This is a genomic window from Cellulosimicrobium sp. EB106-03-01-XG111, from assembly GCF_058792115.1.
Map to the genome: position 1 here is coordinate 57,672 of NZ_JBYTEQ010000019.1, position 55,802 is coordinate 113,473.

Below are 55,802 nucleotides of genomic sequence, written 5' to 3' on the forward strand. Positions count from 1 at the left end.
CAGGTCGCGTTCCTCGTCGTCGGCGCGAACGTCACGACGCAGCTCGTGAAGCACTCGCTCCTCGGTCGCGAGGAGCTCATCGGCGGCTGGCACTGGGAGAACTCGCTGCCCAGCGGCCACACCACCGTCGCGGGGTCGGTGGCGGCCGCCCTGCTGCTCGTCGTGCCGCGCGGGGCGCGGCCGCTCGTCGCCGTCCTCGGTGGTGCGTACACCGCCGCCACGGGGATCTCGACCCTGGTCGGCCAGTGGCACCGCCCGAGCGACGTCGTCGCCGCGGTCCTCGTGGTCCTCGCGTGGGCCGCGCTCGTGTGCGTCTTCACGCCGCGCTCGGCGCTCGACCCGGGCGCCGGGCCCACGCCCGGCTCGACCGTCACGGCGGTGCTCCTCCTGCTCGGCGCGGCCGCGGCGGGCGTCGGAGCGCTGCTCGCGCTGCGTGCGACGCCCGCGACCTGGGGCACGACGGCGGCCCAGGAGGTGACGGCCTACGCGGGCGGCGTCGCGGGGGTGCTGGCGGTGACGGCCGCGGCGTTCGCGGTGCTGCTCCTGGTCCGTCAGTCCACAGCCCGCCCCGACCCGCGTCCCGTTCGGGGGTAGGGTGCGTGCGGCTGGCGCGACGGGAGTAACGTCGTAGGCTGCCACGGCGGGCGACCGGAGGGTCGTCCCGGGTCGCCGGGCCCCGGCGGGGCCCCGCCGCCGTCGGGCAGGGAGCGCCCGCCACGGACACGTACGCACGGACGAAAGCAGGATCGGATGCCACGCAAGCTCGTGATCGTCGAGTCGCCCGCCAAGGCTCGCAAGATCCAGGGCTACCTCGGCGACGACTACGAGGTCGAGGCGAGCGTCGGGCACATCCGCGACCTGCCGCAGCCGTCCGAGCTGCCCGCGGACATGAAGAAGGGCCCGTACGGGAAGTTCGCGGTCGACGTCGACCACGGCTTCGACCCGTACTACGAGGTCTACGCGGACAAGAAGAAGAAGGTCGCGGAGCTCAAGCGCGCGCTCAAGGACGCCGACGAGCTCTACCTCGCGACGGACGAGGACCGCGAGGGCGAGGCCATCGCGTGGCACCTCCTGGAGGCGCTCAAGCCCAAGGTCCCGGTCAAGCGCATGGTCTTCCACGAGATCACGCGCGAGGCGATCCAGCGGGCGCTCCAGAACACGCGCGACCTCGACGAGCACCTCGTCGACGCGCAGGAGACCCGCCGCATCCTCGACCGCCTCTACGGCTACGAGGTCTCGCCGGTGCTGTGGCGCAAGATCGCCCAGGGGCTCTCGGCCGGCCGCGTGCAGTCGGTCGCGACGCGCCTCGTCGTCGAGCGCGAGCGCGAGCGCATGGCGTTCGTCCCCGCCGAGTACTGGGACGTCACGGGGACCTTCGAGCACGCCGACGCCTCGGCACCGGACGCGGGCAAGGCGTTCGGCGCCCGGCTCGTGCAGCTCGGCGACAAGCGCGTCGCCTCGGGCCGTGACTTCGACGACCGCGGGCAGCTCAAGCCTGCGGCGGCGCGCGACGGCGTCGCGCACCTCGACGAGACGACGGCGCGCGCCGTCGTGACGGGCCTCGCGGACGCGGCGTTCGCCGTGCGGTCGCTCGAGACCAAGCCGTACACGCGCCGTCCCGCGGCGCCGTTCACGACGTCGACCCTCCAGCAGGAGGCCAGCCGCAAGCTGCGCATGTCGTCGCGCCAGGCCATGCGCACCGCGCAGTCGCTGTACGAGAACGGCTACATCACCTACATGCGTACGGACTCGCCGTCGCTGTCGGCGGAGGCCACCACGGCCGCCCGCCGCCAGGCGGCCGAGCTCTACGGCCCCGAGTTCGTCCCGGAGAAGCCGCGCGTCTACGCCGCGAAGAACCAGGGCGCGCAGGAGGCGCACGAGGCGATCCGGCCCGCGGGCGACTCGTTCCGCACGCCCGCGCAGGTCAAGCGCGAGCTGAGCGACGACCAGTTCAAGCTCTACGAGCTCGTGTGGAAGCGCACCGTCGCGTCGCAGATGGCGGACGCGAAGGGGTCGACGGCGTCCGTCCGCCTCGGCGCGACCCTCTCGTCCGCTGCGGGCGACGTCGCGGGCCGCGACGCGGTGTTCGCCGCGTCGGGCACCGTCATCACGTTCCGCGGGTTCCTGGCCGCGTACGAGGAGAGCTCGGACGTCGACCGGTACGCGGAGGACGCGCCCGTCGTCGGCGCCAAGGGCGACGACGACGCGCGCCTGCCGCAGATGAGCGAGGGCGACGCCCTGCGCGCCGACGACCTCACGGCCGACGGGCACTCCACGTCCGCGCCGCCGCGGTACACCGAGGCCAGCCTCGTCAAGGCGCTCGAGGAGCTCGGGATCGGGCGGCCGTCGACGTACGCGTCGACGATCTCGACGATCCAGGACCGTGGGTACGTGCTGTCGCGCGGGCAGGCGCTCGTGCCGAGCTGGCTCGCGTTCGCCGTCGTGCGGCTGCTCGAGGAGCACTTCGACCGGCTCGTCGACTACGACTTCACCGCGCGCATGGAGGCCGACCTCGACGAGATCGCCGCCGGGCGCCGCGACCGCGTCGCGTGGCTCACCGAGTTCTACTTCGGCGACGCCGCGAAGGGCGAGGACGCCGAGGGTCTGCGCGACCTCGTCGCGAACCTCGGCGACATCGACGCGCGCGGCATCAACTCGGTGCCGATCGGCGAGGGCATCCAGCTCCGCGTCGGGCGGTACGGGCCCTACGTCGAAGACCTCTCCGTCCCCGTCAAGGAGGGCGAGAACCCGCCGCGCGCGTCCGTGCCCGACGACGTCGCCCCCGACGAGCTGACCGTCGCCAAGGCGCGCGAGCTGCTCGCCGCGGGTGCCGACGACGGCAAGGTCCTCGGCACCGACCCGGTGTCCGGCCACGAGATCATCGCCAAGGCGGGCCGCTACGGCCCGTACGTCACCGAGGTGCTCGACCTCCCCCCGATCGACACGAGCCTCTCGGCCGCCGCGCAGAAGAAGGCGAAGGCCGCGCAGCCCAAGCCGCGCACGGCGTCGCTGCTCAAGACGCAGTCGCTCGACACGATCACGATCGACGACGCGCTGCGCCTGCTGTCGCTGCCGCGCGTCGTCGGGACGGACCCGGAGTCGGGCGAGGAGATCACGGCGCAGAACGGCCGCTACGGCCCGTACCTCAAGAAGGGCACCGACTCGCGGTCGCTGCCCGACGAGGAGTCGATGTTCACCGTCACCCTCGACGAGGCGCTCGAGCTGTACAAGCAGCCCAAGCGTGGACGCGGCCAGCGTGCCGCGACGCCGCCGCTGCGTGAGCTCGGTGACGACCCGAACAGCGGCAAGCCGATCGTCGTCAAGGACGGCCGGTTCGGCGCGTACGTCACCGACGGCGAGACGAACCGCACGCTGCCCCGCGACGTCACGCCCGAGTCGATCACGCCCGAGCAGGCGATCGAGCTCCTCGCGGAGAAGCGCGCGCAGGGCCCGGCGAAGAAGCGCACCACGGCCCGCAAGCCGGCCGCGAAGAAGGCCCCCGCCAAGAAGACGGCCGCCAAGAAGTAGCGGCGGTTCGCGGCCGACACCCGTCACCCGTCACCCGTCGCTCGACCAGGCGATCGTGGCGCGTCCGGGTTGCCGGACGAGCCAGATGCTCCTGGTCGCGGGGCAGTACCGCCTGGTCGACCGTCCCGGGCCCTCCGGCGGCGGCGGGCCCGGGACGGGGGAACCGTCAGTGGGCGGTGTGCTTGACCGGCTCCGGGAGGCCGGCCTCGGCGCGGACGCGGCGGGAAAAGCCCTCGATGGAGCGCAGCGCGTCCACGAGCTCGGGCACGCGCACGGGGAACGGCATGGCGTGGATCGTCTCGCCCTCCGCGGTGGCGGCTTCGGCGACGCGCGTGAGGTCGTGCACGTCGTCGGCGGTCAGGCCGATCTCGGTGAGCGTGTTCGGCAGGCCGACGCGCGTCGTGAAGCGCACGAACTCCTCGATCTCCTCGGTCGGCGCGCCCTCCAGCACGAGCTGCGTCACGGAGCCGATGTTCACCTTCTGGCCGTGCGTGAGCCCGTGCGTCTGGGGCGCGGCGGTGAGGCCGTTGTGGATGGCGTGCGCCGCCGCGAGGCCGCCGGACTCGAAGCCCAGCCCGGACAGGAGCGTGTTCGCCTCGACGACCTTCTCGACCGCGGGCGTCACGAGGTGGTTCTTCACCGCGTCGATCGCGGGCAGCGCGTTCTCCCAGAGGATGTCCCACGAGAGCTGCGCGAGCGCCGTGCCCGTGACGAGGGGGAGGCCACCGGCCATGGTCGACGCGTTCGCCTCGGCGACGGCGCGCGCCTCGATCCACGTCGCGAGCGCGTCACCGACGCCGGCGACGAGGAACTTCACGGGCGCGTTCGCGACGAGGCCCGTGTCGACGAGCACGAGGTCCGGGTTGTGCGGGAAGAACCGATACTCCTCGAAGGCGCCGTCCTCGGTGTAGATGACGGACAGCGCGGAGCACGGGGCGTCGGTGGACGCGACCGTCGGCACGGAGACCCAGCGGATGCCGCGCAGGTGGCCCGCGGCCTTGACCGCGTCGATGGTCGAGCCGCCACCGATGCCGACGATCACGTCAGCGCCGAGCTCGTCGATCTCGCGCGCGAGCCGGTCGACCTCGGCGGCGGTCGCGTACGTGCCGAAGCCGGTGCGGTGGCGGGGGAGGTCCTGCTCCTGGAAGGACACGGCGACGGTGTCCTGGACGATGCCCCACACGACGTCGTCGGCGACGAGCAGCGGCTTCGTGCCGATCGGCCGGACGAACTCGCCGAGGCGGGTGAGCGCACCGCGGGCCTGGACGTAGCGCAGCGGGCTGATGAGCGTGCGGACGGGAACCTCGGACATCGTGGCCTCCTGTGGAGTCGGTGGGTCGCCGTCGGGCGCGCCGCAGCCGTGCGAGGCCGGTGCCCGCCGGCCTTCCCCACCGTGTCACGCGTCCCCGGGGACCACCACCGGGACGCCGGGGCGCGTGACCTTGGTCCCGCTCGGGTCAGCGGGCCAGCAGCGCGATCGAGCCGAGCACGACCGTCACGGCGGGCAGGAGCAGCACACCCCAGCGCCCGGTGCGGTCGGTGCGGTCGTGCGGTGCGTCGTCGCGCGGGTCGACGACGGGATCGCCGGAGCCCTGCTCGCGCAGACCCCAGACGGTCCCTGCGGCGAGGGCGAGCGCGGCCGCGACCAGGACGGGGACCGCGGGCAGGGTGGCGACCGGGGCGCGCAGCGTGACCGCGACGGCCACGAGGGCAGCCGTCACGACCATGTTCCCGAGGACGGTCAGCACGGGGTGGGCGAGCGCGGCGCGCAGCAGCCGGTCGCCGGCGCGCCACAGCCCGACGAACCCCGCGAGCGCGGCGACGAGGACGAGGAGCATCCCGGCCGGGACCACGAGGGCGGCGCCGTCGAGCGCGGGCCGCAGCGACCACAGCACGCCGAGCATCCCGACCGTCTGCACGGCGGAGGCGGCCACCGTCCGCCCGATCGAGGAGCTCGACTGGGCGGGGTCCTCGGGCAGGTCGAGCGAGCGCGCGTACGCGACGGGGTCGCCGAACGCCTCCTGGGCGGTCTCGCCGGAGTCGACGACGTGCGCGTCCACCTCGGCGAGCACCGCGCCGATGCGCGCTCCGGCGACGCCCTGGAGCCGCAGCTCCAGCAGGAGCGCCTCGGCCCAGCGCGGGTCGACGTGCGGCGCGTGGCGGCGCTCGATCGTGTAGCGGGTCGTGTCGCTCATCGGGGGGTCCTTGTCGGGGTGGGGTCGGGAGGGGATGCGTCGGCCGGGATCGCGCCCGGCGCCGGGGCAAGTTCTGGTCCTGGGTCGGCGCCCTTGTGCGCGCCGACGTGAGGGGCGAGGCCCGCGGTCGGGCTCGGGTCGTCCGGCGAGGGCGCGCCGGAGGCGCCCGCGACGAGGGTGGTCGCCGCCGACGTCACGGCGTCCCAGCGCGAGGTCGCGTCGGCGAGCGCGCCACGGCCCTGGTCCGTGACGGCGTAGTACCGACGGCTCGGCCCGCGGTCCCCCTGGTGCCAGGAGGTCGTGACGAGGCCGTCGTCCTCCAGGCGCTGCAGCAGCGGGTAGAGCGTGCCGCCCTTGACGGTGCCGAGGCCCGCCTCGGCGAGCGACCGCGTGATGGCGTAGCCGTAGGTGGGGCCGTGGGTCGCGACGACCGCGAGCACGCACAGCGGCAGCACGCCGCGCAGGAGCTCGCGGTCGAGCCGCTCGTCGAACCTCATGGCTAGACAGTACGACTATCTAGTTAGGGCAGCAACCTAGTAGTTGGACGGCGAGTCTCGACCTGAGCGTATGAGTGCTGTTATAACAGCGCTATGACTTCTTCGGACCCGACCACGGTCCCCGGCCGCTGGGACTCCCTGCACGCCGTGCTCCGACGCCTCGACGACGAGATCGAGACCGTCTACGCGGACCGCGGGATCGTGGGCGTGCGCCCGCGCTTCGTCTACCCGCTCATCCGGCTCGCGCACACCGGACCCCTGACCATCCGGGAGCTCGCGGCCTCGCTCGGGCGGACGCACTCGGCGATGAGCCAGACGGTCACCGCGATGCGGCGCGAGGGCCTCGTCGAGACCGAGCCCGGCGCGGACGCCCGCACGCGACGCGTCGCGCTCACCGCACGAGCGCGCGAGCTCGTCCCGCTCCTCGAGGCGGAGTGGCGGGCGACCGAGGAGTCCGTCGCCGAGATCGACGACGAGCTGCCGCACGCGCTGAGCGCGGTCGTCGTCGAGCTGGAGCGCGTGCTCGCCCGCAGGTCGCTGCGCGAGCGGCTCGTCGAGCGCCTCGACGCGGCCGGCCACCCGGCGCCGCGGGAGCGCTGAGGTGCGCGACCACGTCCTCGACCTGCGGCCGCTGCGCGCGAGCCGCGCGTACCGCGACCTGTGGGCCGGGTCGGCCGTGGGTGGCCTCGGCTTCCAGATCGCGAACGTCGCGGTGCTGCTCCAGGTCTGGGAGCTCACCCGCAGCCCGCTGTGGACGGGCACGATCGGCCTCGCGACCGCGGTCCCGCTCCTGACGCTCGGGCTGGTGGGAGGCCATCTCGCCGACGTCCACGACCGTCGCACCCTCATGCGTCTCGCCGCCGTCGGGCAGGTGCTCGCCGCGGCCGGCCTCGCCGCGCAGGCGCTCGCGGGGAACCGGTCGGTGTGGCTCCTGCTCGGGCTCGTCGCGGCAGGCGCGGCGTGCAACGCGCTCGGCTCGCCGGCGCGTCGGACCGTGCCGCCCCGGCTGCTGCCGCCCGACCAGGTGGCGGCGGGGCTCGCGCTGCAGAACCTCGCGTTCCAGGTGGCCATGCTGGTCGGGCCCGCGCTCGCGGGCCTCGTCCTGGCGCGCTGGGACCTGCCCGCGGCGTACGGCCTCCAGGCAGTGGCCGCCGTCGTCGCGCTGCTCGGGCTCGTGCGCCTCCCGCCCCTGCCCCCGCTCTCCGCCGGCCCCTCGGCCACGACGGGCCCGGCCGCCGCGACGCCCGGGCCCGCGCCGCGCCGTCGGGCGGCCGCGGGCGGGTGGTCGATCGTGTGGCGCAAGCCGACGCTGCGCGGCGCGTTCGCGACGGACGTCGCGGCGACCGTGCTCGCCATGCCCGTCTCGCTCTTCCCGCTCGTCAACGAGATCCGGTTCGACGGCGACCCCCGCACCCTCGGCCTGTTCCTCTCGGCGGTCGCGGTGGGAGGGATCGGCGCCGGCCTCCTGTCGGGGGCCGTGACGCGGGCGCCGCGCTCGGGCGCGCTGCAGCTCGCTGCGGCGGCGACGTGGGGCGTCGCGCTCGCCGGGTTCGGGCTCGCGGGGCCGCTGTGGCTCGCGCTCGCGTGCCTGGCGGTCGCCGGTGCGGCGGACACCGTCTCGGTCGTGACGCGCGGCGCGCTGGTGCAGCTCGAGACGCCCGACGAGTTCCGCGGACGGGTGTCCTCGGTCGAGCACGTGGTGGGCGTCGCCGGCCCGGAGGTCGGGAACTTCCGCGGGGGAGTGCTCGCGTCGCTGACGTCCGCGCCCGTCGCCCTGGTGGCGGGCGGGCTGGTGGCGAGCGCCGTCGTCGGGCTCGTCGCGTGGCGCAACGCCCCGCTGCGCCGCTACCGCACCCCGGCCCCCCTCCCGGTCCCGTGAGTGCGTGAAACAGTCGCGCCGGGGCCTCCCGGACGCGACGAACTCCCGCACTCAGCGGGAGGCGGGGTGTCAGTCGACGGTCACCGCGTCGAGGACCGGGAGGCGGGCGGCGCGGATCGCGGGCCAGACGCTGGCAACGAGCCCGATGACGACGGCGACGCCGAGGATCGCGAGCACCTGGCCCCACGGCACGGCGAGCGTGCTCAGCCCCTCGTCGGCCAGCACGCCCGGGAGGGCGGCGCCGATGCCGATGCCCGTCGCGACGCCGAGCACCGTCCCGTAGACGGCGGTGAGCACCGACTCGATCGCGATGACCCCGGCGAGCTGGAGGCGTCCCAGCCCGACGGCGCGCAGCAGCCCGATCTCGCGCGTGCGCTCGATGATCGACAGCGCGAGCGTGTTGACGATCCCGAGCAGCGCGATCACGATCGACAGCGCGAGCAGGGCGTAGAGGATGACGAGCACCTGGTTCACCTGGTCGGCGAACGCCGACGCGGTCTGCTCCCGGTCGAGCACCGTGACGACGAGGAACGGCTCGACCGCCGACGTCAGCGCGGTGCGCAGCTCCTCGACCTCCGCGGGGCTCGCGCCGTCGGCCGCCGACACGTAGACGATCCGCACGCTCGTCTGGGCGGCCGGCACGACGGCGTCGAACACGTCGTCGCGCACGAGGACCCCGGTCCCCACGAGCTGGCTGTCGATCACCGCGCCCACACGCGCCTCGACCGCGGTATCACCCTCGCCGAGCCGCAGCGTGTCGCCCACCTCCCAGCCGCGCTCGCGCGCGGTGCGCCGGTGCACGACGACGTCCCCGTCCTCGAGCGTGGACGTCGGGTCCCCGGCGAGCGTCACGGGCTCGAGCGCGGTGTCGAAGAACCCGGCGGGCACGCCCGCGACGTCGGTCCCGCGCGCGCCGTCGTCCGTGCCGTCGGCCGCGCTGTCGTCCGAGCCGGAGCCGCCGCCGACCGCGGCGACCGACGCCGACCCGAGCCGGACCGTGTCCACGACGGCGGCGCCCGGCGTCGCGGTGACGGCCTCGACCGCGCCCTCGGGCACGACGAGGGTCGCGGAGTCGACCACGAGGTCGGCTCGCACCTCGTTCTCGACGATGCTCCGCACCGACGCCTGGGTGGAGGCGGCGATGACGCCTGTGACCGACACGAGGGCCATGCCGATGAGCAGGGCCCCGGCGGTGCTCGCGGTGCGGCGGGGGTTGCGCGTGACGTTGCCGCGCGCGAGGCGACCGAGCGGGCGCAGCGTGACGACGAGCGGCCACGCGAGCACCGCGAGCACGCCCCGCGCGACGGCCGGCGACCCGACGAGCACGCCCACGAGCACGAGCCCGGCCCCGACGCCGAGGAGCACGCGCGGGCTCAGGCCGTCGACCCAGGCCCAGCCGGTCGGTGCGTCCACGACCGAGGACCCCAGGTACGCCGCGAGCCACAGGACCCCGGCGCCCGCCGCGACGACGACCACGCCACCCACGGCCCGCAGGCCGGTGCCGCGGTCGGGAGCGACGTCGTCGCGCATCGCCTGCACGGGCGGGATCGCGGCGGCCCGCCGCGCGGGCAGCACGGCCGCGAGCACGCTGACGACCGCCCCGAGCGCGACGGCGGCCACGACCTGCGGCGCGCCGAGCGGGACGCGCCCCGAGAACTCCATGCCCGCGAGCGCGAGCCCCCACCGGATGACCCGCACCAGCCCGGCTCCGGCGAGCACGCCGAGCCCGCCACCGACGAGCCCGACGACGAGCGCCTGGACGAGGACCGACGCGAACACCTGGCCCGGTGACGCGCCGAGCGCGCGCAGGAGGGCGAGCTCGCGCAGCCGCTCGCGGACCGACATGGCGAACGTGTTCGCGATGATGAACGCGCCGACGAACAGCGCGATGGCGGCGAACACGAGCAGGAAGGTCTCGACGAACCCGAGCACCTCCTCGACCGCCTCGCTCGCCTCGGCCCGCGCCTGCTCGCCCGTGACGGCCTCCGCGCCCGACGGCAGGACCGACGCGACGCGGTCCGCGAGCGCGTCCTCGTCCACCGGCCCGGACGAGTCGGCCCAGACGGCGATCTGGGGCACCAGCCCGTCGGGCGCGTAGACCTCGCGCGCGGTGTCGCCGTCGATCCCGACGAGAACCGCACCCGCGGCGGCAGCCTCGATGCCGAACACGCCGGACACGGTCACGGGGCGCGGCTCCCCGCCCAGCACGACCGTCGTCTCGTCGCCCGTGGCGAGGTCCGCGGTCTGCGCCGCGCTCTGCTCCAGCACGATCTCGCCCGGGCCGGGCCACGCGCCGTCGAGCAGCGTGAGGCTCGGGTCCTCCGGGTCGACGGAGAACGCCGTGCTCGGCGGCCCGGTCGTCACGACGGCCGTGCCGTCGGCCGCGACGAGCACGACGGGCCCCGACACGTCCGGCACGGCCCGCTCGACGCCGTCGACGTCCTCGATCTCCTCCGTGAGGTCCGCCGGGACGAGCGTGCGGTCGCCCGCGAACCCGCCCCCGCCGGCCGCGCCGCCGCCGGCCGGTCCGGACGCGTCGCCCTCGACCTCCTGCGCGCCGCGCACGTAGACGTCAGCCGTGAGCGTCGTCGCGATGATGTCGTCGAACGTCGAGGAGAGCATGCCGCGGAACGCGAACGTGCCGACGACGAACGCGACGCCGAGCGTCACGGCGAGCACCGACAGGACGAACCGCACGACGTGCGCGCGCACGCCCCGCAGCGCGACGCGGATCATGCGGCGTCGTCCGCGGCGAGCGCGAGCGCGTCGAGGATGTCCTGCTGCGTGGGGTCGTGCAGCTCGCCCGCGAGGCGACCGTCCGCGAGGAAGACGACACGGTGCGCGTACGACGCCGCGCGCGGGTCGTGCGTGACCATGACGACCGTCTGGTCGAGCTCGTCGACGGAGCGGCGCAGGAATGCGAGCACCTCGCCCGCGGAGCGCGAGTCGAGGTTGCCGGTCGGCTCGTCGGCGAACACGATCGAGGGCCGCGACACGAGCGCCCGCGCGCACGCGACGCGCTGCTGCTGCCCGCCCGACAGCTCGGAGGGGCGGTGGTGCAGGCGGTCGGTGAGCCCGACGGCGGTCGTCACCTCGTCGAACCAGTCGCGGTCGACGCGCATGCGTGCGATGTCGAGGGGGAGCGTGATGTTCTCCGCGGCCGTGAGCGTCGGGACGAGGTTGTACGCCTGGAAGACGAACCCGACGCGCGTGCGGCGCAGCGCCGTGAGCCGCCGCTGCGACATCCGGCTGATCTCCTGCCCGTCGATCACGACGCTGCCGGACGTCGGGGAGTCGAGCCCGGCGAGGCAGTGCATGAGCGTCGACTTGCCGGAGCCGGACGGCCCCATGATCGCGGTGAGGCGGCCGCGTGCGAAGTCGACGTCGACGCCGTCGAGCGCCCGCACGGCCGTCGGGCCGGAGCCGTAGACCTTGACGAGGTCGCGCGCGCTCGCCCGCGCCTCGGGCGCCCGCGCGTCGGCGTCGGCGGTCTCGGTCCGGTGCGCGGGCGGCGTCATGCCCCCATCGTGACGTGCCGCACCGCCGCGCGCACCACCCGCACGGGGGAGGTCCGGCGGGAGGTGCGGGGGAGACGCGCGTGCGAGCGGTGGCGGGGTCCGTCGTGCGGGCTGTGGACGAGCGCGGGTGGGGCGGCCGCGGGGCGATAGCGTGGGCCTCATGAGCACCGTCGCCCCGCCGCCCGCCGCGCACCCGGACGAGTCCCCGGCCGCCTCCGGCGTCCACCCGTTCCCCGACCTGTCCGCGGAGGTGACGGGCACGGTCCCCGACCCGCGCAGCGCACCCCCGATCCGCTGGGGCATCCTCGGTGCGGGCGGCATCGCCTCGTCGTTCGCGGAGGCGGTGCGCCTCCACACGCAGGGTCGCGTCGCGTCGGTCGGGTCGCGCGACCGCGTGCGCGCCGAGCGCTTCGCGACGGCGCACGGCGTGCCCACGACGCACCACGGCTACGACGAGCTCGTCGAGGACCCGCAGGTGGACGTCGTGTACGTCGCGACGCCGCACTCGCACCACCACGAGCACGCCCTGCTCGCGATCCGCGCGGGCAAGCACGTCCTCGTCGAGAAGGCGTTCACGCGCAACGAGGCCGAGGCGGTCGAGGTGCTCGACGCCGCGCGCGAGGCGGGCGTGTTCGTCATGGAGGCCATGTGGACGCGCTTCCTGCCGCACGTCGCCGCGCTGCGCGGGGTGATCGCGCGCGGCGAGATCGGTGACGTCGTGAACCTCAGCGCGGACCACGGCCAGTGGTTCCCGTTCGACCCCGAGCACCGGCTCTACGCGCCGGAGCTCGCGGGCGGAGCGCTCCTCGACCTCGGCGTGTACCCGGTGTCGTTCGCGCACGACCTCCTGGGCGCGCCGTCGTCGGTGACGGCCGTCGGGGCGCTCACGGAGACGGGCGTGGACGGGCAGGTGAGCATCGTGCTCGGCTACGGCGACACGCAGGCGACGCTCTCGACCACGCTGTGGTCGCGCACCGCGAACACGGCGGTGATCTCGGGCACGGCGGGCCGCATCGAGGTCGAGGGCACATTCTACGCGCCGACGTCGTTCCGGGTCGTCCGGCACGACGGCGCGTCCTGGTACTACGACGGCTTCTCCGGCGAGGGCAAGCAGTACCAGGCCGCCGAGGTCGCGCGCCGCGTCGCCGCGGGCGAGACGCAGAGCCCGCGCATGTCGTGGGACTCGACGCTCGAGGTCATGCGCACGCTCGACGAGGTGCGCCGCCAGGTCGGGGTCGTCTACCCCGGGGAGTGATGCTCGGACGCGAGATCGACCCGCGCGGTCGAGATCGACCTGCGGCGGGTCGATCTGGCGACGCGCGGGTCGATCTCGCGGCAGGCGGGAGCCGCGTCAGTCGGTGTGCTCGACGACGTAGCTGCGGCCGTCGGGGCCGGTGACCCGCTCGAAGCGGGTGCGCAGCTCCTGGTCGCGCTCGCGCTCGGCGTCGGACACGCCGCGGCCGTCGGCCTCCTGTCGCCCCAGCTGTGCCGGGCCGAAGATCGGCAGGAAGCCCTCGGTGATGCGCATGCCGAGCGTGCGCTTGTCGTTCTTGCGCGCCACGGTGTCCTCCGCTGGTGTCGCGTCGCCGGCCCCGGGGGCCGGTGGCTGGTGCTCGTCGGCTGATGGTTGGTGCACCAATGATTGGTGTACCAACAATAGCGCGATCCTCGGTAGCATGGCGCCATGGCGAGCGAGGAGAACGGCGGGGCGTCCGCACCGGGCGCGGCGACGCTGTTCGCGGACCCGCTCGCGCTCGAGGCGCAGGTCTGCTTCGCGCTCTCGGCGGGGGCCCGCGGCATGGTCGCCCTGTACCGGCCGCTGCTCGAGCCCCTGGGCATCACCCACCCGCAGTACCTCGTGCTGCTCGCGCTGTGGCAGGACGACGCGGCGGGGACGACGTCGACCGTCGGCGACCTCGCGGCCCGGCTGCACCTCGACGCGGGGACGCTGTCGCCGCTCCTCAAGCGGCTGGAGAGCCTGGGGTACGTGCGACGCTCCCGCTCGCCCGACGACGGCCGCCAGGTCCGCGTGACGCTCACGCCCGAGGGGCGCGCGCGGCGTCGCGACGCGGAGCGCATCCCGCCCGCCATCGTCGCCGCCACGGGCCTCACCCTCGACGAGCTCGCGGAGGTCCACGCCGCCGCGTCGAAGGTGGTAGCGGCCGCCCGACGCGCCGGGGTCTACTGACCGACGGCATCCCGCCGAGCATGCGGTTCTGGCCCGTCAGGGGACGAGGACGGGAGACGACCGCATGGTCGGCGGGGTCAGGCGTCCGTGACGCGGACTCCGTCCGGGTCGACCGTGAAGCGCACCGCCGCCAGACCCGCCGCCAGCGCGTCGGGTGCGGGGGACGCGGACGCGAGCTCGTCGGCCGTGTGCGTGCCCGTGACGACGAGCACGGCGCAGCCCGCCGCGCGGGCCGACGCGACCCCGGCCGGGGCGTCCTCGACGACGAGGCAGCGCGTCGGGTCGACGCCCAGGCGCTCGGCTCCGAGGAGGAACGGGTCCGGGTCGGGCTTGCCGCGGGCGACGTCGTCCGCGGTGACGACCACCGACGGCGCGACGAGGCCCGACGCGGCCATGCGCGCCGCCGCGAGGGGGCGCGTGCACGACGTGACGATCGCCTGCCGCTCCGGGGGCAGGACGGCGAGCGCGTCGCGCGTCCCGGGGAGGATCGTCACGCCCTCGTTGTCCTCGAGCTCCAGCTCGTGGATGCGTTCGTACGCGGGCTCCACCTGGTCGGCCGGCAGGAGGGTCGCGATGAGCGTGCGCGCCGGGGTGCCGTGCTGGATCTGGAACTCCTCGGCGTCGGGCAGGCCGTGCTCCGCGGCCCAGCGACGCCAGTTCCGGTCCACCGCCGGGACCGAGTCGATGAGCGTGCCGTCCATGTCGAACAGCACGGCGTCGAACGTCCGGCCGGCGAACGCGACGCCGGGGGCGGGCAGGGGAGCGGGCGCGGGGTCCGTCACGGGGGCGGTCACGGGATCGGGCATGGCCCGAGGCTATCCCGCGCGTCCGGCGCCCCGGGGGACCGGCCCGTGTCCGACGTCGCGACTAGGGTGGTCGCCGTGAGCGCACCCGGGTACTTCATCTCCTTCGAGGGCGGCGACGGCGTCGGCAAGTCGACGCAGGCGCGCCTGCTCGGGCAGTGGCTCGGCGAGCTCACGGGGCGCGAGGTCGTGCTGACGCGCGAGCCGGGCGGCACCGAGCTCGGCAAGGAGCTGCGCGCCGCGGTGCTCCACGGGCAGGACATGGACCCCCGCACGGAGGCGCTCATCTACGCCGCGGACCGCGCGCACCACGTCGCGAGCCTCGTGCGCCCCGCGCTCGAGCGCGGGGCGATCGTCGTCACGGACCGCTACCTCGACTCGTCGGTCGCCTACCAGGCGGGCGGGCGCGAGCTCGGCGCGGACGAGGTCGAGCTCATCTCGCGCTGGGCCGTCCAGGACCTCCTCCCGGACGTGACGATCCTGCTCGACCTCGACCCGGCGGTCGCGGCCGGGCGCATCCGCCGCCAGCACGACCGCCTCGAGCGCGCGGGCGCCGAGTTCCACCGCCGCACGCGCGAGGCGTTCCTCACGCGCGCGGCGTCCGACCCGGACCGCTGGGTCGTCCTCGACGCCGCGGGGTCGGTCGACGACCTCCAGGCGCAGATCCGGGTCGACGTCGCTGCGCGGCTCGAGCTCACGCCCGTCGTCGAGGAGGCCGAGGACACGGTCGCCGCGCTGCCCGACGACGGCTTCGACGACACGGACAGCGCGATCGGCTACGCGCCGGGCACGGACCTGCTGCCGGGCGCCCCGGCGCGGCCGACCGGGGACGCGCGCGCATGAGCGTCTGGGACGACGTCGTCGGGCAGGAGCAGGCCGTCGCGACGCTCCGTGCCGCGGCGACCGACCCCGCCGCGATGACCCACGCGTGGCTGCTCACCGGCCCGCCCGGGTCCGGCCGCTCGAACGCCGCGCGCGCGTTCGCGGCGGCGCTCCAGTGCGAGCAGGGCGGCTGCGGGCGCTGCCAGGCGTGCCGCACGACGCTCGCCGGGACGCACCCGGACGTCACGCTCGTCGCGACCGAGCTCGTGACCATCAAGATCGACGACGTGCGCGACCTGGTGACGGTCGCGAGCCGCAGCCCGTCGCAGGGTCGGCGCCGGGTCATCGTCGTCGAGGACGCCGACCGCATGGCGGAGCGCACCACGAACGTCCTCCTCAAGGCGATCGAGGAGCCCGCCCCGCACACCGTGTGGATCCTCTGCGCGCCCAGCCCGCAGGACGTGCTCGTGACGATCCGGTCGCGCTGCCGCGGGGTCGTGCTGCGGGTGCCGCCGGTCGAGGCCGTCGCAGGACTGCTCGTGCAGCGCGACGGCGTCGACGAGCACGTCGCCCTCGTCGCGGCGCGCGCGGCCCAGAGCCACATCGGCCTCGCCCGGCGCCTCGCGCGGGACGCGGGCGCGCGCGAGCGCCGCACGTCGGTGCTCTCGCTCGCGCGGCGGGTTCGCGGGGTGGGCGACGCCGTGCTCGCGGCGGGGGAGCTCGTGGACCTCGCGCAGGCCGAGGCGAAGGCCGCGACGGAGGAGCGCGACGCCGCGGAGAAGGCCGAGCTCCTGCGTGCCCTCGGTGTCGCGGACGGCGAGACGCTCCCGCCGCGGCTGCGCTCCCAGCTCCGCGACCTCGAGGCCGACCAGAAGCGGCGCGCGACGCGCCATCAGCGCGACGTGCTCGACCGCGCGATGGTCGACCTGCTCTCCCTGTACCGCGACGTGCTCGTGGTGCAGCTCGGGGCGCAGGTCGAGCTCGTCAACAGCGAGCTCGCCGAGACGGTGCGCGCGCTCGCGGAGGACTCGACGCCCGAGCAGACGGTGCGGCGCATGGACGCCATCGGTGTCGCGCGCGAGCGCCTCGAGGGCAACGTCGCGCCGCTGCTCGCCGTGGAGGCGATGGTCGTCGCGCTGCGGCCCCAGGGCTGACGGCCGTCAGCTCGACGGCGCCGCCGCGCGGAGCTTCTCCAGGAGCGGTCCCGCCGCGGTCTCGAGGAACTCGCGCTGCCCGACCTCGCCCACCTGGACGAGCGCGAGGTCGGTGAACCCGGCCTCCCACCACGCGGACGCCGCCTCGACGACCGCGTCCAGGTCCGGGCCGCACGGGATGGACCCGGCCACGTCCTCGGGCCGCACGAACGCCGTCGCCGCCTCGAACGCCTCGGTCGTGGGCAGGTCCGCGTTGACGCGCCAGCCGCCCCCGAACCACCGGAACTGCTCGTGCGCGCGCGCCACGGCCGTCTCCTCGTCCGGGTCCCAGCAGATCGGCATCTGCCCCACGACGCGCGACGGCGCGAGCTCGGCGTGCTCGCGGACGGAGGACCACCGCTGCACGACGCCGGCCTCGGGCTCGGTCGTGACGAGGTGGTCGGCCAGCGGGGCGAACCGCTCGATCGACTGCGGGCCGGAGACGGCCACCCCGATCTCGACGGTCTCGTCGGGCAGGTCCCAGAGCTTGGCCGAGTCGACGCGGTAGTGGACGCCCTCGAACGTGAGGCGCTCGCCGTCGAGCAGCGAGCGGATGATCTCGACCGCCTCCTCGAGCATGTCGTGCCGCTCGCCGGCGGCGGGCCAGCGCTCGCCCGCCACGTGCTCGTTGAGGTTCTCCCCGGCGCCGAGCCCGAGGGTGAAGCGGTCGTCGGACAGGAGCGCCACGGTCGCGGCCTTCTGCGCCACGACCGCGGGGTGGTAGCGCAGGAGGGGGCACGTCACGTACGTCATGAGGCCGACGCGCTCGGTCGCCTGGGCGACCGCCCCGAGCACGGACCACGCGTACGGGGCGTGGCCCTGGGCGTCGAGCCAGGGGAAGTAGTGGTCGCTCATCACCTCGAAGTCGAAGCCGACGCGCTCCGCGTCGACCGCGTGCTCCACGAGCGCGCGAGGGCCGGACTGCTCGGTCATGAGGGTGTAGCCGAAGCGGGTCATGTCTCGATCGTGGGACGGGCCGGGCCCACCCGCACGCGGGTGCGCCCGGCCCGATGGGGCGGGCCGACGCTCAGGCGAGCGCCTTGGCCTTGAGCTGCGCGAACTCCTCGGGCGTGATGGCACCCGAGTCGAGGAGCGCCTTGGCGTGCGAGATCTGCTCGGCCGGCGACGTCGTCGCGACCTGGCGGATGTAGGCGTCCGTGTCGTGCTTCGCCTGGACGACGGCCGCGGCCTGCCGCTCCGCCATGCCGCGCCCGCGCGCGATGAGGTAGACGAGCGACGTCAGCACGGGCAGGAAGATGAGGAAGATGATCCAGACCGCCTTCCACCACCCCGACAGCTCCCGGTCACGGAACAGGTCCGCGATGATCTGGAAGAGCACGATGAGGTACGCGATGAAGAAGAAGCTCCACACGAGGAGCCAGAAGAAGTCCCAGAAGTCCACGGTCACGCCCTTTCTCGACGGGTACCGCGACGCGACGGCCTGCTGCCCCGCGCCATCAGGGCGAACGTAGCGACGTCGCGACGATCGCGCCCGGCGAGACGCGCGGTCCCCGCCTCACGGCGTCCCGGCCGGCGGCCCCGACGGCGCGCCCGGCCCGTCCGACGGCGCACCCGACGGCTCGACCGACGGGGCGTCCGACCGTTCGCCCGGGGCCCGCCGCGCGCGCACCACGTCGCCCACGATGACCGCGAGCAGGACGCCGTCCGTCGTCCAGTTGAGGGCGAGCGGCGAGAGCCACGCGTGGCCGACGAAGAGGACGCCGACCGCGACCGCGCCCAGCACGTGCGGGAGCGACCAGCGCCCGCCCGTCGCACGCCGGAACAGCGCGTTCCCCACGAGGTACGTCGCCGCCGCCCCGCACACGAGCCCCGCGGTCCACGCGTCGGCGTGGCCGCCGTCGTGCCCGAGCGGGTGCAGCAGCACGAGCTCGTCGGCGACGGCGGTGAGCACGATCCCGGCGACGATGACGAACGGGACGTACGTGTACGCCGTCTGGGCGACCATCCCGCGCTCGGTGCGCGACGTGAAGTACTCGGTGGCGCGTCGCTCGGACCGGTCGAAGAACAGCAGCCACATCAGCACGGTGCTCGCGAAGGCGGAGCAGAACGCGGAGACGGTCGTGAGGTCGAGGGGGAGCTCGGCGAACGCGGCGCCGGTGACGATGATCGACTCGCCCAGGCAGATGATGACGAACAGGCTGACGCGCTCGGCCATGTGCTCGCCGCGGACCACCCACGTGCTCGCGCGCGACGCCCCGATCCCGGGGAGCCAGAACATGGCGCGCGGCCCGGCGACGTCGATCGCGGCCGCGGCCACCCACAGCAGCAGCCGGTGCTCCTCGACGAGGCCGCCCGCGACCCACAGCGCGCCCGACGCCGCGAGCCACGTCGTGATGCGGACGAAGTTCACCGCGTTCTCGGGCCACACGCGGCCCATCGCGACCATCGTGAAGAGGCTGCGCCCCACCTGCATCGCGACGAGCATGACGGCGAACAGCAGGCCCTTGTCGCCGAACGCCTCCGGGATCGCGCTCGCGAGGACGAGGCCCAGCAGCATGAGCACCACGAGCAGCGCGCGCACGGGCAGGCGCTCGGGGTCGAGCCAGTTCGTCACCCACATCGTGTCGACCCACACCCACCACACGGCGACGCCGAGCAGGAGCGTGTGGCCGAGCGCCTCGACGCCGGGGTGGGCGATGAGCCCGTGGGAGAGCTGGGTGACCGCGAAGACGAACACGAGGTCGAAGAACAGCTCGACGTAGCCGACCCGGCTCGAGTCGCCGCCGTCGCCGTGCCGCAGGAGGTCGGTGCGCAGGCCCCAGGGCAGCGGGGGCCGCTCGGTGCCGCGGGTCGGGTGCGGTGCGTCCATGCGGGGATGCTCCCACCCCGGGTCACCGTCGGGTCACGATCCCGCGGCGCGTCGGCGGTTCGGCGCGCGCGAGGGCCCCGCGCGGACCACGATGGTCGCGCACCCGTCGCCGACCGAGGAGTCCTCATGGTCCCCGCCCGTCGTCCCGCCACCCGGACCGCCCGCGTCACCGCGGCGCTCGCCCTCACGGCCGCGGTCGCCCTGCTCGGAGCGTGCGCGTCCGACACCGACGGGGGCGGCGACTCCACGAGCGCCGCCGAGGAGACCACCGAGCCGGACGGCGAGCCCTCCACGGAGCCGACCGACGACGCCACCGACGAGCAGCAGGGCCTGCCTGACGCCGCGACGATGGACGTCGTCGCGGGCGCGCACGGCAAGGGCCTGCCGCCCGGCGCGGACGCGCCGACCGAGGGCGGCACCGGTGCCGCGTGGAGCGCCGAGCCGGGCCTCCTGCTCGTCGTGACCTTCGGGTCCAGCACGTGCCCGGTGCTCGCCGAGGACGACGCCGCGGTCGAGGGGAGCGACGTCGTCGTGTCGTTCGTCGACATCCCCGCCGACACCGCGTGCACCATGGACTACGTGCCCGCGACGTCCGTCGTCGCGGTGCCCGACGACGTGGACGCGAGCGCCGACGTGAGCGTCGTGCTCGGGGACCACGGGACCGTCGTCGTGCCGCCGCCGGCCGAGGGATCGGCCGGCGAGTTCGCCTGGACCGCGGGCTGACGACCCTCGCGGTGAAGAGCGCGTGAAAGGACGGGCCGCCGCCGGTGGGCCGTCTCCCGCGCGACGGGCGAGCGGCTACCGTGTCCGGGTGACGACGTCCCCCTCCTCCCGCCCCGCTCGCCGCGCCCTGGCCTGCGCCGCGACCCTCGTGCTGGCTCTCGTCGCGGGCGCGTGCTCGGCACCCCCGAAGCAGCAGACACCCGTCGAGGACGTCGCGACGTCGTCGTCGACCGGCACGGGCGAGACGGGACCGGAGGGCTTCGAGGAGTTCTACGGGCAGACCCTCGCGTGGGAGGGGTGCGGGGCCGGCTGGGAGTGCTCGACGGCGCGCGCCCCCCTCTCGTGGCAGGACCCGGCGGCGGGCGAGATCGAGCTCGCGGTCAAGCGCCAGCCCGCGACCGGCGAGCGCATCGGCTCGCTCCTCACCAACCCCGGCGGCCCCGGCGCGTCAGGGGTCGACTTCATCGCGTCCCTCGCGCCGACCGTCGGCGAGAGCGTCACCGCGGCCTACGACCTCGTGGGCTTCGATCCCCGCGGGGTCGGCCAGTCGTCGCCCGTGGTGTGCCTCGACGACGCCGCGAAGGACGAGTCCCTGTCGCGCGACTTCGACACGGACGAGGCGGGGCTCGAGGCGCTCGCGGAGGACCGCCGCGCCTGGGCCGACGCGTGCGCCGAGAACACGGGCGAGCTGCTCGGCCAGGTGGACACCCAGAGCGCCGCGCGCGACATGGACATGCTGCGCGCCGTCCTCGGCGACGAGAAGCTCGCGTACCTCGGCTACTCGTACGGCACGCAGCTCGGAGCCACGTACGCGGGGCTGTTCCCGGACAAGGTCGGCCGCATGGTGCTCGACGGCGCGATCGACACCTCGCTCGACCCGGACGAGATCTCCGAGCAGCAGGCCGTCGGTTTCGAGAACGCCCTGCGCGCGTACGTCGAGGACTGCCAGGCCGGTGCCGGGTGCCCCCTGAAGGGCGACACGGACGCGGGGATGCGCCAGATCCGCTCGCTCCTCGACGCCGCGAAGGCGAACCCGCTCCCCACGGACTCGGGCCGACGCGTGACGCAGACGCTCGGCTTCTACGGCGTCGCCGTCACGCTGTACAACGACCAGAGCTGGCCCGTGCTCACGCAGGCGCTCACCGAGGCGATCGAGGAGGGCACCGGCAACGGCCTGCTCTACCTCGCCGACTTCTACAACGACCGGAACGCCGACGGCACGTACGCGTCGAACTCGTCCGAGGCGTTCCGGGCGGTCAACTGCCTCGACGGCCGTCAGGACGACGACCCGGCCGCGATGCAGGCCCAGCTCGAGCGGCTCGAGGAGGAGGCCCCCACGATGGGCTACTTCTTCGCGTTCGGCGGGCTCACGTGCGACGGCTGGGCGTACCCCGTCGTCGACCAGGAGTTCGACCTCGCCGCGAAGGGCGCCGCACCGATCCTCGTCATCGGGACGACCAACGACCCGGCCACCCCGTACGTGTGGGCCGAGGGCCTCGCCGAGACTCTCGACTCTGCCGTCCTGGTCACCTGGGAGGGCGAGGGGCACACCGCCTACGGCCGCGCGAACGACTGCCTGAGCGACGCCGTCGACGCGTACCTCGTGGACGGGACCGTCCCCGAGGACGGGCTCCGCTGCTGACGCGGAGGGCGCCCGACGGCGGCCCTCGGGGCCGCTTTGGAATCTGGCCCGGTCGTTGGGTACAGTAGGCGCTCGTTGCCACCGGTTCGCCGAGCGGACCGGGACGTAGCACGCCGCCTTAGCTCAGTCGGCAGAGCGATTCACTCGTAATGAATAGGTCAAGGGTTCGATTCCCTTAGGCGGCTCCATCACGGCAGAAAAGGCCGGGTCTTCGGACCCGGCCTTTTCTGCTCCCGGAGCACGGTGTCGCCGTGGACCCCCGGCCCGCCGCAGAGCCTCGTCGAGGCCTCAGCCGACGCGGCGCACGAGCAGGATCACACCGCCGGCCGCGGCGGCGACGAGCCCGCCGACACCCACCGCGGCGAAGGTCGGGAAGGCCTCGCCCGCGGGCGGGGGCGGCGCCGTCCGGTCGACGGAGGCGAGCGGGACGCGCACCGGGTCGGGGCCCGCGGTCGTGGGCGCGACGGTCGGCGTCGGCTCGACGGGAGCGGCCGTCGTCGGATCCTCCGTCGGCTCCTCGGTCGGCTCTTCCGTGACGTCGGGCTCCGGCGCGTCCGGTGTCTCGACGGGCGCCTCCACGGTCGCCGCGGCGGGCGGCTCCTCGGCCGGGGGCGAGGCGACCGGTGCGTCGGTGGCCGGGGCCGGGGGCGGCGTCGTGGGGGAGGGCGCGACCTGCGCCGTCGTGCAGACGGGGTCGTCCCCGTTCCAGCGCGCGTGCTGCGCCCGCAGCCCGGACACCTGGGCCCACGTGACGCAGTAGCCGTCGGGGAACGTGCGCGTCGGCACCGAGAAGGCGAGGAACCCGTCCGCGGAGTCGCGCGGGCCGTAGGAGTCGGAGTAGTACCGCTCGCGGCTCCCGTCCGGCGCGCTCACGGCGTAGGAGACGGCGCCCCACTCGGACCAGAGCCGCTCCGGGTCGAACGAGACGCCGTCGACGCTCACCTCGAGCCCGCTCTCGCCGTCCCGGCCGACGGCGGTCGCGGGTGCGGCGGTGACGGCCACCACGAGCACCGCCAGGGGTGCGAGGGCGAGCAGGCGGCCAGCGGCGCGCATCAACACCTCCGGGTCGTTCGGGTGTGGTCCGCGGCACATCGTACGCAGTCGTGCGGGCCGGTCGGAACGCCGTGGTGGCGCCTGAGGCGCGTCAGGCTCCGAGCGTCGCGAGCCACCGGACGACGGCCTCGCACACGGCCGCGTCCTGGCCCTTGAGGTCGTGGGCCCCGGGCAGCTCGACGCGCGTGACGGGACCGGGGATCGCGGCGGTGTGCTCGGCGAGCTCGTCCGGCGTCGCGAACGGGTCGGTGCGCCCGGACACGAGGAGGACCGGCACGTGGAGGTCGGGGAAGTGCTCCGTCCGCAGCCGCTCGGGCTTGCCCGGCGGGTGCAGCGGGTAGCTGACGAGGGCCAGCCCGGCAGCGGGGAGCCCTTCGGCGACGGCCATCGAGCACATGCGGCCGCCGTACGAGCGGCCGCCGAGCACGAGGCGGTCCGTCGTGGTGCCGAGCTCGGCGGCGAACGCCTCCGCCTCGGCGCGGACGTGCGCGACCGCGACGGGCGGACGGTCGGGCATCCGCTTGCCGGCGATCCGGTAGGGGAAGTCGACGCGGCGCACGGGGACGGGCGGGTCGAGGGCGCCCAGCGCCTCGTCGATCGCGACGAGCGCGCGGTGCTCGCGGCTCGCGCCGGCTCCGGGCGTGAGCAGGACGCCGGCGACGGGCCGGTCGTCGGGGGTCGGCGTGGTCACCGTCCCAGTCTTGCAGCGCGCACGACGTTCCTCGCGGTCGAGCACGACCCTCCGCGTGGCCGACCACGAGGTTGCCGTCGTCCTCCGCGGGAGAGCGACGGCAACCTCGTGGTCGGGGCGGGCCTCGCGGCCCGGGTCACCGCGGCCCGGGTCAGCGCGCCGCGAGCCGCGCCGGGTCGAGGTCCGTGCGACGCAGCAGCTGCGCGTTGAGCGCGACGATCACCGTCGACGCGGACATGAGGATCGCGCCCACCGCCATCGGCATGACGAACCCGACGGGCGCGAGCACGCCCGCGGCGAGCGGTACGGCCGCGATGTTGTAGCCCGCGGCCCACCACAGGTTCTGCTGCATCTTGCGGTACGACGCGTGCGACAGCTCGATGATCGACAGCACCGCGCGCGGGTCGGAGCTCGCGAGGATCACCCCGGCCGAGGCGATCGCGACGTCGGTGCCCGCGCCGATCGCGATGCCGACGTCCGCCTGGGCGAGCGCCGGGGCGTCGTTGACGCCGTCGCCGACCATCGCGACGACGCGCCCATCGTGCTGCAGCTCCGCGACCTTCGCGTCCTTGTCCTCGGGGCGCACGCCCGCGAACACCTGGTCGATGCCGAGCTCGCGCCCGACCGCTCGGGCGACGGGCTCGGCGTCGCCGGTGATCATGACGACCCGGATGCCGCGCCGGTGCAGCGCGTCGACGGCCTCGCGCGACTCGGGACGGATCGCGTCCGCCAGGGCGAACGCGCCCACGACCTCGCCGGACCGCGAGTCGGACGCGGTGCCGGCGTCGCCCGCGACGACCACGTGCAGGACGGTCGACCCGTCCTCGGCCCACGTCGCGGCGTCGGGCAGGGGGTCGAGACCGCGCTCGCGCAGGAGCGCGGGACCGCCGACCGCGACGCGGCGGGCGCCGTCGGGGGTCGGGACGGTCGCCTCGACGCCGACGGCCGTGAGCGACCGGAAGTCGGTGGCGCGGGGGACGTCGTCACCCCGCTCCTCGGCCGCCCGCACGATCGCCCGGGCGAGCGGGTGCTGGCTGTCCGCCTCGGCCGCCGCGGCGAGCGCGAGGAGCGCGGCCTCGGACGTGCCGCCCGCGGTCGCGACGTGCACGACGACGGGCTCCCCCGCGGTCAGCGTCCCCGTCTTGTCGAACAGGACGGTGTCCACGGTGCGCATGCGCTCGAGCGCCAGGCGGTCCTTGACGAGGACGCCGGCCTTCGCGGCGCGCTCCGTCGACAGCGAGACGACGAGCGGGATCGCGAGGCCCAGCGCGTGGGGGCAGGCGATGACGAGGACGGTGATCGCCCGGATCAGCGCCTGCTCGGGCGTGCCGAAGACGAGCCACAGGCCGATCGTCAGGGCGGCTGCGCCGAGCGCGTACCAGAACAGCCACCCGGCGGCGCGGTCCGCGAGCCGCTGCGTCTTCGTCGACGACGCCTGCGCGTCCGCGACGAGCCGCTGGATGCCTGCGAGCGCGGTGTCGTCGCCGACGGCCGTGATCCGCACGCGCAGCGCGTCGTCCGTCGCGACGGTCCCGGCGACCACGGCGTCCCCGACGGTGCGGCGCACGGGGCGCGACTCGCCGGTGATCATCGACTCGTCGACGTCCGCGGAGCCCGACGCGACCTCGCCGTCCGCGGGCACGCGCCCGCCCGGCCGGACGACGACCAGGTCGCCCACCCGCAGGTCCGTCGGCGCGACCGTCGTCACCGTCCCGTCCTCGGCGACCCGCTCCGCCTCGTCCGGGAGGAGCGCGGCGAGCGAGTCGAGCGCGGACGCGGTCTGCGCGAGCGAGCGCATCTCGAGCCAGTGGCCGAGCAGCATGATGACGACGAGGAGCGCGAGCTCCCACCAGACGTCGAGCTCGTGCGCGAGCAGGCCCAGGCTCGCCCCCAGCGAGGACACGAACGCCACCGTGATGGCGAGCGAGATGAGCGTCATCATCCCGGGCTTGCGGCTCCGCAGCTCGCTCACCGCACCGGTGAGGAACGGGCGCCCGCCCCAGGCGTAGATCACCGTGCCGAGGACGGGGGACACCCAGGGGACCCAGGCGGCGTCGGGCAGGTCGTAGCCCAGGAGCATCGCGAACATGGCGTTCAGCGCGACCGTGGGGACCGCGAGGACGAGCATGATCCAGAACAGGCGGCGGAACTGCCCGACGTGGTCGCCGTGCCCGCCGTGCCCGGACATGTCGTGCCCGCCGTGCCCGCCGTGCGCGGCCATGTCGGGCCCGCCGTGACCGGTCATGTCGTGCCCGCCGTGACCGGTCGGGGCGCGGTCGCCGTGGACGGACGCCTCGTGCCCGGGGTGGTCGTGCGTCGCGTGGTCGTGCGTCGCGTGGTCGACGGCGGCGCTCGGTGCCGCTCCGTGGTGCCCGTGCTGCTCGTGCGCCTCGTGGTGCCCCTGCTCGCCGTCCGCGCCGGTCCGGCGCCCGGGGCCGTGCTCCGTGCGGTGGTCCACCGTGTCTCCTCTCGGCCGCTGATACCCCTAGGGGGTATCTCCTCCTCCCGATCATGCCGCGCAGGCACGGATCCGTCAACCGTTCAGGTGCGGGCCGTCAGCGCGGGCGTGGCGTCAGAGCGCCGGGGTGGACTCCCGCAGCACGACCGCGCACCGGACGGCCACGCGCCGGGGCTCGGCGTCGTCGTCCGGGGCGAGAGCCAGGCGCAGCGCCTGCTCGCCGACCTCGGTCAGCGGGATGCGGACCGTCGTCAGGCCGGGGGTGACGTCGCGCAGCGTCACGATGTCGTCGAAGCCGGCCACCGCGACGTCCTCCGGGACGCGCAGCCCGGCCTCGCGCGCCGCCGCCATCGCCCCGACGGCCATGACGTCGTTCACCGCGAAGACGGCGCGGGGCGCGCCGTCGGGCCCTGCGGCACCCACCTGGGCGAGCAGGTCGTGCATGCCGCCGTGGCCGCCGTCGCGCGTGAACGCGCACTCGACGACGGCGTCCGCCGGCACGGGGGACCCCAGCGCGGCGAGCGCGGCGGTGAAGCCCTGCGCGCGGTCCACGGCGGTGCGGTGGCTCGACGGCCCGGCCAGCACGCCGAACGCGCGGTAGCCCAGCCCGTGCAGGGCGCGCGCGAGGTCCGCCGCGCCGTCGGCGTTCGCGATCTCCACCGCGGGCAGGTCGCCGAGCGGCTGCCCGACGAGCGACACGCCGCCTCCCGACGCGCGGTACCGCTCCAGCGCGTGCCGCAGCGCGCCGTCGGCGTCGTCGGCGAGCCGGCCGCCGCCCAGCACCACCGCCCGCGCCCGCTGGCGGTCCATGAGCTCGACGAACGCGCGCTCGCGCTCGGGGGAGTGCCGGGTGCTCGTCAGCGTGACGATGAGCCCGTCGCGGTCGGCGGCCTCCGCGACCCCGGCCGCGAGCGACGAGAAGTACGGGTCCGCGATGTCGTGCACGACGAGCCCGACGCTCGTCGTGCGGCCGCGGGCCATGGCCTGCGCGCTCGGGTCGGGGGAGTACCCGAGCCGGCGCGCGGACGCGAGGACCCGTTCCCGCAGGTCCGGGCGCACGGTGCGGTTCGCGCTCCCGTTGATCGCGCGGGACGCGGTCGCGAGGGAGACGCCGGCGTCACGAGCGACCTCGCTCAGGGTGGGTCCGGGCACGGGACCAGGCTAGCGGGGCGCCCTGTCGCCGGGTGGGCCGCCCCGGGAGCGGTTACGTTCGGGAGAGCCCGGTCGACCGGGCCCCACCACGCCGCAGGAGGTCCCATGTCCCAGGACGCAGCCGCGCCGCGCGGCACGACGGCGGTGCTCGCCCGGGCGCTCGCGCTCGGCGTCGCCGCGGGCTCGCGCAGCAGCCTCGGGGTCGCGGCGCCGGTGCTGGCCGGCCTCGTGCGCCCCGGCGGGTCGGGCCGGTCGGGTCACGCGCCCGGGCCGCTCGCGCGCGGCGCGGCGCTCCTGGGCGTCCTCGGCGAGCTGGTCGGCGACAAGCTGCCGCAGACACCGAGCCGGCTCGCGCCGCCCGGCCCGGTCCTGCGCGTCGCGAGCGGCGCCGTGGGCGGCGTGCTCGTCGCCCGGCACCGGACCGGTCCCGTCGGGCTCGTCCTCGCCGCCGCCGCGGGGGCCGCGGGCGGGGCGGTCGGGACGTGGGGCGGGGCGGCGTGGCGACGCCTCGCCGTCGGCGAGCGGCCCGACTGGCCGGGCGCCGTCGCGGAGGACGTCACGGCGCTCGCGCTCGCGGCCTGGGCCGTGAGGGCCTGAGCGCCGCGTCTCCAGGGCCGGGGCCCAGGACGGTCCCGGTCGGGGAACCGTCCGTCAGCAGCCCGCCTGCTCGTACCGGCACAGCAGCTCCCACGCGGCACGGGCCTGCTCCGAGACCGTCTCGCGGGCCGCGCCGACGGTGCTCTCCCCGCCGTCGAGCGCGACGAGCGCGACCGCGGCACCACGCCGCGTGGTCGTCAGGTAGGTCCCGAGCGCCGTGTCCAGGTCGCCGCTCTCGCCGGACCCGTAGTAGTCCGTGGCGAGCCCGGTGCCCTGGGCGCCGACGCCGACCGGCTCGACCGTGTACGTCGTGCCCTCCGCGCCGCCCTGCGCCGCGCACGCGGCGAGCAGGTCCGCGAGCCGCGCGGCCTCGGCGGTGGCGGCGTCGGCGTCGGCGAACACGGCGACCTGGTGGACCCCCACGACGCCCTCGGCCGCGCCGTCCCCCTCGGTCGCGGTGCGCATCGCCGTGGCGTCCGCGGGGCCGCCGTCGGCGCACGCCTCCGGGAGGTGCCAGTCCGCGACCCCCTCCGCCTCGGCACGCCCGCCCTCCGCACCCCACGCGCCCGCGGGCAGCAGGACGTCGGCGGGCGCGTCCGTCGGGAGCGCCGGGGCGGGATCACCGGGCGCCGGGGTCGAGGTCGAGGGTTCCGGGGCCGACGGCTCCGGGGTGCCCGGGGTGTCGCCGGGGGCTGCGGTGCAGGCCGCGAGGACCAGGGCGCTCGCGGCAAGGACGGTCGTCGTCGTCGAGGCTCTCATCCGCACCACCCTGGCAGCCGAACGCTCGGCTCGCAGGACCACCTCACGCACGCCGCAGCCGCGGCCGCGGCTGCGCCGCGGCCAGCACCCCCACCCGCCGAGCACGGGGTCCGCGACCGTTCTCGTCGGGATCCGGTCGCTGATCGCGTGCTCGCGGGGCGCTCGGACCGGAAGACCGGGGCTCAGGGGGCCGGGATGCTCGTCACGGTCGTCAGGAGGAACGCCGCGTCCTCGACCGCGCTGACCGCGTGCCGCTCGTGCGTGAGCACGCGCAGCTCGCCCTCGCCGAGCTCGACGTCGCCCTCGCCGAGCGCGGTGACCCGGACCCGCCCGCGCAGCACCTGGATCGACGCCGCGGGCGGGGAGTTGTGCTCCCCGAGCTCGACGCCCGCGCGCAGCGCGAGGATCGTCTGGCGCAGCGGGCCGTCGTGCAGCACGACCTCCGCGCTGCGGCCGTTGGGCGCGGTGCGGGCGTTCGTGAGGTGGGCGTCCGTGAGGAGGTCGACGTTCGTCATCGGGGCTCCGGCCTGTCGGGGAGCTCCATCATGCCGCGCCGCCGACGTCGCTGCCGCCCGTGCCGCGGCCGGGTCGCGCTGGTTGCCGCGACCGGCTCGGGCGGGCGGGGCGCGCGCCGGTGGCGCGTGCTGGTGGTCTGCCGTGCGGTCCGGAAGAGTGGCCGCCATGCAGGTGGTCTCCGGTCTCCTCGTCGGTCTGTTCGGCCTCGTCTTCACCGTCGGGATGCTGCTGCTCCTCGCCGCGACGGCGCGGCGCGTCATGGGCGCGCCCGTCGGCTGGATCCGCTCGGCGGTCGTGGCCCTCGCGATGCTGTCGGTCGCGTCGTGGGTGCTCACGGGCGGCCTGCTCGACGCCGGCTGGTCGCGCCCGGACGGGACGCTCACGGTCGCGCCGGGAGTCGCGCTCGTCGCCGTCGTGCTCGCGTTCGCGTGGGCGTTCGTGCTCGGGCTGTGCGTGCTGCTCGTGCTCGAGCTCCTCGTCCCGACGGGCTCCGTCCCGGGGCCGTGGCGCGCGTTCCGAGGGCTGCGTCAGGGCCGTCGCGAGACGCGGCGCTACGCCCAGATCCTGGGGATCGGCGTCCGGCACGGCCTCGGCGGGGCGCTCACGCGCGGAGCGCGGCAGCCGGACGGGTCGCGCTTGTCGCGCACCGACCAGCGGCGGCAGGCGGCCGCGCTGCGCGACGCCCTGAGCGACGCCGGCGTGACGTTCGTGAAGTTCGGCCAGGTGCTGTCCACGCGCCGGGACCTGCTGCCCGCCGCGTTCGCGGACGCGCTCGCCACGCTCCAGAGCGAGGTCCCGCCCGCGCCGTGGTCGCAGGTGGAGGCGGCCGTCGCGGGCGCGCTCGGGCGTCCGATCGACCAGGCGTTCGCCGACTTCTCGCCGGAGCCGCTCGCCTCGGCGTCCGTGGGCCAGGTCCACGCGGCCCGCCTGCTCGGGCGCGACGTCGTGGTCAAGGTGCAGCGCCCGGGCGCCCGCGCCCAGGTCGAGACGGACCTCGCGATCCTCGGGCGGCTCGCGCGCCGCATCGAGCGCGACACGGCGTGGGGCCGCTCGCTCGGCGTCGTCGACCTCGCCGACGGCTTCGCCGCGTCGCTGCGCGAGGAGCTCGACTACACGGTCGAGCTGGAGAACACGCTCGCGCTGCGCGCGGCGCTCGCGCGGGGCGCGGCGGGGGACGGGAGCCCCGACGACGACGCCACCGACCCGGGCGCGGGCCCGCGCGTCCGGGTCCCCGACGTCTACCCCGAGCTCTCCGGGACGACGCTGCTCGTCATGGAGCGGCTCGACGGCGTTCCCCTCGGGCGCGCCGCGGACGTGCTCTCCGGCCTCGACGACGACGTGCGCGCCGACCTCGCCTCGCGCCTCCTCACGGCGACGCTCGAGCAGGTGCTGGTCGCGGGCACCTTCCACGCCGACCTCCACCCCGGGAACGTGCTCGTCACCGTCGACGGCCGTCTCGGCCTGCTCGACATGGGCTCCGTCGGCCGGCTCGGCGAGCCCGACCGGCTCGCGCTCGCGGCGGTGCTGCTCGCGGTCGACGCCGACGACGCCGTCGCCGCGACCGACGCCCTCCTCGAGCTGCTCGACGCCCCGGCCGACCTCGACGTGCGCCGCCTGGAGCGCGCCGTCGGGCAGGTGATCGTGCGGTTCCGCGGCGCCGGCGCGAGCGGCGCGATGTTCACCGCGCTCTTCCGGCTCGTCACCGACGCGGGCCTCGCCGTCCCGTCGCAGGTCGCCGCCGCGTTCCGGACGTTCACGTCGCTGGAGGGCACGCTGCGCCTGCTCGACCCCGGTTTCGACCTCGTCGCCGCGGCCCGCGCGACCGCGCAGCCGCTCGTGCGGCGCGTCGTGACACCGGAGGGCCTGCGCGAGCGCGCGACGAGCCTGTTCCTCGGCCTCGCGCCGGAGCTCGAACGGCTCCCGCGCCGGCTCGCGAAGATCACGAGCGACGTCGAGGCCGGGCGGCTCACCGTCACCGTCCGCTCGTTCGCGCACCCCGAGGACCGCGCGTTCCTCACCGGCCTCGTGCAGCAGGTCGTCTCCACGGTCATCGCCGCCGCGGCCGTCGTCGCGGCGGTCGTGCTGGTCTCCGCCGACTCCGGCCCCGAGCTCGTCGAGGGCCTGAGCCTGTTCGCCGTCCTCAGCGCTGCGCTCGGGTTCGTCGGGACCGTGCTCGCCGTGCGCGTCCTCGTGTTCGCGTTCCGGGGGTCGGCCGCGCGCCGCGAGTGACCTCAGGCGTCGTGCGCGCCCGACGGGTGCGTCGCGTCCGCGGGTCGCACGACCGTGACCGGGCAGTGCGCGTACTCGACCGCGTGCCGGCTCACCGAGCCCAGGAGCAGCCGGTCGAACCCGCCGACGCCGCGGTTGCCGAGCACGAGCCGCTCGGCGCGCGACGACGCCTCGATGACCCCCTTCGCGGCGTGCACGTGCTGCACGCTGCGCACGAGGCGGTCGTCGGGCAGGTCGACCCCCGCCGCCTCGAGCGCGGCGTCGAGCTTCTGGGCGGCGAACTTCTCGTAGTCGTCGATGGGCGGCGTCCACCCCCACGAGTCGGGCAGGGGTGCGAGCGAGACGATCTGCCAGCAGAACAGGGCCTCGAGCGTCGCGCCCGTACGGCGCGCGACGTCGGCGCCGTGCCGCAGCGCCTGGACCGACGTCGCCGACCCGTCGACACCGACGACGACGGGCCGCGCGTGGTCGTGGCGCACGTCGGGCGTCCCGCGCACCACGGTCACGGGGACGGTCGCGTGCTGCACGACGGCGGTCGGCACCGACCCGAGGACCATGCGCCCGAGGCGGCCCCGGCCGCAGCGCCCGAGGACGAGCAGGTCGGCGTCGTCGCCGTCGGCGGCGTCGGGCCGCACGTCGTCCTGGGCGGGCTGCGCGACGCGCGGCTGGGCGAGGGCGAGCAGGACGGCCGCGGGGCTGCCGCGCTCGGCGACGGCCGTCGCGGTCACCACGTCCGGGCCGATCCCCGTGCGGGCGTACGCGGCGTCGAGCCACTCCTGGACCAGCGCGCGCTTCTCCTCGGCCACCGTGCCGGGGCCGTCGCCCGGTCCCTGCCGCGACTCGAACGCGAGCACGGCCGTCAGGGGCACCGCCCGGTCCGCCGCCTCGCGCAGCGCCCAGTCGAGCGCGCCGCCCGACTCCTCCGACCCGTCGACACCGACGATCACGCCGCGCATCTCGCCACCTCCGCCCGGTCGGCCGACCGCGTGCGCCGTCGGCGTGCTGTCCCGACGCCGTCGGGGGCGCCGGTGCTGTCTCGACCCTAGGCCGCGCGGGCGCGCCGCGCCCGGGACGGGCGTCCCGAGGTGGTGGACGAGAGTCCCGCGTCGCGTCGACACGGGCGGCGCGCGGCGCGCCGCGGGGAGGCGGTCAGAACCGCGGGTCGGGCTCGTCCTGGAGGATGTTGCGCAGGGGGCGGGTGACGACGTCGACCCGGGCGAGCAGGTCCGCCGGGCCCGAGACGACGAGCGCCCGGTCCCCGACCGGCACGTACACCGCGGCGTGCTCCCGCACGGTGACGTACAGGCAGGGGCGCGTCTCGCCGTCGACCCGGAACGTGGTGCGCACGACGGGCGCGACGTCCACCTCCTCGACGATCGCGCGCATCGCGGCGCGGTACTCCTGGTAGGAGTCGAGGAAGTCGTCGTCGCCGGGGGTGTCCGAGTGCAGCGGCGCGGCGAGCGCACCGCTGAGCGCAGTGCGGGCGATGTCCTCGGCCTGCTCGTCGTGCGCGGCCCGCACCCGCAGCGTCTCGACGTCGAGCGTCTCGCCCGTGAACGACACGTAGGAGCGCAGGAAGCGCTCCTCGGCAGGGTCGTGCGCGCCGTGACCGGCGCCCGTCAGCGTCTCCTCGTCGAGGTCGAGGCCCCAGGTGAGCGGGTCGTCGACCTCCGCGACGGCGCCGTGGAACCGGGCAACCACCTGCTCCCACGACGCGGCCGAGCCCGCGGGCCGTGCTCCTCGCTCGTCCGCGTCCGGTGCGGGTGTGTCCTCCGGCGGCTGGTCCGGTTGGTGCATCGCTCTTCGCCACCCTTCTGGACGTCGTGCGGGGCGCACTCCCGAGCCTGCCCGTGGCGCGGGCCGCGGTCAACGCCTCGGGCGCGTGTCGGACCGGGTGATCTCCTGCGTCGTGCCACCGGACCGTGCGGCAGGTCACGGCCCGACCCCTCTTTCACGCCCCTGGCGAACAACGGCATACGGAGGGGGTGCGGCTCGTTCGGACCACATAGAGTCAATGCGGTCAGGCTTGTACCCGTCGTCCGGCGGGCAGGTGTACGCCGCTCACGAGGAGCAGCACATGTTCGAGAGATTCACAGACCGAGCCCGTCGGGTCGTCGTCCTCGCCCAGGAAGAGGCGCGGATGCTCAACCACAACTACATCGGCACCGAGCACATCCTCCTCGGCCTCATCCACGAGGGCGAGGGTGTCGCGGCCAAGGCGCTGGAGTCCCTCGGGATCTCCCTCGACGGCGTCCGCACCCAGGTGACCGAGATCATCGGCGAGGGCCAGCAGGCCCCGAGCGGGCACATCCCGTTCACGCCGCGCGCCAAGAAGGTGCTCGAGCTGTCGCTGCGCGAGGCGCTCCAGCTCGGCCACAACTACATCGGCACCGAGCACATCCTGCTCGGCCTCATCCGCGAGGGCGAGGGCGTCGCCGCCCAGGTCCTGACGAAGATGGGCGCCGACCTCAACAAGGTGCGCCAGCAGGTCATCCAGCTCCTGTCCGGCTACCAGGGCAAGGAGCCGGTCGCCGCCGGCGGCCCCACCGAGGGCCAGCCGTCGGGCTCGGCCGTGCTCGACCAGTTCGGGCGCAACCTCACCCAGGCCGCGCGCGAGGGCAAGCTCGACCCGGTCATCGGGCGCAGCCTCGAGATCGAGCGCGTCATGCAGGTTCTGAGCCGCCGCACCAAGAACAACCCCGTCCTCATCGGCGAGCCCGGCGTCGGCAAGACGGCCGTCGTCGAGGGTCTCGCCCAGGACATCGTCCGTGGCGACGTCCCCGAGACGCTGAAGGACAAGCAGCTCTACACGCTCGACCTCGGCGCGCTCGTGGCCGGGTCGCGCTACCGCGGTGACTTCGAGGAGCGCCTCAAGAAGGTGCTCAAGGAGATCCGCACGCGCGGCGACATCATCCTCTTCATCGACGAGATCCACACCCTCGTCGGGGCGGGTGCCGCCGAGGGCGCGATCGACGCCGCGAGCATCCTCAAGCCGATGCTCGCGCGCGGCGAGCTGCAGACCATCGGCGCGACGACGCTCGACGAGTACCGCAAGCACGTCGAGAAGGACCCGGCCCTGGAGCGGCGCTTCCAGCCCATCCAGGTCGCCGAGCCGTCGCTCACGCACGCCATCGAGATTCTCAAGGGCCTGCGCGACCGCTACGAGGCGCACCACCGCGTGTCCATCACGGACTCCGCGCTCGTCTCCGCGGCCACGCTCGCGGACCGGTACATCAACGACCGGTTCCTCCCGGACAAGGCGATCGACCTCATCGACGAGGCGGGCGCGCGCCTGCGCATCCGCCGCATGACGGCCCCGCCGGAGCTCAAGGAGCTCGACGAGGAGATCGCCGAGGCGCGTCGCGAGAAGGAGTCCGCGATCGACGCGCAGGACTTCGAGAAGGCCGCCGGCCTGCGCGACAAGGAGAAGCAGCTCACCGCGAAGCGCGCCGACAAGGAGAAGGCGTGGAAGTCCGGTGACCTGGACACCGTCGCGGAGGTCGACGAGGAGCTGATCGCCGAGGTCCTGGCCATGGCCACGGGCATCCCGGTCTTCAAGCTCACCGAGGAGGAGTCCAGCCGCCTGCTCCACATGGAGGACGAGCTGCACAAGCGCGTCGTCGGCCAGGAGGCCGCGATCAAGGCGCTGTCGCAGGCCATCCGCCGTACGCGTGCGGGCCTCAAGGACCCGAAGCGCCCCGGTGGGTCGTTCATCTTCGCCGGCCCCACGGGCGTCGGGAAGACGGAGCTGGCCAAGGCGCTCGCCGAGTTCCTCTTCGGGGACGAGGACGCGCTCATCCAGCTCGACATGTCGGAGTTCTCCGAGAAGCACACCGTCTCGCGGCTGTTCGGCTCGCCCCCCGGCTACGTCGGGTACGACGAGGGTGGTCAGCTCACGGAGAAGGTGCGGCGCAAGCCGTTCTCGGTCGTCCTGTTCGACGAGGTGGAGAAGGCCCACGCGGACATCTTCAACTCGCTCCTGCAGATCCTCGAGGACGGTCGTCTGACCGACTCGCAGGGCCGGGTCGTGGACTTCAAGAACACCGTCATCATCATGACGACCAACCTCGGCACGCGGGACATCGCCAAGGGCGTCCAGACCGGCTTCAACGCCGGCGGCGACCTGGTCACGTCCTACGAGCGCATGAAGGCGAAGGTCAACGACGAGCTCAAGCAGCACTTCCGGCCTGAGTTCCTCAACCGCGTCGACGACGTGGTGGTCTTCCCGCAGCTCTCGCAGAACGAGATCATCCAGATCGTCGACCTGATGATCGCCCGTCTCGACGCCCGCCTGCGGGACAAGGACATGGGCATCGAGCTCACGCAGCCCGCGAAGCAGCTCCTCGCCGAGAAGGGCTACGACCCGGTCCTGGGTGCTCGTCCGCTGCGCCGCGCGATCCAGCGCGACATCGAGGACGTGCTCTCCGAGAAGATCCTGTTCGGCGAGCTCAAGGCCGGCGAGATCGTCCTGGTCGACGCCGAGGGCGAGGGCCTGCTCGGGGAGTTCACCTTCCGGGGTGTCTCGAAGGGCGAGCACGACCGCGGCCCGGTGAGCGTGGGCGCGGCCGCCGCGCTCGACGCCCCCACCGGCGTCTCGGTCCGCGACCTGCCCCCGACGGGCGAGCTGCAGGCCGGCGCGGAGTGACGCGCTCCTGAACGCCTGACACACGGGCCCCGATCCTCCTCCGGGAGGGTCGGGGCCCGTCGTCGTCCCGGCACCCCGCGCCCGCCGAGCAGGCGGTCGTGGCGCGTCCGGGGCGCCTGACGCGCCACCGCCGCCTGCTCGGCCGGCACGGACCACCTGGTCGGCCGGTCGGGCGGCGTTGCACGGCGTTACGTCCGTCCTTCTCGTGGGACAGGGGTCGACGCCCCTTTCGGGGGTGTGCGCTCGCTGGCACAGTCGCCGGCATGCAGACGACACCGGGGGGCCTCGTCGCCCTCCCCGCCACCGACGCCGGGCACGTGCCCGGCCTCGCGTGTCGTCGCGCCCTGCGTGCGCGCCTGCGCCGTCGGGCCGCGTGTCGTCCGACCGCGTGCCGCTGAGCACCTCGCCGCACCGACCGACGGCCGCCCCGGGCCGCCGTCGGGCCGTCCCACCACCTCCCGCGCGCGGCACCCGTGCGCCCTCGTGCGCTCTCGCGCGCTCTCCCTGAGAGGACCCGTCATGCCTGCTTCCCCGCTCCGTCGCTCGTCCGCACCACCCGGTCGCCGGAGGGCGACGGCCGTCGCGCTCGGTCTCGTCGCGCTCCTGGCCGCCGGGGCGTGCAGCACCGCCGAGGCGTCCGGGGGCGGCGACCCGGCCGACGGCGGCACGCTCGCCCCGGACGCCGAGCTGCCCACCGAGGTCCCGGAGGGCACGGTCCTGCGGGTCGGCGACCCGACGACGCAGAAGGCGTTCGAGCTCGCGGGCGACGACCTGGACAGCGACTTCTCGTTCGACATCGAGTGGGCCAACGTCTCGGGCGGCCCGGCGACGACGGAGGCGTTCCGTGCCGGGTCGCTCGACGTCGGGGCCGTCGCCGAGATCCCGCCGATCCACGCGACGTGGACGGGACTGGACGTGCAGGTCTACGCGTCCGTCTACCGCGAGAACTGGGAGGAGGCGCCGGTCTACGAGTTCGCAGGGGCGCCGGGGGTCGAGCTCGACTCGCTCGAGGACTTCCGCGGCCACCGCATCGCGTTCAGCCCGGGACAGGCGCAGGGCGCGATCGTGCTCAAGGCCCTCCAGGAGGCCGGGCTCACGCAGGACGACGTCGAGCTCGTCGAGCTCCCGAGCACGGGCGACGTGTACTCGACGGCCCTCGCGGCGGGCGAGGTCGACGTCGCACCGCTGGGAGGCACGCAGCTCTTCCGGTACCTCTCGACGTACGAGGCCGACGGCGCGACGTCGGTCGAGCACCACCTGCGCGACGACGCGTCGCACCTGTACGGCCCGACCGAGGTCGTGCGCGACCCGGCCAGGGCGGCGGCGCTGCGCGAGTACGTCGCCGCGTGGGCGGCGGCGAAGATCTGGGTCGCGGAGCACCCCGAGGAGTGGAAGCAGGGGTACTACATCGAGGACCAGGGGCTGAGCGAGGAGGACGCGCAGTACCTCGTCGACCACGCGCCGGTCCCGGACGTCCCGTCCGACCTCACCGTGGGCATCGAGCGCACGCAGGCGACGGTCGACCTGCTCGCGACGGAGCTCGACGAGCAGCCGCTCGACGCGGCCGACCTGTTCGACGTGCGCTTCGGCCCGGTGGCGGGCGAGGCGGCGGAAGCCGCGCGGGACGGGGGCGCGCCGTGAGCGCCGCGGTCGTCGACCGGGTCGACGTCGCCGTCCCGCGGGCCGACGCCGCGCCGTCGACCCCGGCGGACGTCCGACCGCGCGGCACGCGCCTCGGGCTCGGCCGGCCGGTCCCGCTCGCGGCGCTCGTCGGGGTCACGCTCCTCGCGCTCGTCTGGTCGGTGGGGTCCGCGACGGGGCTCGTCGACCCGCGCGTGCTCTCCGCGCCGTGGACGGTCGTGGCGACGGGCGCGGAGCTCGTCGCGAACGGCAAGCTCGGGGCACACCTCGGCGTCTCCCTGACGCGCGCCGCGCTCGGGCTCGCGGCCGGCATCGTCGCGGGCGTCGTGCTCGCGCTGGCCGCCGGGCTGAGCCGGGTGGGCGACGCGGTGCTCGACGGCCCGATCCAGGTCAAGCGCGCGATCCCCAACCTCGCGCTCCTGCCGCTGCTCATCCTGTGGTTCGGCATCGGCGAGGAGATGAAGGTCATCACCATCGCGCTCGGCGTGTTCATCCCCATCTACCTGCACACGCACAACGGCCTGCGGGCGATCGACAGCCGCTACGTCGAGCTCGCCGAGACGGTGCAGCTGTCGCGGTGGCAGTTCGTGCGCCGCGTCATCCTGCCCGGCGCGCTGCCCGGGTTCTTCCTCGGGCTGCGGTTCGCGGTCACGGGGTCGATGCTCGCGCTCGTCGTCGTCGAGCAGGTCAACGCGACGGCCGGCATCGGCTACATGATGGAGCTCGCCCGGACGTACGGGCAGACGGAGATCATCCTCGTCGGCCTCGTGGTCTACGGCGTGCTGGGCTACTCCGCGGACCTCGCCGTCCGCCTCCTGCAGAGGAGGGTGCTCTCGTGGCGGCGCACGCTGGAGGACTGACCGCGCCGGAGGCCCGCCCGACGACGCCGGGCGCGGCCGTGCAGGTCCGCTCGCTCGTGCGGTCGTACGGGGAGCAGCGCGTCCTCGACGGACTCGACCTCACCGTGGACGATGGCGAGTTCGTCGCGATCCTGGGCCGGTCCGGCTCGGGCAAGAGCACGCTCCTGCGCGCGCTCGCCGCGCTCGACCACGGGGTCGCGGGCTCGGGCGAGGTCGTCGTGCCGGACCAGGTGTCCGTCGTCTTCCAGGACTCCAGGCTGCTCCCGTGGGCGCGCGTGCTGGACAACGTGGTGCTCGGCCTCGACGCCGGCGGGCGCGGCCGGAGCGCCGCGCGGGACGCCGGCCGCGCGAGCCTCGCGGAGGTGGGCCTGGGCGGGCGCGAGCGCGCGTGGCCGAACGAGCTCTCGGGCGGCGAGCAGCAGCGCGTGTCGCTCGCCCGCTCGCTCGTCCGCTCGCCGCGGCTCCTGCTCGCCGACGAGCCCTTCGGCGCGCTCGACGCCCTGACGCGCATCCGGATGCACGCCCTGCTGCGCGACCTGTGCGCGCGGCACCGGCCCGCCGTCCTGCTCGTGACGCACGACGTGGACGAGGCGATCGTCCTCGCGGACCGCGTCGTCGTGCTCGACGAGGGACGGATCGCGGCCGAGCGCCGCACCGACCGGAGCTACGGCCCCACCGAGGCCCGCGACCCCGCGGACCCCCGCTTCGCCCGGCTCCGCACCGAGCTGCTCGACGCGCTCGGCGTCGTCCGTGACGCCCCGACGACCTCCGACCGGAAGGACACCGCCGCATGACCCGCCACGCCTCCTCGGGCCACCGACCCGGGCACCTGCACCTCAACGCGTTCCTCATGAGCACGGGCCACCACGAGGCGTCGTGGCGCCTGCCCGAGAGCGACCCGTCGTGGACGTCGACGAACATCGCGCACCTGCAGCGCCTCGCGCAGGTCGCGGAGGCGGGGAAGCTCGACTCGATCTTCTTCGCGGACGGCCCCGGGCTGCGGTCCGACGTCGGGCGCCGCCCCGCGGGCTCGCTCGACCCGCTCATCGTGCTGACGGCGATCGCGACCGTGACCGAGCGCATCGGGCTCATCGCGACGGCGTCGACGACGTACAACTCGCCCTACAACCTCGCGCGCCGCTTCGCGTCGATCGACCACGTCTCGGGCGGCCGCGCCGGGTGGAACGTCGTCACGACGGCCGGGCCGGAGATCGCACGCAACTTCGGGCTCGACGACCAGCCGGCGCACGCCGTGCGGTACGAGCGCGCGGCGGAGTTCCTCGACGTCGCGTTCCGGCTCTGGGACTCGTGGGAGGACGACGCCGTGCTCGCCGACAAGGCCGCGGGCGTCTGGGCGGACCCGGCCAAGATCCACGGGCCCGCGCACGTCGGCACCCACTTCTCCGTGCACGGCGCGCTCACGACGCCGCGCTCGCCGCAGGCGCGCCCGCTCGTCGTGCAGGCCGGGTCGTCCGAGGACGGCAAGGACCTCGCCGCGCGCTACGCCGAGGCCGTGTTCACCGCGCACCAGACGCTCGGCGACGCCCGCGCGTTCTACGCCGACCTCAAGGCCCGTGCGGTCGCCGTCGGCCGGGACGCCGACACGGTGAAGATCCTGCCGGGCATCGTCCCCGTCATCGGGTCCACCGAGACGGAGGCGCTCGCGCGGGAGCGCGAGCTCGACGAGCTCATCGTCCCCGAGTACGCGCGCGCCCAGCTCGCGAAGACGCTGCGGCTCGCGCCCGAGGACCTGCCGCTCGACCGCGAGCTGCCCGACGGCCTGCCCACCGAGGACGAGATCGAGGGGGCCAAGAGCCGGTACACGCTGATCGTCGAGCTCGCGCGCCGCGAGCGGCTCACGGTGCGCCAGCTCATCGGGCGGCTCGGCGGCGGGCGGGGGCACCGCACGTTCGCGGGCACGCCCGAGCAGGTCGCCGACGCGATCCAGGACTGGTACGACGCCGAGGCCGCCGACGGGTTCAACATCATGCCCGCGGTGCTGCCGTCGGGGCTCGAGCAGTTCGTCGAGCACGTGCTGCCCGTGCTGCGCGAGCGCGGCCTGTTCCGCACGGAGTACGAGGGCCGGACGCTGCGCGAGCACTACGGGCTCGAACGACCCGCGAACCGCTACACGGACGCGGCCCCCGCCGCGTCGTCCGACGGCGGGGCGCGAGTCGTCGAGGGGGCCTTCGCATGAGCGCGGAGCACCTCTGGTACATCCCGAACCAGGTGCGGCCCGGGCACCGCGGCGACGACACGGCCGAGGACCACAACAGCCTCGGCACCCTGACGAGCCACGCGCACGCCCTGGAACGCCACGGGTTCGCGGGCGCGCTGCTCGGGACGAGCTGGGGGCGTCCCGACACGTTCACGGTCGCGACGGCGCTCGCGGCCCGGACCACGACGTTCGAGCCGCTCGTCGCGATCCGGCCCGGGTTCTGGCGGCCCGCCCACTTCGCGTCCGCCGCCGCGACGCTCGACCACCTGAGCGGCGGTCGGCTGCGCGTCAACATCGTGTCCGGGACCGACGGGCAGGAGGCCTACGGCGACGGTGAGGCCGACCCGGCGCACCGCTACGCCCGCACGCGCGAGTTCCTGCAGATCGTCCGCAGGCTGTGGACGCAGGAGGAGGTCACGTACGCGGGCGAGCACTTCTCCGTGACGCGCTCGTCGCTGGGGCCGAGGCCCGTCGTCCGCGGCGAGCGCGCCCACCCGCGGATCTACTTCGGCGGCGCCTCGGAGGCGGCGGAGCGCGTCGCGGCGACCGAGGCCGACGTCCAGCTCTTCTGGGGCGAGCCGCTCGACGGGATCGCGGAGCGCATCGACCGGCTGAGGCGGTTGAGCGCCGACCTGGGCCGTGAGCACGCACCGCTCGAGTTCGGGCTGCGCGTCACGACGTTCGTGCGCGACACCACCGAGGAGGCGTGGGCCGACGCCGAGGCGAAGGTCGCGCAGCTCGCGGCCCGGTCGCCGGAGCGCGAGGCGTGGTCGGCCCGCGACCGGGGGCGCAGCGCCGCCGTCGGGCAGCAGCGCCTGCTCGACCTGGCCGAGCGGGGCGAGGTGCTCGACGACAACCTGTGGACCGCCCCGGGCCGGTTCGGCGGCGGGGGAGCGGGCACGACGTGGCTCGTCGGCTCCGCGGAGGACGTCGCGAAGTCGCTGCGGCGCTACGAGGACCTCGGCGTGACGCACTTCGTGCTCTCCGACACCCCGTACCTGCGGGAGATCGAGCGCCAGGGCACCCAGCTCCTCCCGCTGCTGCGCCCCTGACGGCCACCGCGGCCCCGATCGACCCGTGCGTCGTGAGGTCGACCCGCTGCGGGTCGATCTCCGACGCGCGGGTCGACCTCGTGCCGCGGAAATCCCCGCGCGGACGCGCCCCGGCCCGGAGTACCGTCCGGGACGTGGACCAGAGCGGGCTCGACGCCCTCACCGCCCGCCTGCGCGCCGCGGGGTGCGTCTTCGCGGAGGACGAGGCCGCGCTCCTCGCCGAGCGGGCCGACGACGCCGCGCACCTCGAGGCGCTCGTCGCGCGCCGGGTCGCGGGCGAGCCGCTCGAGCACGTCCTCGGGTACGTGGACTTCCACGGGCTGCGGGTCGCCGTCGACCCCGGGGTGTTCGTGCCGCGCCAGCGCACCACGCTGCTCGTCGACGAGGCGGTCGCGCTCGGGCGGCGGGCCGGGCGCCCGGCGCAGCTGTCCGACGGCGGCCCGGGCAGCGGCCCCGGCGGTCGTCGGGGGGGTGGCCCAGACGGCCGGACGGTCGTCGTCGACCTGTGCTGCGGCGCCGGGGCGCTGGGGCTCGCGACCGCGGTGGGCCTCGGCGGCGGCACGACCGTCTCGCTGCACGCGAGCGACGTGGACCCGGCTGCGGTCGCGTGCGCGGCGCGCAACGTCGCGGCCGTCGGCGGGACCGCGTCCGCGGGCGACCTGTTCGACCCGCTGCCGCCCGGTCTGCGCGGCCGGGTCGACCTGCTCCTCGCCAACGTGCCGTACGTGCCGACGACCGAGATCCCGCTCCTGCCGCGCGAGGCACGCGACCACGAGGCGCACGTCGCCCTCGACGGCGGCGGCGACGGGCTGGACGTGCTGCGCCGCGTCGCGGCCGAGGCGCCCGCCTGGCTCGCCCCCGGCGGCCACCTGCTCACCGAGTCCGGCGAGCGTCAGGCGGCGGGCGCCGTCGCCGTGCTCGACCGCGCCGGGCTGGTCCCGCGCGTCGTCCGGGACGACGAGATCGGCGCGACGATCGTCGTCGGGACGCTCCCCGCCGAGACGTGAGAAGTGGCCCCCGGGACGCGCCTGCGAGGGGCCATTTCTCACGTCTCGTCAGACTTCCGCACGCGCCGGTGGCGCCGGTCGAGCTCGCCGGGGTGACGCCTACGCCGAGGCGGGTCGCAGCAGCGCGCGGATCTCCTTCTCGGCCTGCGTCGGCGTGAGCGCGCGGCAGCCGAGCGACTCCCAGTGCCGCACGAGCGCGGGCTCGGCGCGCAGCAGCGCCCACCCGCGCCGGAACAGCGTGAGCGGCGGCTTGCGCATCTCGGCGAGGTCGCGCAGGAGGCGGAACCAGAACGTCACGAGCCGGGGACGGTACAGGCAGATCGCGTCGGCCAGGACGTCCTGCGCGCGGCAGGCCGCGACGATCTCCGCCGCGAAGATGCCCTCGGCGAGCACGACGCGCGAGCCCGTGACGTCGACGTGGGTCGTGCCGGTGCGACGCGACGTCGGGATGTCGTAGACCGGCACGTCGGCGTGGCCCGTGCGCGCGAGGTCGACGAGCGCCGCGACCGCGCCCTCGGCGTCCCACGAGCGGGGGTCGTCCCAGTCCACGATGCCGAACCGCTGCGGCAGGTCGGGATGGTCGTGGTCGAGGTAGAAGTCGTCGAGCGCGACGACCGGGAGCCCGAGCCGGCGGGTGAGCGACGTCTTGCCCGAGCCCGACGCCCCGGTGAGCAGCACGATCCGCGTCGGGACCTCGCGCGACCCGGGCGGGAGGTCGAACAGCGCCGGGTCCCCGGCGGGTCCGGTCGGCACCGGGTCGGTCCGGGTGGCGGCGTCGGTGGGACCGCCGTCGGCGTCGTGCTGAGGGTCGCTCACGGGACACCATTCTCGCAGCGTCCGGCGGGAGCCTCGGGGCGGGCCGTCGGGCGCGGCACGTAGCCTTCCCCGGTGACCCCTCCGGACCCCGCCGCCCTCCTCGCCCGCGACGCCCTCGACCGCCTCGACCGCTGGGAGCCCGTGGATCCCCGTCAGGGGGCGCTTGCGGCGGAGTACCGCGCGTTCGTCCGCGGCGACGCCGGGCCGCGCGCCGAGGCGGTACGGCGCGACGGCGGTCCGCAGCATCTCACCGCGAGCTGCTTCGTGCTCAGCCCCGGGCTCGACCGCGTGCTGCTGTGCTTCCACCGCAAGGGCCGGTTCTGGGTCCAGGTGGGCGGCCACACCGAGCCGGAGGACACGACGCTCGCCGGTGCCGCCTACCGCGAGGCGCGCGAGGAGAGCGGCATCGAGGACCTCGTGCCGTTCGACCCGGACCCCGAGCCGGGCGTGGAGTCCGTGGTCGGGTCCCGGGCCGACGCCGCGCCGTCCGCCCCCGTCGACGTGCACCGGCACGACCTCGCCGCGGCGTTCGGCACCTGCCGGACGCACTGGGACGTCGGGTTCGTCGCGTTCGCCGACCCGGACGCGCGCACGGTCGTCAGCGACGAGAGCGAGGACGTCGCGTGGTTCCCGGTGGACGCGCTGCCGCCCGGCACGCCCGAAGACTTCCCCGTCCGCCTGGCGACGGTCCTCGCGGAGGTGCGGCACCGCCGTCGGGCAGGCCTCCCCACGAGGTAGAGCCCTGGTCGCGCGAGGTAGAGCCCTGGTCGTGACCAGAGCGCTACCTCGGCGGACCGGTGCTCTACCTCGGCGGGGCGAGGACGACGTGCAGGGTGCGGGGCCCGTGCACGCCCTCGACGCGGGAGAGCTCGATGTCGCTCGTCGCGCTGGGTCCGCTGATCCACGTCTGCGGACGCTCGGGGTGCGCGGCGAGCAGGCGCACGGCCTCGGGCACGGACTGCACCACCTGGTCCGTGCGCACGACGCACACGTGCAGGTCGGGGACGAGCGTGATCGCGCGGCGGCCCTGGTCGGGCTCGCCGTCGAGCACGATCGTGCCGGTGTCGCCGATCGCGACGCGCGCCGCGGTGACGACGGCGTCCGTGCGGTCGAGCTCGTCGGGCGTGCGCGGGTCGTCGCGCGCGTCCCGCACGACGGCGGTCCCGGCGCCCAGCCCCGCGAGCCACGCCGCGTCGAGACCGGCCGGGACGACGACGGACGTCGCGTCGGCGAGCAGGTCGCCGACGACCGTGGCCACGTCCGCCGACGTCTCCGCGCGGTGCACGTGCGCCCGGTAGTCGACGAGCCGGTCGACGAGCACGTCCACGACCTCGGACGACCCGGGGGCGAGCTCGCCGTGCTCGCGGTAGGCGCGCGCAATGCCCGACGCCGCGGGCCCGCCCGTCGCCGTCGGCCCGCCGAGCGCCGTACGGACGCGGGCGAGGACGTCGTCGCGCGCGCTCATCGGTCCTCACCTCCCTCGGTGCGGGGCTCGTCGGACGGGCGGTCGCGCCACCAGTCGCGGAAGGTCTGCTTCGCGGGCGCCGGGAGGTCGCGCGAGCGGGTCCACGCGGACGCGGGCGGCGGGAGGGTCGAGATCCGGCCCTTCGGCCCCGCGACCAGGCGCCCGACCCCCGCCGCCTTCTCCGCGAGCTCGAACCGCCGCGCGTCGGACATGACGAACGACGCCGCCTTCATCGCGGCGCCCCACCCGGTGGGGCGGCCACGGTCGGCGTCGACCTCGCGCGCCCGCAGCTCCACGAGGATCGACGGGATGTCGATCTTCACCGGGCACACCTCGTAGCACGCGCCGCACAGCGTCGAGGCGTAGGGGAGGGACGCGTTCGGGTCGTGGTGGCCGGAGAGGCCGCCGGAGGACTTGGTGAGCTGCGGCGTGAGGATCGCGCCGATCGGGCCGGGGTACACCGACCCGTACGCGTGGCCGCCCACCCGCTCGTACACCGGGCACACGTTGAGGCACGCGGAGCAGCGGATGCAGTGCAGCGCGGCCCGCCCGACCTCGTCGGCGAGGACGTCGGTGCGCCCGTTGTCGAGCAGGACGAGGTGGAACTCCTGCGGGCCGTCGCCGGGCGTGACGCCCGTCCACAGGGACGTGTACGGGTTCATGCGCTCGCCTGTGGACGACCGCGGCAGGAGCTGGAGGAACACCTCCAGGTCCGTGTACGTGGGCACGACCTTCTCGATCCCCATGACGGTGATGAGCGTCTCGGGGAGCGTGAGGCACATGCGCCCGTTGCCCTCGGACTCGACGACGGTCAGCGTCCCCGTGTCCGCGACGCCGAAGTTCGCCCCGCTGATCGCGACCTTCGCCGAGAGGAACTTGCGGCGCAGGTGGGCGCGCGCGGCCATCGCGAGCTCGCGCGGGACGTCCGACAGGTCGGGCGGGGCGTCGCCCATGCGGGCGAGGAAGATCTCGCGGATCTCCGCCCGGTTGCGGTGGATCGCGGGCACGAGGATGTGCGACGGCATGTCGTCGGCGAGCTGCACGATGAGCTCCGCGAGGTCCGTCTCGTACGCCGCGATCCCCTCGGCGGCGAGCGCCTCGTTGAGCCCCGTCTCCTGCGTCGCCATGGACTTCACCTTGACGACCTCGTCGACGCCCTTGGCCTTCACGAGGTCCGCGACGATCCGGTTCGCCTCGTCCGCGTCCCGCGCCCAGTGCACGACGCCGCCGCGCGCCACGACGTTGCGCTCCAGCTCCTCGAGGAGCTCGGGCAGGCGTGCCATGACGTCGGTCTTGATCGCGGAGCCGGCGTCGCGCAGCGCCTCCCAGTCCGGCACCTCGCCGACGACGGCCGCGCGCTTGGCCCGGATGGTCGACGTCGCGTGCGCGAGGTTGCGCCGCAGCTGCGTGTTCTGGAGCGCCTCGCGCGCCGCGTCGGGGAACGACCCGCCCCAGCGCAGCGGGGCGTCCGGGTGCGGGACGTCGCCGAACGCGTCCGACGCCGCCCCCGCACCCGCCGAGGTGCCGTGGCCGCCCGGGTGGGCGACGTCGTCGGGCAGGGTGCGCGCGCCGCGCCGGACGGGCAGGCCGAGAAACGTGCGGCTCACCGGGCACCCCCGCGCGTCGACGGGCCGACCCCGGCGGGGGCGGGCGTGTCCTTCGTGGACGCGAGGATCTCCGCGAGGTGCAGCGTGCGGACGCCCGCGCGGATGCGCGACAGGCCGCCGCCGATGTGCATGAGGCACGACGCGTCGCCCGCGGTGAGGACCTCGGCGCCCGTCGCCTTCACGTGCGTCATCTTGTCGGCGAGCATCGCCGTCGACGTCTCCGCGTTCTTCAGCGCGAAGGTGCCGCCGAACCCGCAGCACGCCTCCGCCGCGGGCAGCTCGACGAGGTCGATGCCCTCGACCGCGCGCAGGAGGCGCAGCGGCTTGTCGCCGACATGGAGCATGCGCAGCGAGTGGCACGTCGGGTGGTAGGTGACCCGGTGGGGGAAGTAGGCGCCGACGTCGGTCACGCCGAGCACGTCGACGAGCAGCTCGGACAGCTCGTACGTCTTCGCGGCGACCGCGTCGGCGGTGCGCGCGAGGTCGTCGAGCCCGGCCCGTCGGCAGACCATCGCCTGCTGGTGCCGCACGGACCCCGTGCAGGACCCGGACGGGACGACGACGGCGTCCCACTCGCCGTCGAGCACGGGGGAGAACGCCTCGACGTGGTTGCGCACCACGGGGACCGCCTCGTCGAGGTACCCGGTGTTGACGTGCATCTGTCCGCAGCAGGTCTGCAGCTCGGGAAAGAACACCTCGTGGCCGAGGCGCTCGAGGAGGAGGGCGGTGGCGCGCGGTGCCTGGGGGAACATCACGTCGCCGATGCAGGTCGCGGTGAGGGCTATGCGCATCAGGGCTCCGGGGAGGCGAGTCGGGTCCAGTCTCGCCGGGCCGCGTCGTCGCCGCTCGCCGAGACCGCCGCGGTGAGGCGCCGCGGCTGTGGTCTGACCACAGGCCGTCCACTGTAGACCACGACGGCCGCGTGGTCTGACCACAGCGCGCCGGGGTCGCCTACCCTGAGCGGGTGCGCACCCACGAACGCGTCCTCGCCCGCATCGAGGCGGACCTCGCCGCGGGCCGCTGGGCGCTCGGCGAGCGCCTCCCGGCCGAGCGCGCGCTCGCCGAGGAGCTCGGCGTCTCGCGCCCCTCGGTGCGCGAGGCGCTCCGCGTGCTCGAAGCCATGGGCATCGTGCGCACCGCCGTGGGCTCCGGGCCCGACGCCGGCGCGACCGTCGTCGACCGGCCCGCCGCGGGACTGGGAGCGGCCGTGCGCCTGCACGTCGCGTCCGGGACGCTCGCGGTGCGCGACGTCGTCGAGACGCGCGTCCTGCTCGAGACGTGGGCCGTCCGCGCGGCGGGGGACCGGGGTGCCGAGGACGGCGAGGAGGTCGTGGCGACGCTCGCGGAGGCCCGCGCCCTGCTCGACCGCATGGACGACCCGGCGCTGCCCGCCGCCGACTTCCGCGAGCTCGACGCGACGTTCCACGTGCTGCTCGTCCGGCTCGCGGGCAACGCGCTCGTCGAGGCCGTCATGACCGGGCTGCGCGGCGCGATCGAGTCGTACGTCGCCGCGGGGAGCGCGGCGCTGCCGTCGTGGGAGCGGACCGCCGCGCGCCTGCGCGCCGAGCACCGCGCCGTGCTCTCCGCCGTCGCGGAGGGCGACGGCGAGCGCGCGGCCCGCGAGGTGCGTGCCCACATCGAGGGGTTCTACGCCGAGACGGGCCTCTGAGCGGACCGTCGCGCGCGCCCCGCGCGGGGTGCCTGACGGCTAGGTCTGTCTCGCGCGGGGCAGGTCGCCCAGGCGGCGTTCCAGGAGGCGGCGGTCGCCCTCACGGTCGACGAGCGCGAGCGCGCGGCGCAGGTCGTGGGCGGCGTCAGCGGGTCGCCCGGCCCGGACGAGCAGCTCGGCGCGGACGGCGGGCAGCAGGTGGTAGCCCGCGAGCGCCGGCTCGTCCGCGACGGCGTCCAGCGCGGCCAGCCCCGCATCGGCGCCGCGCACCTCCGCGACCGCGACCGCGCGGTTGAGCGCGACGACGGGCGAGCCGGTGAGGTCGAGCAGGACGTCGTAGAGGCCGAGGATCTGGGGCCAGTCGGTCGCGGCCGCGTCGGTGGCCTCGTCGTGGAGCGCCGCGACGGCGGCCTGCACCTGGTACGGCCCGGGCTGCCCGACGGCGAGCGCCGCGTCGAGCTCGGCCAGGCCCTCGGCGATCTCGTCGTGCCGCCAGCGGGCGCGGTCCTGCTCGGCCAGGGTCCGCGTGACGCCGTCGGGGCCCACGCGCTCGTCGCGGCGCGCGTGCTGGAGCAGCAGCAGGGCGAGCAGGCCGCGCGCCTCGGGCTCGTCGTCGAGCAGGCGCGCGGTGAGGCGGGCGAGCCGGACGGCGGCGTCGGCGAGCGCGCGCCGCTCGGCCGAGCCCGCGACGGCGTCGGCGGGCTCCGCCCACGCGTCGTACCCCTCGGTGAACAGCACGTACAGCACCGCGAGGACGCCCTCGACGCGCTCGGCCCGCAGCGCGGCCGGCGGCACCCGGAAGGTCATGCCGGTCGCGCGGATGTGGCGCTTGGCCCGGACCAGGCGCTGCGCCATCGTCGCCTCGGGGACGAGGAAGGCGCGCGCGACCTGGGCGGTCGTCATGCCGGTCAGCGACCGCAGGGTGAGCGCGACCCGCGCCTCGGCGGGCAGCGCCGGGTGGCAGCACGTGAAGAGCAGGCGCACGAGGTCGCCGTCCGGGTCGTCGGCGTCCCAGCCGTCGTCGTCGAGGCCGCGCGCGACCTGGTCGAGCACGGGATCCGCTGCCCGGCCCCCGCCCCGGTGACGCGGGTCGACGCGCTCGCCCAGGCGGCCCGCCGCGGCGACCTGCTCGGCCTCGACCCGACGACGGCGCAGCACGTCGATCGCGTGGCGGCGCGCGGTCGTCGTCAGCCACGCGCCGGGACGCTCGGGCACGCCGTCGCGGCCCCACGTCCGCAGCGCCGCGGCGAACGCCTCCTGCGCGGACTCCTCGGCCAGGTCGAGGTCGCCCGTGCTGCGCGCGACGGCGCCGAGGACGCGTCCCCACTCGGTGCGGAACACGTCCTCGACGGGGTCCGTCGCGGGCGTCAGCTCAGGACCCGTCGAGGTCCAGCGGCCACGCGGGGTGCAGCTCGATCGCGCCGCCGTACGCCATGGGGTGCTCGGACGCGATGGCGATCGCGGTGTCCAGGTCGGGGGCCTCGAGGACGTCGAAGCCCGCGATCGACTCCTTCGTCTCGGAGAACGGCCCGTCCGTGACGAGCACCTTGCCGCCCCGGACCCGCACGCCCACGGCGTCCTCGGGCGGGCGCAGCCGGTCGCCGACCACCGCGGCGCCGCTGCCGTAGTGCCGCCCGACCCACTCCTCGATCGGGGCCGCGGCCTCGGCCTCCTCGGGCCGCAGCCCCGGGTCGTCCGGGGTGCCGAGCACGAGCATGAGGTAGCGCATCAGAGGTCCTCCGCCCTCGTCGCCGCGGGCCGGCGGGGCGCCGTCGGCCCGGAGAACGCCACGTCGGCGGCGGACGTCCCGTCCCCGACGCTGCGCCCGTCACGGTATCGCGCACGGTCCGGCGGGTGCTCGCGGTCCGCCGCGAGGATCGTCTCCAGGAACGTCGTCATCGTGCCTCCTCCTCTCGCACGGCCCGATCGGCCGTACGGCAGGACGACGAAGACCGGTCGCCGAGATCGACACCTTTCTCGCGACGATCTCCCGCAGCGCGGCGCGGCGTCGTGAAGCGCCGGGGACGGGCGTACGGCCGGGCGGCGGACGGCGCTACGCGTCGTCGCCGGCCTTCGCCTCGCCCCAGCCGTACCAGCGCTCGACCTCGACCCAGGCGCTGACGCGCGGGTCGGTCCGGTTCGCGTACTCGTGGCCGGTGTAGTGGCGCGAGATGCGGTCGATGTCGGCCAGGCCCTCGTCGGCGCGCAGCTCGACGACGCGACCGATCAGCGTCACGTGCGTGTACCAGTTCTCGTCGAGCACGGTGAGCGAGACCCGGGGGTCGTTCCGCAGGTGCTTGAGCCGCACGCGCGACTCGTCGAGGTTGACGAGCACGCGGCCGTCGTCCTCCCAGACGTACCAGGTCGCGGCGGTGACGGGCGCGCCGTCGGAGCGCACCGTCGCCATGACGGCGGCGTTCGGGCGGCGGAGCATCTCGACGAGACGGGAGGGCAGCGGCGGACGGGACACGACGGCTCCTTCGGTGGCACGACGGCGGACCTCCCGACGGTACGTCACCGGTGTGGCGCACGACCTCCCGGAGGTCGCACGGAGCGTTCTGACGACGAGCGGCCGCGTGACATGATCGTCCTCATGCTCACTCCCGCCACCGGCGCGGCCGGGTCGCGCATCGTCGGCCTCGGTCACTTCCAGCCCGAGAAGACGCTGACGAACGACGACATCGCGCAGCTCGTCGAGACCAACGACGAGTGGATCCGCTCGCGGACGGGCATCGTCACGCGGCACGTCGCGGACGACGACACGACCGTCGCCGACATGGCGACCGCGGCGGCCCGCCACGCGCTCGACGACGCGGGCGTCGACCCGGCCGAGGTCGACCTCGTCATCGTCGCGACGGCGACCGCGACGGACCGCTCGCCCAACACGGCGGGCCGTGTCGCGTACCACCTGCGCACGGGGGTCATGCCCGGGCAGTCGACGCCCGAGGAGGCGTCCGAGCTGGACCTGCGGGGCGTCGTCGGGCCGGCGGTGCTCGACGTGAACGTCGCGTGCTCCGGCTTCGCCCACTCCGTCGGCCTCGCCGACCAGGCGATCCGCGCCGGCTCGGCGCGCACGGCCGTGGTGATCGGCGCGGAGAAGCTCACCGCGTTCACCGACTGGACCGACCGCAGCACGTGCATCCTCACCGCCGACGGCGCCGGGGCGGCCGTGCTGCGCGCGACGGACGAGCCCGGCGTCGGCCCGGTCACCTGGGGCTCCGAGCCCGACCTCACCCCGGCCGTGCTCATCGAGGCACCGCAGGAGAAGTTCGCCCAGGACGGCCGCGCCGTCTTCAAGTGGGCCATCACGCGCGCCGCCGAGCGCGCGCGCACCGTCGTGGAGCGCTCCGGCGTCTCGCTCGACGACATCGAGGTGCTCGTCGCGCACCAGGCGAACCTGCGCATCATCGAGCCCCTCGCGAAGGCGCTCGGGCTGGAGTCCAAGGTCGTCGTCACGGACATCGTCGAGTCCGGCAACACGTCCGCGGCGTCCATCCCGCTCGGGCTCTCCAAGTGGTGGCACGCGGGCAAGATCCCCGCGGGCGTCCCCGCGCTCCTCTTCGGCTTCGGCGGCGGCTTCGCGTGGGCGGGCCAGGTCGTGGAGACCCCGACCCGCTGACCCCCCCGGCGTCCCTCGCCGCGCCGCAGCCGCGGCACGCCCCGGTCCTTCCGCGCTCGTCCGTTCCGGTTGCGCTCCGCGCGGCAGGGAGGAGCCTGGTCGTGGCCGCACCGGGCCGACCGACGGAGGGGTGAGCATGGCTGTTGTGGACACGCTGCGCACGGTGGAGGACTGGGAAGGCTACTTCGACTCGTTCAAGGACCATCTCGCCCCCGTGGCCCACGAGGCGGGGCCGAGCATCTCGGTGACCGAGCCCGCCGACACGGTGCACCCGGAGCAGACGGCGTGGGCGCGCCAGATGCCGAAGCGGATCTACGAGCCGGTCGAGGGCCGGGTGTACGTGGCCCACGGGTACCAGCTGTGCTCGACCACGATGATCGTGGGCGAGGACGGCGTCGTGATCGTCGACCCCGGCGAGTCGGACGTGTCCTCTGCCGAGCTGCTCGCGGACTTCCGCCGCTTCTCCGACCTGCCGATCAAGGCCGTGATCTTCACGCACCGCCACCCCGACCACTGCTACGCGCTGAACGGCCTGGGTGTCACCGCGCAGGACGTCGAGTCCGGCGCGGTCGAGATCATCGCGCACGAGACGTTCGAGCGGTGGCTCGTCAACGACGCCGGCATCGTCGGACCGATCCTCACCGCGCGCACGAGCCTGGTGACGTTCGCGGGGTTCGGGCCGACGGGGGTCGTCCAGGGCGCCCTCGGTCCCGTGGCCGCTCCCGGGCCCAAGAGCACGCACCTGCCGACCCGGACGGTCGGCGACGTCGAGGAGCTCGAGATCGCCGGGATCCGGATCGTCGCGTTCCACGCGTACGGCGACGCGCAGGACGAGATCGACCTCTGGCTCCCCGAGCACCGGCACGTGCACGGTTCCGAGACGATCCAGGGCGAGACCTTCCCGAACCTGTACACCCTGCGCGGCACGGCCTACCGCGACGTCGAGGCGTGGCGCGAAGGTGTGGACACGCTGCTCTCCTACGCACGGCAGGCCGAGACGTACTCCGGGTCGCACATGCGCCCCTGGGTCGGCAACGCGTTCGTCGTCGAGCGCATCACGAACTACCGGGACGCGATCCAGTTCCTCCACGACCAGTCGATCCGCCACATCAACAAGGGCGCGACCGGACCCGAGCTCGTGGACCTCGTGGCGAAGCGGCTGCCCGACCACCTGCGCGACGACCCCTGGCTCCAGCCGTACTACGGCAGCCCCGAGCACTGCGTCCGCGCGATCTACGACGGCACCCTCGGCTGGTTCTCCGGCGACGCCACCGAGCTCGCGGCGCCGCTGCACGCCGACCGCGCCCGCCGCTACGTCGAGGCGCTGGGCGGCCGTGACGCCGTCCTCGACAAGGCGCGCGTCGCGCACGAGGCCGAGGACTACGGCTGGGCCGCCGAGCTGCTGACCCACCTCGTCCGGTCCGACCTCGGTGACACGACCGCGCGCCACGCGAAGGCCGAGGCCCTGCGGCAGTGGGGCTACCTCCAGAAGAACATGTACTGGCGGACGATGGCCCTCGGCGGGGCGAACGAGCTCGACGACGCGGTCGACTACTCCCAGACCTACGAGTTCCAGCCGCCCGACGTCCTCAACGCCATCCCGGCCGAGAAGGTCGTCGCGGGCCTGCGCGTGCGCCTCGACCCGGACGTCGCGGCGGACGTCGACCTCACGGTGGCGTGGGTCTTCCCGGACACCGGAGGATCTGTGGCGCTCCAGGTCCGCCGCGGGGTCGCCGTCGTGCACGAGGAGGTGCCCGACGACGTGGACGCGACCCTCACGATCGACGCCGCCGCCGTGCGGGGCCTCAGCCAGGACCTCGCTGCCGCCGACGCCGTCCTGGCGCAGGCGACGTCCGTCACCGACGCCGACGTCGTGCGACGGTTCCTCTCCTGCTTCGACCCCGCGCCCACGACGCCGGTGACGCTGCTCGCCCGCTGACCGTCGGCTCCGCTCGGCCGTCCGGCGCGGCCGGGCTGGGCGTCGCGGCCGGCGCGCGCCAGAATGGGCCCATGCCTCTCGCCCCGCGCTACCTCGCCGCCGACGACCGCTACGACACGATGACCTACCGGCGGACGGGGCGCAGCGGCCTCGATCTGCCCGCGATCTCGCTCGGTCTGTGGCACAACTTCGGCGACGTGAACCCGTTCGAGACCCAGCGCGCCGTGCTGCGCCGCGCGTTCGACCTCGGGATCACCCACTTCGACCTGGCGAACAACTACGGCCCGCCCTACGGCTCGGCGGAGGAGAACTTCGGCCGGCACCTCGCGCAGGACCTCGGCGCGTACCGCGACGAGCTCGTCATCTCGTCGAAGGCCGGCTACGACATGTGGCCCGGTCCCTACGGCGACGGCGGCTCGCGCAAGTACCTGCTCTCCTCGCTCGACCAGTCGCTCCGGCGGATGAACCTCGACTACGTCGACGTCTTCTACCACCACCGGCCGGACCCGAGCACGCCGCTCGAGGAGTCCATGCGCGCGCTGCACGACGCCGTCCAGCAAGGCAAGGCGCTGTACGTGGGCGTCTCCAACTACTCGCCCGCGCGCACGCGCGAGGCAGCGGCGATCCTCGCCGACCTCGGCACCCCGCTGCTCATCCACCAGCCGAGCTACTCGATGCTCAACCGCCACGTCGAGGACCCGGCGCACGAGGACGCGTACGACGGCGTGCAGACCGAGGCGCTGCTCGACGTCGTGGGCGACCTCGGCGTCGGCACCATCGTGTTCTCGCCGCTCCAGCAGGGCCTCCTCACGGACCGCTACCTGTCCGGGTCGGCGCCCGAGGGGTCGCGCGCGGCCCGCCCGGACTCGCCGTTCCTGTCCGAGAAGAACCTCGACGAGACGTACCTGGAGCGTGCCCGGGCGCTGAACGAGATCGCGGGCGCCCGCGGCCAGACCCTCGCGCAGCTCGCCCTCGCCTGGGTGCTGCGCGACGAGCGCGTCACCTCCGCCCTCGTCGGGGCGAGCAGCGTCCGTCAGCTCGAGAACAACGTCGCGGCGCTCTCCGCGCCGCCCCTCACCGACGACGAGAAGGCCACCATCGAGTCCGTCCTCGCGAGGTAGAGCCGCCGGTCGCGAGGTAGAGCCCGCGGCGTTCTACCTCGCGTCGGGAGGTTCTACCCCGTGGGTCAGCGGAAGCGCTGGACGGCGAGCGGAGCGGCCTCCGCGAGCCCGCGGACGGCCGGGTGGTCGGCGCCCGGGGCGGTGCCCGCGAACACGTCGCGCAGCGACCCCGACGCCACGAACGTCCCGTCGGCGAGCACGTGCACGGTGGGGCACATCCGCTCGACGAGCTCGAGGTCGTGCGAGACCAGCAGCACGGCGGTGCCGAGGGCGGCCGTCGCGTCGGCGAGGCGCCGCACGACGTCGCCGCGCATCGCGGGGTCGACGGCGGTGAGCGGCTCGTCGAGGAGGAGCGCCCGGGGACGCGTCGCGAGCGCGACGGCGAGCGCGACGCGCTGCTTCTCGCCGCCCGAGAGCGACTGCACGGTGCGCGGCGCGTAGCGGGGTTCGAGCGCGACGTCGCCGAGCAGGTCCTCGACGGACCGCCCGCTCGGGCGGCCGGCGCGTCGCGCGTCCTTGAGCGCCGCGGACAGCGTGCGGTCCACCGTCCAGCGGGGGTCGATGCCGATGCCGGCGAGGCCGTCCTGGGAGACGCGGCGCACGTCCGCCGTGAACTGCTTCTTGTCCCGGCGGGAGAGCTTGCCGACCGTCCGCTCGGCGTACGTCACGTGGCCCGCCGTCGGGCGCACGAGACCGACGAGCGCGCGCACGATCGTCGACTTCCCGGCACCCGACTCGCCGACGATCCCGACCGGCGCGGTGCCGGGGGTCACGTCGAGGTCGATGCCGTGCACGACGTCGGGACCTCCGTAGCCGGCCGCGAGGCCGCTGGCGCGCAGGAGGGGGGTCGTCGTCGTGCTCATGGGTCAC

General features: G+C 75.1%; 51 protein-coding genes and 1 tRNA gene (1 of these 52 only partly in view). 25 read left to right on the top strand and 27 right to left on the bottom strand.

What is annotated here, in order from left to right; all coding sequences use genetic code 11:
• Both AC3WT4_RS15140 and topA read left to right on the top strand, forming a co-directional pair.
• Window positions 1-594 carry the 3' portion of a phosphatase PAP2 family protein gene (locus AC3WT4_RS15140; RefSeq protein WP_492315817.1) on the top strand. It extends 537 nt beyond the left edge of the window, so the window shows 594 of its 1,131 coding nt (coding positions 538-1,131); the start codon falls outside the window, past its left edge; it ends in the stop codon at window positions 592-594.
• Between the two features lie 156 nt (window positions 595-750).
• On the top strand, window positions 751-3,528 hold the full coding sequence (gene topA, locus AC3WT4_RS15145) for a type I DNA topoisomerase (protein WP_074810313.1): 2,778 nt from the start codon (window positions 751-753) through the stop codon (window positions 3,526-3,528).
• Window positions 3,529-3,694: 166 nt separating this feature from the next.
• Here topA and AC3WT4_RS15150 read toward each other — a convergent pair whose 3' ends face one another.
• The 3 genes from AC3WT4_RS15150 to AC3WT4_RS15160 all read right to left on the bottom strand — a co-directional run bounded on the left by AC3WT4_RS15150 (window position 3,695) and on the right by AC3WT4_RS15160 (window position 6,220).
• Complete coding sequence (locus tag AC3WT4_RS15150) at window positions 3,695-4,840, bottom strand: glycerol dehydrogenase (protein WP_108051018.1); 1,146 nt, start codon at window positions 4,838-4,840, stop codon at window positions 3,695-3,697.
• Between the two features lie 145 nt (window positions 4,841-4,985).
• A complete protein-coding gene (locus AC3WT4_RS15155; RefSeq protein ID WP_492315818.1) occupies window positions 4,986-5,723 on the bottom strand; it encodes a hypothetical protein in 738 nt (245 codons plus the stop codon).
• Window positions 5,720-6,220 (bottom strand): PadR family transcriptional regulator, encoded by a 501-nt coding sequence (locus AC3WT4_RS15160; RefSeq protein ID WP_074810307.1) that lies wholly within the window; start codon window positions 6,218-6,220, stop codon window positions 5,720-5,722. The genes AC3WT4_RS15155 and AC3WT4_RS15160 overlap by 4 nt, the downstream gene beginning before the upstream one ends.
• 93 nt (window positions 6,221-6,313) lie before the next feature.
• On the opposite strand from AC3WT4_RS15160, the gene AC3WT4_RS15165 reads away from it, so the two are divergent.
• Entirely contained in the window at window positions 6,314-6,820 is a 507-nt protein-coding gene (locus tag AC3WT4_RS15165; protein WP_108051013.1) for a MarR family winged helix-turn-helix transcriptional regulator, read from the top strand.
• Window position 6,821: 1 nt separating this feature from the next.
• The gene (locus tag AC3WT4_RS15170; protein ID WP_492315819.1) at window positions 6,822-8,099 is read left to right on the top strand and encodes an MFS transporter; all 1,278 of its coding nucleotides are present in this window, start codon (window positions 6,822-6,824) and stop codon (window positions 8,097-8,099) included.
• A gap of 69 nt (window positions 8,100-8,168) precedes the next feature.
• On the opposite strand, the gene AC3WT4_RS15175 is transcribed toward AC3WT4_RS15170, so the two are convergent.
• Together AC3WT4_RS15175 and AC3WT4_RS15180 are read right to left on the bottom strand one after the other, a co-directional pair.
• Window positions 8,169-10,835 carry an ABC transporter permease gene (locus tag AC3WT4_RS15175; RefSeq protein WP_492315820.1) on the bottom strand — a complete coding sequence of 889 codons (2,667 nt, stop codon included), beginning with the start codon at window positions 10,833-10,835 and terminating at the stop codon, window positions 8,169-8,171.
• The gene (locus AC3WT4_RS15180) at window positions 10,832-11,617 is read right to left on the bottom strand and encodes an ABC transporter ATP-binding protein (protein ID WP_492315821.1); all 786 of its coding nucleotides are present in this window, start codon (window positions 11,615-11,617) and stop codon (window positions 10,832-10,834) included. Before AC3WT4_RS15180 ends, AC3WT4_RS15175 begins: the two co-directional genes overlap by 4 nt.
• Window positions 11,618-11,777: 160 nt before the next feature.
• Between AC3WT4_RS15180 and AC3WT4_RS15185 the strand changes: the two genes are divergently transcribed.
• Window positions 11,778-12,872 (top strand): Gfo/Idh/MocA family protein, encoded by a 1,095-nt coding sequence (locus AC3WT4_RS15185; RefSeq protein WP_108051028.1) that lies wholly within the window; start codon window positions 11,778-11,780, stop codon window positions 12,870-12,872.
• Between the two features lie 96 nt (window positions 12,873-12,968).
• Here AC3WT4_RS15185 and AC3WT4_RS15190 read toward each other — a convergent pair whose 3' ends face one another.
• The gene (locus AC3WT4_RS15190; RefSeq protein ID WP_021482922.1) at window positions 12,969-13,178 is read right to left on the bottom strand and encodes a hypothetical protein; all 210 of its coding nucleotides are present in this window, start codon (window positions 13,176-13,178) and stop codon (window positions 12,969-12,971) included.
• A 123-nt stretch (window positions 13,179-13,301) separates the two neighbouring features.
• Between AC3WT4_RS15190 and AC3WT4_RS15195 the strand changes: the two genes are divergently transcribed.
• Window positions 13,302-13,805 (top strand): MarR family winged helix-turn-helix transcriptional regulator, encoded by a 504-nt coding sequence (locus AC3WT4_RS15195; RefSeq protein WP_074810292.1) that lies wholly within the window; start codon window positions 13,302-13,304, stop codon window positions 13,803-13,805.
• Window positions 13,806-13,882: 77 nt separating this feature from the next.
• Here the strand turns inward: AC3WT4_RS15195 and AC3WT4_RS15200 are convergent, their stop codons facing one another.
• A complete protein-coding gene (locus tag AC3WT4_RS15200; protein WP_108051006.1) occupies window positions 13,883-14,611 on the bottom strand; it encodes an HAD-IA family hydrolase in 729 nt (242 codons plus the stop codon).
• A gap of 75 nt (window positions 14,612-14,686) precedes the next feature.
• On the opposite strand from AC3WT4_RS15200, the gene tmk reads away from it, so the two are divergent.
• Both tmk and AC3WT4_RS15210 read left to right on the top strand, forming a co-directional pair.
• Complete coding sequence (gene tmk / locus AC3WT4_RS15205) at window positions 14,687-15,451, top strand: dTMP kinase (RefSeq protein WP_492315822.1); 765 nt, start codon at window positions 14,687-14,689, stop codon at window positions 15,449-15,451.
• The gene (locus AC3WT4_RS15210) at window positions 15,448-16,584 is read left to right on the top strand and encodes a DNA polymerase III subunit delta' (protein WP_074810288.1); all 1,137 of its coding nucleotides are present in this window, start codon (window positions 15,448-15,450) and stop codon (window positions 16,582-16,584) included. The genes tmk and AC3WT4_RS15210 overlap by 4 nt, the downstream gene beginning before the upstream one ends.
• Window positions 16,585-16,590: 6 nt before the next feature.
• Here the strand turns inward: AC3WT4_RS15210 and AC3WT4_RS15215 are convergent, their stop codons facing one another.
• The 3 genes from AC3WT4_RS15215 to AC3WT4_RS15225 form a co-directional block, all read right to left on the bottom strand.
• Window positions 16,591-17,580, bottom strand: coding sequence for a TIGR03557 family F420-dependent LLM class oxidoreductase (locus AC3WT4_RS15215; protein WP_492315823.1), 990 nt, complete (start codon window positions 17,578-17,580; stop codon window positions 16,591-16,593).
• 70 nt (window positions 17,581-17,650) lie between these two features.
• Window positions 17,651-18,031, bottom strand: coding sequence for an SHOCT domain-containing protein (locus AC3WT4_RS15220; protein ID WP_108051002.1), 381 nt, complete (start codon window positions 18,029-18,031; stop codon window positions 17,651-17,653).
• Between the two features lie 108 nt (window positions 18,032-18,139).
• Window positions 18,140-19,453, bottom strand: a complete 1,314-nt coding sequence (locus AC3WT4_RS15225; protein WP_492315824.1) for a low temperature requirement protein A — start codon at window positions 19,451-19,453, stop codon at window positions 18,140-18,142.
• Between the two features lie 126 nt (window positions 19,454-19,579).
• Between AC3WT4_RS15225 and AC3WT4_RS15230 the strand changes: the two genes are divergently transcribed.
• The 3 genes from AC3WT4_RS15230 to AC3WT4_RS15240 all read left to right on the top strand — a co-directional run bounded on the left by AC3WT4_RS15230 (window position 19,580) and on the right by AC3WT4_RS15240 (window position 22,006).
• Window positions 19,580-20,176, top strand: a complete 597-nt coding sequence (locus AC3WT4_RS15230; RefSeq protein WP_074810279.1) for a hypothetical protein — start codon at window positions 19,580-19,582, stop codon at window positions 20,174-20,176.
• Window positions 20,177-20,264: 88 nt separating this feature from the next.
• Window positions 20,265-21,818, top strand: coding sequence for an alpha/beta hydrolase (locus tag AC3WT4_RS15235; RefSeq protein WP_074810275.1), 1,554 nt, complete (start codon window positions 20,265-20,267; stop codon window positions 21,816-21,818).
• A 112-nt stretch (window positions 21,819-21,930) separates the two neighbouring features.
• A tRNA-Thr gene (locus AC3WT4_RS15240) sits at window positions 21,931-22,006 on the top strand.
• Window positions 22,007-22,106: 100 nt separating this feature from the next.
• Here AC3WT4_RS15240 and AC3WT4_RS15245 read toward each other — a convergent pair.
• From AC3WT4_RS15245 to AC3WT4_RS15260, 4 genes are all read right to left on the bottom strand, one after another.
• Complete coding sequence (locus tag AC3WT4_RS15245; RefSeq protein ID WP_492315825.1) at window positions 22,107-22,871, bottom strand: hypothetical protein; 765 nt, start codon at window positions 22,869-22,871, stop codon at window positions 22,107-22,109.
• 91 nt (window positions 22,872-22,962) lie between these two features.
• Window positions 22,963-23,562: an alpha/beta family hydrolase gene (locus AC3WT4_RS15250; protein WP_074810465.1), complete on the bottom strand. Its 600-nt coding sequence runs from the start codon at window positions 23,560-23,562 to the stop codon at window positions 22,963-22,965.
• 151 nt (window positions 23,563-23,713) lie between these two features.
• On the bottom strand, window positions 23,714-26,020 hold the full coding sequence (locus AC3WT4_RS15255) for a heavy metal translocating P-type ATPase (protein ID WP_492315826.1): 2,307 nt from the start codon (window positions 26,018-26,020) through the stop codon (window positions 23,714-23,716).
• A gap of 114 nt (window positions 26,021-26,134) precedes the next feature.
• A complete protein-coding gene (locus AC3WT4_RS15260) occupies window positions 26,135-27,172 on the bottom strand; it encodes a LacI family DNA-binding transcriptional regulator (RefSeq protein WP_492315827.1) in 1,038 nt (345 codons plus the stop codon).
• Between the two features lie 105 nt (window positions 27,173-27,277).
• Here AC3WT4_RS15260 and AC3WT4_RS15265 point away from each other — a divergent pair, with 105 nt between their 5' ends.
• The gene (locus AC3WT4_RS15265; protein ID WP_492315828.1) at window positions 27,278-27,769 is read left to right on the top strand and encodes a hypothetical protein; all 492 of its coding nucleotides are present in this window, start codon (window positions 27,278-27,280) and stop codon (window positions 27,767-27,769) included.
• 54 nt (window positions 27,770-27,823) lie between these two features.
• Here the strand turns inward: AC3WT4_RS15265 and AC3WT4_RS15270 are convergent, their stop codons facing one another.
• Complete coding sequence (locus tag AC3WT4_RS15270; protein ID WP_492315829.1) at window positions 27,824-28,528, bottom strand: hypothetical protein; 705 nt, start codon at window positions 28,526-28,528, stop codon at window positions 27,824-27,826.
• Window positions 28,529-28,710: 182 nt separating this feature from the next.
• Complete coding sequence (locus AC3WT4_RS15275; protein ID WP_074810261.1) at window positions 28,711-29,043, bottom strand: cupin domain-containing protein; 333 nt, start codon at window positions 29,041-29,043, stop codon at window positions 28,711-28,713.
• 166 nt (window positions 29,044-29,209) lie between these two features.
• Between AC3WT4_RS15275 and AC3WT4_RS15280 the strand changes: the two genes are divergently transcribed.
• Complete coding sequence (locus AC3WT4_RS15280) at window positions 29,210-31,273, top strand: ABC1 kinase family protein (RefSeq protein ID WP_492315830.1); 2,064 nt, start codon at window positions 29,210-29,212, stop codon at window positions 31,271-31,273.
• Window positions 31,274-31,275: 2 nt separating this feature from the next.
• Here AC3WT4_RS15280 and AC3WT4_RS15285 read toward each other — a convergent pair whose 3' ends face one another.
• Both AC3WT4_RS15285 and AC3WT4_RS15290 read right to left on the bottom strand, forming a co-directional pair.
• A complete protein-coding gene (locus AC3WT4_RS15285) occupies window positions 31,276-32,229 on the bottom strand; it encodes a universal stress protein (protein WP_492315831.1) in 954 nt (317 codons plus the stop codon).
• A 193-nt stretch (window positions 32,230-32,422) separates the two neighbouring features.
• Window positions 32,423-33,070: a hypothetical protein gene (locus tag AC3WT4_RS15290; protein ID WP_257416410.1), complete on the bottom strand. Its 648-nt coding sequence runs from the start codon at window positions 33,068-33,070 to the stop codon at window positions 32,423-32,425.
• A gap of 280 nt (window positions 33,071-33,350) precedes the next feature.
• Between AC3WT4_RS15290 and AC3WT4_RS15295 the strand changes: the two genes are divergently transcribed.
• From AC3WT4_RS15295 to AC3WT4_RS15325, 7 genes are all read left to right on the top strand, one after another.
• Complete coding sequence (locus tag AC3WT4_RS15295) at window positions 33,351-35,918, top strand: ATP-dependent Clp protease ATP-binding subunit (protein ID WP_074810257.1); 2,568 nt, start codon at window positions 33,351-33,353, stop codon at window positions 35,916-35,918.
• A gap of 519 nt (window positions 35,919-36,437) precedes the next feature.
• On the top strand, window positions 36,438-37,559 hold the full coding sequence (locus AC3WT4_RS15300) for an ABC transporter substrate-binding protein (RefSeq protein ID WP_492315832.1): 1,122 nt from the start codon (window positions 36,438-36,440) through the stop codon (window positions 37,557-37,559).
• Window positions 37,556-38,419 (top strand): ABC transporter permease, encoded by an 864-nt coding sequence (locus AC3WT4_RS15305; RefSeq protein WP_400111785.1) that lies wholly within the window; start codon window positions 37,556-37,558, stop codon window positions 38,417-38,419. Before AC3WT4_RS15300 ends, AC3WT4_RS15305 begins: the two co-directional genes overlap by 4 nt.
• Complete coding sequence (locus tag AC3WT4_RS15310; RefSeq protein WP_492315833.1) at window positions 38,395-39,213, top strand: ABC transporter ATP-binding protein; 819 nt, start codon at window positions 38,395-38,397, stop codon at window positions 39,211-39,213. The genes AC3WT4_RS15305 and AC3WT4_RS15310 overlap by 25 nt, the downstream gene beginning before the upstream one ends.
• A complete protein-coding gene (locus AC3WT4_RS15315) occupies window positions 39,210-40,616 on the top strand; it encodes an LLM class flavin-dependent oxidoreductase (protein ID WP_492315834.1) in 1,407 nt (468 codons plus the stop codon). The genes AC3WT4_RS15310 and AC3WT4_RS15315 overlap by 4 nt, the downstream gene beginning before the upstream one ends.
• Window positions 40,613-41,689 (top strand): LLM class flavin-dependent oxidoreductase, encoded by a 1,077-nt coding sequence (locus AC3WT4_RS15320; RefSeq protein ID WP_492315835.1) that lies wholly within the window; start codon window positions 40,613-40,615, stop codon window positions 41,687-41,689. Before AC3WT4_RS15315 ends, AC3WT4_RS15320 begins: the two co-directional genes overlap by 4 nt.
• Window positions 41,690-41,823: 134 nt before the next feature.
• Window positions 41,824-42,696 (top strand): methyltransferase, encoded by an 873-nt coding sequence (locus AC3WT4_RS15325; protein WP_492315836.1) that lies wholly within the window; start codon window positions 41,824-41,826, stop codon window positions 42,694-42,696.
• A gap of 99 nt (window positions 42,697-42,795) precedes the next feature.
• On the opposite strand, the gene AC3WT4_RS15330 is transcribed toward AC3WT4_RS15325, so the two are convergent.
• Window positions 42,796-43,512: a uridine kinase family protein gene (locus tag AC3WT4_RS15330; protein ID WP_455603746.1), complete on the bottom strand. Its 717-nt coding sequence runs from the start codon at window positions 43,510-43,512 to the stop codon at window positions 42,796-42,798.
• A gap of 72 nt (window positions 43,513-43,584) precedes the next feature.
• Here AC3WT4_RS15330 and AC3WT4_RS15335 point away from each other — a divergent pair, with 72 nt between their 5' ends.
• Window positions 43,585-44,250, top strand: coding sequence for an NUDIX hydrolase (locus tag AC3WT4_RS15335; RefSeq protein ID WP_492315837.1), 666 nt, complete (start codon window positions 43,585-43,587; stop codon window positions 44,248-44,250).
• A gap of 64 nt (window positions 44,251-44,314) precedes the next feature.
• Here the strand turns inward: AC3WT4_RS15335 and AC3WT4_RS15340 are convergent, their stop codons facing one another.
• From AC3WT4_RS15340 to AC3WT4_RS15350, 3 genes are read right to left on the bottom strand one after another with little or no spacing between them, the layout of a single operon-like run.
• Entirely contained in the window at window positions 44,315-44,977 is a 663-nt protein-coding gene (locus tag AC3WT4_RS15340; RefSeq protein WP_492315838.1) for a LutC/YkgG family protein, read from the bottom strand.
• Window positions 44,974-46,584 carry a LutB/LldF family L-lactate oxidation iron-sulfur protein gene (locus tag AC3WT4_RS15345; RefSeq protein WP_492315839.1) on the bottom strand — a complete coding sequence of 537 codons (1,611 nt, stop codon included), beginning with the start codon at window positions 46,582-46,584 and terminating at the stop codon, window positions 44,974-44,976. The genes AC3WT4_RS15340 and AC3WT4_RS15345 overlap by 4 nt, the downstream gene beginning before the upstream one ends.
• Window positions 46,581-47,375, bottom strand: a complete 795-nt coding sequence (locus AC3WT4_RS15350; protein ID WP_492315840.1) for a (Fe-S)-binding protein — start codon at window positions 47,373-47,375, stop codon at window positions 46,581-46,583. Before AC3WT4_RS15350 ends, AC3WT4_RS15345 begins: the two co-directional genes overlap by 4 nt.
• Before the next feature lie 173 nt (window positions 47,376-47,548).
• On the opposite strand from AC3WT4_RS15350, the gene AC3WT4_RS15355 reads away from it, so the two are divergent.
• Window positions 47,549-48,253 (top strand): FadR/GntR family transcriptional regulator, encoded by a 705-nt coding sequence (locus AC3WT4_RS15355; RefSeq protein ID WP_108048938.1) that lies wholly within the window; start codon window positions 47,549-47,551, stop codon window positions 48,251-48,253.
• Between the two features lie 39 nt (window positions 48,254-48,292).
• Here the strand turns inward: AC3WT4_RS15355 and AC3WT4_RS15360 are convergent, their stop codons facing one another.
• The 4 genes from AC3WT4_RS15360 to AC3WT4_RS15375 form a co-directional block, all read right to left on the bottom strand.
• Window positions 48,293-49,594, bottom strand: coding sequence for an RNA polymerase sigma factor (locus AC3WT4_RS15360; protein ID WP_492315841.1), 1,302 nt, complete (start codon window positions 49,592-49,594; stop codon window positions 48,293-48,295).
• Window positions 49,595-49,625: 31 nt separating this feature from the next.
• Entirely contained in the window at window positions 49,626-49,982 is a 357-nt protein-coding gene (locus AC3WT4_RS15365; protein WP_061266624.1) for a YciI family protein, read from the bottom strand.
• The gene (locus tag AC3WT4_RS15370) at window positions 49,982-50,152 is read right to left on the bottom strand and encodes a hypothetical protein (protein WP_492315842.1); all 171 of its coding nucleotides are present in this window, start codon (window positions 50,150-50,152) and stop codon (window positions 49,982-49,984) included. Before AC3WT4_RS15370 ends, AC3WT4_RS15365 begins: the two co-directional genes overlap by 1 nt.
• Window positions 50,153-50,306: 154 nt before the next feature.
• The gene (locus AC3WT4_RS15375) at window positions 50,307-50,723 is read right to left on the bottom strand and encodes a TIGR03618 family F420-dependent PPOX class oxidoreductase (RefSeq protein ID WP_061266625.1); all 417 of its coding nucleotides are present in this window, start codon (window positions 50,721-50,723) and stop codon (window positions 50,307-50,309) included.
• A 123-nt stretch (window positions 50,724-50,846) separates the two neighbouring features.
• On the opposite strand from AC3WT4_RS15375, the gene AC3WT4_RS15380 reads away from it, so the two are divergent.
• The 3 genes from AC3WT4_RS15380 (at window position 50,847) to AC3WT4_RS15390 (ending at window position 54,932) form a co-directional block, all read left to right on the top strand.
• The gene (locus AC3WT4_RS15380) at window positions 50,847-51,872 is read left to right on the top strand and encodes a 3-oxoacyl-[acyl-carrier-protein] synthase III C-terminal domain-containing protein (protein WP_175007649.1); all 1,026 of its coding nucleotides are present in this window, start codon (window positions 50,847-50,849) and stop codon (window positions 51,870-51,872) included.
• A 136-nt stretch (window positions 51,873-52,008) separates the two neighbouring features.
• Window positions 52,009-53,811 carry an alkyl sulfatase dimerization domain-containing protein gene (locus tag AC3WT4_RS15385; RefSeq protein ID WP_492315843.1) on the top strand — a complete coding sequence of 601 codons (1,803 nt, stop codon included), beginning with the start codon at window positions 52,009-52,011 and terminating at the stop codon, window positions 53,809-53,811.
• Between the two features lie 71 nt (window positions 53,812-53,882).
• Window positions 53,883-54,932 carry an aldo/keto reductase gene (locus AC3WT4_RS15390; protein WP_492315844.1) on the top strand — a complete coding sequence of 350 codons (1,050 nt, stop codon included), beginning with the start codon at window positions 53,883-53,885 and terminating at the stop codon, window positions 54,930-54,932.
• Window positions 54,933-54,997: 65 nt separating this feature from the next.
• Here the strand turns inward: AC3WT4_RS15390 and AC3WT4_RS15395 are convergent, their stop codons facing one another.
• A complete protein-coding gene (locus AC3WT4_RS15395) occupies window positions 54,998-55,795 on the bottom strand; it encodes an ABC transporter ATP-binding protein (protein ID WP_074810227.1) in 798 nt (265 codons plus the stop codon).
• Between the last annotated feature and the right edge of the window lie 7 nt (window positions 55,796-55,802).

Excerpts from the sequence above, each read along its gene's own strand:
- AC3WT4_RS15160 (WP_074810307.1), bottom strand. The coding sequence starts at position 6,220 with ATGAGGTTCGACGAGCGGCTCGACCGCGAGCTCCTGCGCGGCGTGCTG.
- AC3WT4_RS15395 (WP_074810227.1), bottom strand. The coding sequence starts at position 55,795 with ATGAGCACGACGACGACCCCCCTCCTGCGCGCCAGCGGCCTCGCGGCC.
- AC3WT4_RS15320 (WP_492315835.1), top strand. The coding sequence starts at position 40,613 with ATGAGCGCGGAGCACCTCTGGTACATCCCGAACCAGGTGCGGCCCGGG.
- AC3WT4_RS15185 (WP_108051028.1), top strand. The coding sequence starts at position 11,778 with ATGAGCACCGTCGCCCCGCCGCCCGCCGCGCACCCGGACGAGTCCCCG.
- AC3WT4_RS15165 (WP_108051013.1), top strand. The coding sequence starts at position 6,314 with ATGACTTCTTCGGACCCGACCACGGTCCCCGGCCGCTGGGACTCCCTG.
- AC3WT4_RS15295 (WP_074810257.1), top strand. The coding sequence starts at position 33,351 with ATGTTCGAGAGATTCACAGACCGAGCCCGTCGGGTCGTCGTCCTCGCC.
- AC3WT4_RS15225 (WP_492315824.1), bottom strand. The coding sequence starts at position 19,453 with ATGGACGCACCGCACCCGACCCGCGGCACCGAGCGGCCCCCGCTGCCC.
- AC3WT4_RS15150 (WP_108051018.1), bottom strand. The coding sequence starts at position 4,840 with ATGTCCGAGGTTCCCGTCCGCACGCTCATCAGCCCGCTGCGCTACGTC.
- AC3WT4_RS15180 (WP_492315821.1), bottom strand. The coding sequence starts at position 11,617 with ATGACGCCGCCCGCGCACCGGACCGAGACCGCCGACGCCGACGCGCGG.
- AC3WT4_RS15280 (WP_492315830.1), top strand. The coding sequence starts at position 29,210 with ATGCAGGTGGTCTCCGGTCTCCTCGTCGGTCTGTTCGGCCTCGTCTTC.
- AC3WT4_RS15300 (WP_492315832.1), top strand. The coding sequence starts at position 36,438 with ATGCCTGCTTCCCCGCTCCGTCGCTCGTCCGCACCACCCGGTCGCCGG.
- topA (WP_074810313.1), top strand. The coding sequence starts at position 751 with ATGCCACGCAAGCTCGTGATCGTCGAGTCGCCCGCCAAGGCTCGCAAG.
- AC3WT4_RS15365 (WP_061266624.1), bottom strand. The coding sequence starts at position 49,982 with ATGCGCTACCTCATGCTCGTGCTCGGCACCCCGGACGACCCGGGGCTG.
- AC3WT4_RS15275 (WP_074810261.1), bottom strand. The coding sequence starts at position 29,043 with ATGACGAACGTCGACCTCCTCACGGACGCCCACCTCACGAACGCCCGC.
- AC3WT4_RS15350 (WP_492315840.1), bottom strand. The coding sequence starts at position 47,375 with ATGCGCATAGCCCTCACCGCGACCTGCATCGGCGACGTGATGTTCCCC.
- AC3WT4_RS15155 (WP_492315818.1), bottom strand. The coding sequence starts at position 5,723 with ATGAGCGACACGACCCGCTACACGATCGAGCGCCGCCACGCGCCGCAC.
- AC3WT4_RS15175 (WP_492315820.1), bottom strand. The coding sequence starts at position 10,835 with ATGATCCGCGTCGCGCTGCGGGGCGTGCGCGCGCACGTCGTGCGGTTC.
- AC3WT4_RS15290 (WP_257416410.1), bottom strand. The coding sequence starts at position 33,070 with ATGCACCAACCGGACCAGCCGCCGGAGGACACACCCGCACCGGACGCG.
- AC3WT4_RS15390 (WP_492315844.1), top strand. The coding sequence starts at position 53,883 with ATGCCTCTCGCCCCGCGCTACCTCGCCGCCGACGACCGCTACGACACG.
- AC3WT4_RS15265 (WP_492315828.1), top strand. The coding sequence starts at position 27,278 with ATGTCCCAGGACGCAGCCGCGCCGCGCGGCACGACGGCGGTGCTCGCC.
- AC3WT4_RS15245 (WP_492315825.1), bottom strand. The coding sequence starts at position 22,871 with ATGCGCGCCGCTGGCCGCCTGCTCGCCCTCGCACCCCTGGCGGTGCTC.
- AC3WT4_RS15200 (WP_108051006.1), bottom strand. The coding sequence starts at position 14,611 with ATGCCCGATCCCGTGACCGCCCCCGTGACGGACCCCGCGCCCGCTCCC.
- AC3WT4_RS15215 (WP_492315823.1), bottom strand. The coding sequence starts at position 17,580 with ATGACCCGCTTCGGCTACACCCTCATGACCGAGCAGTCCGGCCCTCGC.
- AC3WT4_RS15195 (WP_074810292.1), top strand. The coding sequence starts at position 13,302 with ATGGCGAGCGAGGAGAACGGCGGGGCGTCCGCACCGGGCGCGGCGACG.
- AC3WT4_RS15270 (WP_492315829.1), bottom strand. The coding sequence starts at position 28,528 with ATGAGAGCCTCGACGACGACGACCGTCCTTGCCGCGAGCGCCCTGGTC.
- AC3WT4_RS15315 (WP_492315834.1), top strand. The coding sequence starts at position 39,210 with ATGACCCGCCACGCCTCCTCGGGCCACCGACCCGGGCACCTGCACCTC.
- AC3WT4_RS15230 (WP_074810279.1), top strand. The coding sequence starts at position 19,580 with ATGGTCCCCGCCCGTCGTCCCGCCACCCGGACCGCCCGCGTCACCGCG.
- AC3WT4_RS15385 (WP_492315843.1), top strand. The coding sequence starts at position 52,009 with ATGGCTGTTGTGGACACGCTGCGCACGGTGGAGGACTGGGAAGGCTAC.
- AC3WT4_RS15340 (WP_492315838.1), bottom strand. The coding sequence starts at position 44,977 with ATGAGCGCGCGCGACGACGTCCTCGCCCGCGTCCGTACGGCGCTCGGC.
- AC3WT4_RS15285 (WP_492315831.1), bottom strand. The coding sequence starts at position 32,229 with ATGCGCGGCGTGATCGTCGGTGTCGACGGGTCGGAGGAGTCGGGCGGC.
- AC3WT4_RS15370 (WP_492315842.1), bottom strand. The coding sequence starts at position 50,152 with ATGACGACGTTCCTGGAGACGATCCTCGCGGCGGACCGCGAGCACCCG.
- AC3WT4_RS15380 (WP_175007649.1), top strand. The coding sequence starts at position 50,847 with ATGCTCACTCCCGCCACCGGCGCGGCCGGGTCGCGCATCGTCGGCCTC.
- AC3WT4_RS15210 (WP_074810288.1), top strand. The coding sequence starts at position 15,448 with ATGAGCGTCTGGGACGACGTCGTCGGGCAGGAGCAGGCCGTCGCGACG.